Source organism: Longimicrobiales bacterium (assembly GCA_035764935.1).
Taxonomy (GTDB): Bacteria; Gemmatimonadota; Gemmatimonadetes; order Longimicrobiales; family RSA9; genus DASTYK01.
In genome coordinates this window covers 1-57547 of sequence record DASTYK010000093.1, presented here as the reverse complement: position 1 = coordinate 57547, position 57547 = coordinate 1, and the positions used below count along the sequence as shown (strand labels likewise).

The 57547-nt window shown below is 68.7% G+C and carries 50 protein-coding genes and 2 tRNA genes (1 of these 52 cut by a window edge); 34 read left to right on the top strand and 18 right to left on the bottom strand.

The window, feature by feature from the left end; translation table 11 throughout:
• The 3 genes from VFU06_07740 to VFU06_07730 all read left to right on the top strand — a co-directional run.
• Window positions 1-902 carry part of the coding region annotated (locus tag VFU06_07740; GenBank protein HEU5209286.1) for a copper-translocating P-type ATPase on the top strand (this coding region is incomplete at its 5' end). The annotated region extends 1102 nt beyond the left edge of the window, so 902 of the 2004 annotated nt are shown.
• A gap of 84 nt (window positions 903-986) precedes the next feature.
• Window positions 987-1202, top strand: coding sequence for a heavy-metal-associated domain-containing protein (locus VFU06_07735; protein HEU5209285.1), 216 nt, complete (start codon window positions 987-989; stop codon window positions 1200-1202).
• Window positions 1199-1564 carry a hypothetical protein gene (locus VFU06_07730; GenBank protein ID HEU5209284.1) on the top strand — a complete coding sequence of 122 codons (366 nt, stop codon included), beginning with the start codon at window positions 1199-1201 and terminating at the stop codon, window positions 1562-1564. Before VFU06_07735 ends, VFU06_07730 begins: the two co-directional genes overlap by 4 nt.
• On the opposite strand, the gene VFU06_07725 is transcribed toward VFU06_07730, so the two are convergent.
• Window positions 1561-2619: a hypothetical protein gene (locus VFU06_07725; GenBank protein HEU5209283.1), complete on the bottom strand. Its 1059-nt coding sequence runs from the start codon at window positions 2617-2619 to the stop codon at window positions 1561-1563. The two genes, VFU06_07730 and VFU06_07725, sit on opposite strands and share 4 nt — an antisense overlap.
• 123 nt (window positions 2620-2742) lie before the next feature.
• On the opposite strand from VFU06_07725, the gene VFU06_07720 reads away from it, so the two are divergent.
• Entirely contained in the window at window positions 2743-2934 is a 192-nt protein-coding gene (locus VFU06_07720; GenBank protein ID HEU5209282.1) for a hypothetical protein, read from the top strand.
• Between the two features lie 59 nt (window positions 2935-2993).
• On the opposite strand, the gene VFU06_07715 is transcribed toward VFU06_07720, so the two are convergent.
• The gene (locus VFU06_07715) at window positions 2994-4082 is read right to left on the bottom strand and encodes a hypothetical protein (GenBank protein HEU5209281.1); all 1089 of its coding nucleotides are present in this window, start codon (window positions 4080-4082) and stop codon (window positions 2994-2996) included.
• A gap of 181 nt (window positions 4083-4263) precedes the next feature.
• Here VFU06_07715 and VFU06_07710 point away from each other — a divergent pair, with 181 nt between their 5' ends.
• From VFU06_07710 to serA, 4 genes are all read left to right on the top strand, one after another.
• Complete coding sequence (locus tag VFU06_07710; protein HEU5209280.1) at window positions 4264-5100, top strand: DUF1207 domain-containing protein; 837 nt, start codon at window positions 4264-4266, stop codon at window positions 5098-5100.
• A gap of 174 nt (window positions 5101-5274) precedes the next feature.
• Entirely contained in the window at window positions 5275-6033 is a 759-nt protein-coding gene (locus VFU06_07705) for an HAD-IB family phosphatase (protein ID HEU5209279.1), read from the top strand.
• Window positions 6030-7133 (top strand): alanine--glyoxylate aminotransferase family protein, encoded by a 1104-nt coding sequence (locus tag VFU06_07700; protein ID HEU5209278.1) that lies wholly within the window; start codon window positions 6030-6032, stop codon window positions 7131-7133. The genes VFU06_07705 and VFU06_07700 overlap by 4 nt, the downstream gene beginning before the upstream one ends.
• 80 nt (window positions 7134-7213) lie before the next feature.
• On the top strand, window positions 7214-8809 hold the full coding sequence (gene serA / locus VFU06_07695; protein HEU5209277.1) for a phosphoglycerate dehydrogenase: 1596 nt from the start codon (window positions 7214-7216) through the stop codon (window positions 8807-8809).
• 6 nt (window positions 8810-8815) lie between these two features.
• Here the strand turns inward: serA and VFU06_07690 are convergent, their stop codons facing one another.
• Window positions 8816-9451 (bottom strand): DUF2179 domain-containing protein, encoded by a 636-nt coding sequence (locus VFU06_07690; protein HEU5209276.1) that lies wholly within the window; start codon window positions 9449-9451, stop codon window positions 8816-8818.
• Between the two features lie 97 nt (window positions 9452-9548).
• On the opposite strand from VFU06_07690, the gene VFU06_07685 reads away from it, so the two are divergent.
• Window positions 9549-10778: an ectonucleotide pyrophosphatase/phosphodiesterase gene (locus VFU06_07685; GenBank protein HEU5209275.1), complete on the top strand. Its 1230-nt coding sequence runs from the start codon at window positions 9549-9551 to the stop codon at window positions 10776-10778.
• On the opposite strand, the gene VFU06_07680 is transcribed toward VFU06_07685, so the two are convergent.
• Window positions 10779-13124: a hypothetical protein gene (locus VFU06_07680; GenBank protein HEU5209274.1), complete on the bottom strand. Its 2346-nt coding sequence runs from the start codon at window positions 13122-13124 to the stop codon at window positions 10779-10781.
• A gap of 185 nt (window positions 13125-13309) precedes the next feature.
• On the opposite strand from VFU06_07680, the gene VFU06_07675 reads away from it, so the two are divergent.
• Window positions 13310-14464, top strand: a complete 1155-nt coding sequence (locus VFU06_07675; protein ID HEU5209273.1) for a patatin-like phospholipase family protein — start codon at window positions 13310-13312, stop codon at window positions 14462-14464.
• A 15-nt stretch (window positions 14465-14479) separates the two neighbouring features.
• On the opposite strand, the gene VFU06_07670 is transcribed toward VFU06_07675, so the two are convergent.
• Genes VFU06_07670 through VFU06_07660 form a run of 3 tightly spaced genes read right to left on the bottom strand, consistent with a single transcriptional unit; the run spans window position 14480 to window position 17342 of the window.
• Window positions 14480-15742: a P1 family peptidase gene (locus tag VFU06_07670; protein ID HEU5209272.1), complete on the bottom strand. Its 1263-nt coding sequence runs from the start codon at window positions 15740-15742 to the stop codon at window positions 14480-14482.
• A gap of 24 nt (window positions 15743-15766) precedes the next feature.
• Window positions 15767-16201 carry a hypothetical protein gene (locus VFU06_07665; protein HEU5209271.1) on the bottom strand — a complete coding sequence of 145 codons (435 nt, stop codon included), beginning with the start codon at window positions 16199-16201 and terminating at the stop codon, window positions 15767-15769.
• 7 nt (window positions 16202-16208) lie between these two features.
• Window positions 16209-17342: an FAD-binding protein gene (locus tag VFU06_07660; GenBank protein ID HEU5209270.1), complete on the bottom strand. Its 1134-nt coding sequence runs from the start codon at window positions 17340-17342 to the stop codon at window positions 16209-16211.
• Between the two features lie 183 nt (window positions 17343-17525).
• Here VFU06_07660 and coxB point away from each other — a divergent pair, with 183 nt between their 5' ends.
• The 6 genes from coxB to VFU06_07630 all read left to right on the top strand — a co-directional run bounded on the left by coxB (window position 17526) and on the right by VFU06_07630 (window position 23136).
• Window positions 17526-18839 carry a cytochrome c oxidase subunit II gene (gene coxB, locus VFU06_07655; GenBank protein HEU5209269.1) on the top strand — a complete coding sequence of 438 codons (1314 nt, stop codon included), beginning with the start codon at window positions 17526-17528 and terminating at the stop codon, window positions 18837-18839.
• Window positions 18840-18859: 20 nt separating this feature from the next.
• Complete coding sequence (gene ctaD / locus VFU06_07650) at window positions 18860-20674, top strand: cytochrome c oxidase subunit I (GenBank protein HEU5209268.1); 1815 nt, start codon at window positions 18860-18862, stop codon at window positions 20672-20674.
• A 177-nt stretch (window positions 20675-20851) separates the two neighbouring features.
• A complete protein-coding gene (locus tag VFU06_07645; GenBank protein HEU5209267.1) occupies window positions 20852-21448 on the top strand; it encodes a heme-copper oxidase subunit III in 597 nt (198 codons plus the stop codon).
• Window positions 21449-21459: 11 nt separating this feature from the next.
• Window positions 21460-21789, top strand: coding sequence for a cytochrome C oxidase subunit IV family protein (locus tag VFU06_07640; GenBank protein HEU5209266.1), 330 nt, complete (start codon window positions 21460-21462; stop codon window positions 21787-21789).
• Between the two features lie 87 nt (window positions 21790-21876).
• Complete coding sequence (locus tag VFU06_07635; protein ID HEU5209265.1) at window positions 21877-22743, top strand: cytochrome c oxidase assembly protein; 867 nt, start codon at window positions 21877-21879, stop codon at window positions 22741-22743.
• A gap of 45 nt (window positions 22744-22788) precedes the next feature.
• Entirely contained in the window at window positions 22789-23136 is a 348-nt protein-coding gene (locus tag VFU06_07630) for a hypothetical protein (GenBank protein ID HEU5209264.1), read from the top strand.
• 13 nt (window positions 23137-23149) lie between these two features.
• Here VFU06_07630 and VFU06_07625 read toward each other — a convergent pair whose 3' ends face one another.
• The gene (locus VFU06_07625) at window positions 23150-24568 is read right to left on the bottom strand and encodes a M48 family metalloprotease (protein ID HEU5209263.1); all 1419 of its coding nucleotides are present in this window, start codon (window positions 24566-24568) and stop codon (window positions 23150-23152) included.
• Window positions 24569-24628: 60 nt separating this feature from the next.
• Window positions 24629-25873, bottom strand: coding sequence for a hypothetical protein (locus tag VFU06_07620; GenBank protein ID HEU5209262.1), 1245 nt, complete (start codon window positions 25871-25873; stop codon window positions 24629-24631).
• Between the two features lie 273 nt (window positions 25874-26146).
• On the opposite strand from VFU06_07620, the gene VFU06_07615 reads away from it, so the two are divergent.
• Window positions 26147-26815 (top strand): peptidylprolyl isomerase, encoded by a 669-nt coding sequence (locus tag VFU06_07615; GenBank protein ID HEU5209261.1) that lies wholly within the window; start codon window positions 26147-26149, stop codon window positions 26813-26815.
• Window positions 26816-26820: 5 nt separating this feature from the next.
• On the opposite strand, the gene VFU06_07610 is transcribed toward VFU06_07615, so the two are convergent.
• On the bottom strand, window positions 26821-28014 hold the full coding sequence (locus VFU06_07610) for an NAD-dependent epimerase/dehydratase family protein (protein HEU5209260.1): 1194 nt from the start codon (window positions 28012-28014) through the stop codon (window positions 26821-26823).
• A 19-nt stretch (window positions 28015-28033) separates the two neighbouring features.
• Window positions 28034-29386: an MFS transporter gene (locus VFU06_07605; protein ID HEU5209259.1), complete on the bottom strand. Its 1353-nt coding sequence runs from the start codon at window positions 29384-29386 to the stop codon at window positions 28034-28036.
• Window positions 29387-29629: 243 nt separating this feature from the next.
• Here VFU06_07605 and ggt point away from each other — a divergent pair, with 243 nt between their 5' ends.
• Complete coding sequence (ggt, locus tag VFU06_07600) at window positions 29630-31411, top strand: gamma-glutamyltransferase (protein HEU5209258.1); 1782 nt, start codon at window positions 29630-29632, stop codon at window positions 31409-31411.
• A gap of 351 nt (window positions 31412-31762) precedes the next feature.
• Here ggt and cyoE read toward each other — a convergent pair whose 3' ends face one another.
• From cyoE to VFU06_07580, 4 genes are all read right to left on the bottom strand, one after another.
• Complete coding sequence (gene cyoE, locus VFU06_07595) at window positions 31763-32710, bottom strand: heme o synthase (GenBank protein HEU5209257.1); 948 nt, start codon at window positions 32708-32710, stop codon at window positions 31763-31765.
• Between the two features lie 116 nt (window positions 32711-32826).
• On the bottom strand, window positions 32827-34998 hold the full coding sequence (gene fdhF / locus VFU06_07590; protein HEU5209256.1) for a formate dehydrogenase subunit alpha: 2172 nt from the start codon (window positions 34996-34998) through the stop codon (window positions 32827-32829).
• Window positions 34999-35028: 30 nt separating this feature from the next.
• The gene (locus VFU06_07585) at window positions 35029-35790 is read right to left on the bottom strand and encodes a 2Fe-2S iron-sulfur cluster-binding protein (protein ID HEU5209255.1); all 762 of its coding nucleotides are present in this window, start codon (window positions 35788-35790) and stop codon (window positions 35029-35031) included.
• Complete coding sequence (locus VFU06_07580) at window positions 35787-37478, bottom strand: NAD(P)H-dependent oxidoreductase subunit E (GenBank protein HEU5209254.1); 1692 nt, start codon at window positions 37476-37478, stop codon at window positions 35787-35789. Before VFU06_07580 ends, VFU06_07585 begins: the two co-directional genes overlap by 4 nt.
• Window positions 37479-37647: 169 nt before the next feature.
• Between VFU06_07580 and VFU06_07575 the strand changes: the two genes are divergently transcribed.
• Complete coding sequence (locus VFU06_07575; GenBank protein HEU5209253.1) at window positions 37648-37839, top strand: hypothetical protein; 192 nt, start codon at window positions 37648-37650, stop codon at window positions 37837-37839.
• Here VFU06_07575 and VFU06_07570 read toward each other — a convergent pair.
• Window positions 37836-38792, bottom strand: a complete 957-nt coding sequence (locus tag VFU06_07570) for a DUF72 domain-containing protein (protein HEU5209252.1) — start codon at window positions 38790-38792, stop codon at window positions 37836-37838. The genes VFU06_07575 and VFU06_07570 overlap by 4 nt on opposite strands.
• 89 nt (window positions 38793-38881) lie before the next feature.
• Here VFU06_07570 and VFU06_07565 point away from each other — a divergent pair, with 89 nt between their 5' ends.
• Both VFU06_07565 and VFU06_07560 read left to right on the top strand, forming a co-directional pair.
• Window positions 38882-40858 (top strand): M1 family metallopeptidase, encoded by a 1977-nt coding sequence (locus VFU06_07565; protein HEU5209251.1) that lies wholly within the window; start codon window positions 38882-38884, stop codon window positions 40856-40858.
• Window positions 40855-41301: a M23 family metallopeptidase gene (locus VFU06_07560; GenBank protein HEU5209250.1), complete on the top strand. Its 447-nt coding sequence runs from the start codon at window positions 40855-40857 to the stop codon at window positions 41299-41301. Before VFU06_07565 ends, VFU06_07560 begins: the two co-directional genes overlap by 4 nt.
• Window positions 41302-41307: 6 nt before the next feature.
• On the opposite strand, the gene VFU06_07555 is transcribed toward VFU06_07560, so the two are convergent.
• The gene (locus VFU06_07555; protein ID HEU5209249.1) at window positions 41308-42900 is read right to left on the bottom strand and encodes a glycerol-3-phosphate dehydrogenase/oxidase; all 1593 of its coding nucleotides are present in this window, start codon (window positions 42898-42900) and stop codon (window positions 41308-41310) included.
• 105 nt (window positions 42901-43005) lie between these two features.
• Between VFU06_07555 and VFU06_07550 the strand changes: the two genes are divergently transcribed.
• From VFU06_07550 to VFU06_07500, 11 genes are all read left to right on the top strand, one after another.
• The gene (locus VFU06_07550; protein ID HEU5209248.1) at window positions 43006-43716 is read left to right on the top strand and encodes a hypothetical protein; all 711 of its coding nucleotides are present in this window, start codon (window positions 43006-43008) and stop codon (window positions 43714-43716) included.
• Window positions 43717-43855: 139 nt separating this feature from the next.
• Window positions 43856-44266 (top strand): hypothetical protein, encoded by a 411-nt coding sequence (locus tag VFU06_07545; protein HEU5209247.1) that lies wholly within the window; start codon window positions 43856-43858, stop codon window positions 44264-44266.
• A complete protein-coding gene (locus VFU06_07540; GenBank protein HEU5209246.1) occupies window positions 44266-45018 on the top strand; it encodes a lipopolysaccharide kinase InaA family protein in 753 nt (250 codons plus the stop codon). Before VFU06_07545 ends, VFU06_07540 begins: the two co-directional genes overlap by 1 nt.
• Before the next feature lie 8 nt (window positions 45019-45026).
• The gene (locus VFU06_07535; protein ID HEU5209245.1) at window positions 45027-46103 is read left to right on the top strand and encodes a glycosyltransferase family 9 protein; all 1077 of its coding nucleotides are present in this window, start codon (window positions 45027-45029) and stop codon (window positions 46101-46103) included.
• A gap of 9 nt (window positions 46104-46112) precedes the next feature.
• Window positions 46113-47975, top strand: coding sequence for an ABC transporter ATP-binding protein (locus tag VFU06_07530; protein ID HEU5209244.1), 1863 nt, complete (start codon window positions 46113-46115; stop codon window positions 47973-47975).
• Window positions 47975-49033, top strand: coding sequence for a glycosyltransferase (locus VFU06_07525; protein ID HEU5209243.1), 1059 nt, complete (start codon window positions 47975-47977; stop codon window positions 49031-49033). Before VFU06_07530 ends, VFU06_07525 begins: the two co-directional genes overlap by 1 nt.
• Window positions 49030-49950, top strand: coding sequence for a hypothetical protein (locus VFU06_07520; GenBank protein HEU5209242.1), 921 nt, complete (start codon window positions 49030-49032; stop codon window positions 49948-49950). The genes VFU06_07525 and VFU06_07520 overlap by 4 nt, the downstream gene beginning before the upstream one ends.
• Before the next feature lie 123 nt (window positions 49951-50073).
• Window positions 50074-51585 carry a glycosyltransferase gene (locus tag VFU06_07515; protein ID HEU5209241.1) on the top strand — a complete coding sequence of 504 codons (1512 nt, stop codon included), beginning with the start codon at window positions 50074-50076 and terminating at the stop codon, window positions 51583-51585.
• A gap of 15 nt (window positions 51586-51600) precedes the next feature.
• Complete coding sequence (locus VFU06_07510; GenBank protein HEU5209240.1) at window positions 51601-52425, top strand: DUF3108 domain-containing protein; 825 nt, start codon at window positions 51601-51603, stop codon at window positions 52423-52425.
• 95 nt (window positions 52426-52520) lie between these two features.
• Window positions 52521-53447 (top strand): hypothetical protein, encoded by a 927-nt coding sequence (locus VFU06_07505; GenBank protein ID HEU5209239.1) that lies wholly within the window; start codon window positions 52521-52523, stop codon window positions 53445-53447.
• Window positions 53448-53775: 328 nt separating this feature from the next.
• Window positions 53776-54288 (top strand): ferritin-like domain-containing protein, encoded by a 513-nt coding sequence (locus VFU06_07500; protein ID HEU5209238.1) that lies wholly within the window; start codon window positions 53776-53778, stop codon window positions 54286-54288.
• A gap of 27 nt (window positions 54289-54315) precedes the next feature.
• On the opposite strand, the gene VFU06_07495 is transcribed toward VFU06_07500, so the two are convergent.
• The gene (locus tag VFU06_07495; protein HEU5209237.1) at window positions 54316-56883 is read right to left on the bottom strand and encodes a M6 family metalloprotease domain-containing protein; all 2568 of its coding nucleotides are present in this window, start codon (window positions 56881-56883) and stop codon (window positions 54316-54318) included.
• A gap of 231 nt (window positions 56884-57114) precedes the next feature.
• Here VFU06_07495 and VFU06_07490 point away from each other — a divergent pair.
• Window positions 57115-57187 (top strand) — tRNA-Glu (locus VFU06_07490).
• 235 nt (window positions 57188-57422) lie between these two features.
• Window positions 57423-57496: transfer RNA gene (locus tag VFU06_07485), tRNA-Val, on the top strand.
• The last annotated feature ends 51 nt before the right edge of the window (window positions 57497-57547 follow it).

Sequence of the window (57547 nt, the reverse complement as noted above, 5' to 3'; positions counted from 1 at the left end):
GTCGCAACCGGAGCGTCGCTCCGGTCGGCGAGCTGCTGCGCCTGGCCGGCTCGGCCGAGCGAGGCAGCGAGCACCCGCTGGGTGCGGCGATCACCGAGGCTGCGCGTGATGCGGGCCTGGAACTGGATGAGCCCGAGTCGTTCCTGTCACACGGCGGCCGCGGGATCCAGGCGGTCGTCGACGGGCACGGCATCGCGATCGGCAACCGTGCACTGATGGAGGAGTGGGCAGTGGACGCGAGCGCGCTCGAGCAGACCGCGCGCGACTGGGCAGGCCGCGGTGCGACGCCCGTGTTCGTGGCCGTGGACGGACGTGCGCGCGGCGTGCTCGCGATCGCGGATCCCGTCAAGCCGACGAGTCGCGCTGCGGTAGCGAAGCTGCGCGAGCTGGGCATCGACGTCTGGATGCTCACCGGCGACAACGAGACCACGGCGCGTGCCGTCGCGCGCGACGTCGGCATCGACAACGTCGTCGCAGAGGTGCTGCCGCAGGACAAGGCGCGTACGGTGAAGCGGCTGCAGAACGAGACCGGGCGTCGTGTCGCGATGGTCGGCGACGGTGTGAACGATGCACCTGCGCTCGCGCAGGCGGACGTCGGCTTCGCGATCGGGAGCGGCACCGACGTCGCGCTCGAGGCATCCGACGTCACGCTCGTCGGCGGCGATCCCGGTGCAGTGGCGACTGCGCTCGAGATCTCACGCCGCACGATGCGTGTGATCCGTCAGAACCTGTTCTGGGCGTTCATCTACAACGTGATTGGAATCCCGATCGCGGCGGGTGTGCTGTACCCGGTGAGCGGCGTCCTGCTCTCGCCCGTGATCGCGAGTGCGGCCATGGCGCTCAGCTCCGTGAGCGTCGTCTCCAACTCGCTCCGGCTGCGACGGCTTGCGCGTGCCGCCTGAGTGCGGCCCGAAACTGGCAAAGCAATGGCGCAGGTGCCATTGCATTCAACCGGCGCGGCGGTAGCCGCGCCCTCTGGAGGAACAATGGCAACGACGACCCTGAAGGTTTCCGGAATGACGTGCGGCCACTGCGTGAAGTCGGTCACCGAGGCGCTCGAAGAAGTCGATGGCGTGACGAGAGCCGATGTGAACCTGCAGCAGGGACGCGCGACGGTCGAGTACGACGAGTCGCGTACGACGCCGCGCTCGCTCGCGCAGGCCGTCTCGGAGGAAGGCTACCAGGCCGAGGAGATCCAATGACCCAACCGCCCCGTACCACCGAGAGCGAATCGCGCGACAACGCCGCGATCCGCGACCTGATGAACCAGATCCAGGACCGCCTGACCGTGCCGGACCGTGCGACGCTCGCGCTCGGCCTGATCGGGCACCTGGCAACGCTCATGAACGGCCGGCAGATGGACAAGCTGCTCGGGCAGCTGACCGAGCAGGCGGAGCGGGTGCAGGACGTGCCCCCGAGTCGCCGGCAGGAGCGCGGAGATGCCGGCCGCGACGAGCGCGGTGGACGGGGCGGCGAACAGCAGTCCGGAGGGCGCACGCATACCAGTGAGGTCGGAGTGCAGGGACGCGGCGCCCTCACGGACGAGTCAGGTCCGATCCTCTAGTTCAGCAGGATGTAGCCGTTCACCAGCTCGCGCAGCTGGCCTCCCGGCTGGAGCGAGAAGGTCGTGCCGGGCACGGCCGCGACACGGACAGGTGCACCGATCGGATCGAACGCATCGGTGACGCGCAGTCCGAACGATCGCGGCGCGCCCGGCACGCCGTTTCGCAGGACGTCCCAGGCACCGGTCCCGCGCCACGCCACCACGGCCGGCGGCACCACCCGGCCGGCTGAAGCATCCACCGCGATACTGTAGACATCGCCGGGATAGCGCTCCTCCAGCCGCTGCGCGAGCCAGGTGATGCTCACCAGCCCCGTGCCGCCCGACTGCAGGGCAGCACCCCCGCGCAGTGCGTGCAGGCCATCCATGAAGAACAGGGCCCGCGCCCGGCTGTTCCGGCCGAGCAGAAGCGAATCCACCCGCGCCACCATGAACGCGTCACGCTCCCCGTACAGGGTGCCCGCACGGTTCGGCGCCGTGCCCCGCTGCGGCGGCCAGGAGGGCAGATCGGCGGCAATCACGCGGATGGCGCGGTCGGGCCCCAGCGCCTCGTTGGCGCGCCACACCGTCCGGTACAGCTCCAGGTAATCGCGCGAAACACCTTCCGCCTCACGCACCGCTCGCGGTCGCGAAATCAGGATCGCAGGATCCTCCGGTCGGGTCAGGAAATACTGGTCCAGGTACGGCTGCTCGTCCGCAGGAACCTCCACCACCAGCGCATCCAGCCCCGACGTCTCCACCAGCACCTGCACCGCCCGGGCGGCGAGCTGCTTCGGGGCGGCGGCGCCCGGCACGTCCCCCAGCACGACCAGGCGGTGGCGCCGGCCCGCCGTCGCAATCAGGTCCGCCGGTGCGACGTGCGCCTCTTCCGCGTACGGCACCAGCGCCCGCTCCGCCGTGCCGCCCCCCCGCATCTCGAGCACCGCGGCCACGGCAAGGATCAGCACCAGCGCGACGACGGAAAGCTTGGCCGTGGTGCCGACACCGACCCGCGGCTTCCGGGGCACAAACCGGCGGCGCGCCCGGCGCTGCCGGTACTGCTCAACAGGATTCCACATCCACCGCTCCTCCATGCGTTTCCGGAGCGGTGGTGCAACCTGCGGACCGCCCCGTGTGGATTGCACCACAAACTGTTTTGCGGTAGATTTGCCCAATCAGCCCCCATACGATCTGGAGGAGCGATGGACGATAGTGTGGCGAAGGACGCCAAGCGGCTGCTCCTGCGCTACGGCGCTCCGATCTCCGTTGTCGATCAGCTAAGTGACGACGAACGCATCACTTACGCGCGTTCCATCCTGAAGACCGCCGTGCCGAAGCGCCCCGCGCACCTGCGCGAGCTGCTGGTCGGAGACGGCCGGATGGTGGCGCGCTGAGCGCTGTACCTCTTCGGTAGAGAACCGCCCCTGGCACGACCCGGGGCGGTTTTTTCTTGTCAGGCCTGCGAATCCAGGGTGATCCGCAGCTCCCGGGGCGAATCCAGCACGAGCTGCACGGGCACGACCACGCGATGGGGGCCCGGTCGCACGGCGAGGTCTGCCGGTTGTCCGTCCACGAAGCAGGGGCCGACCGGGGCTTCGACGGTCGGCTCGAGGATGAGCGTGAGCGGCAGCGCGCCGGCGGTCTGATCCACGCGGATCGCGATCGTGTCGCCCTCCCGCTCGACGCTCAGCTCCACCGCCGTATCACCCACGCGGATGTTGTCAGCTCCCCAGTGCGGCCAGTCCGCCGGGGCGTGCGGGCGGAGGCGCAGCCGTCCGCGCTCGGCGTCGGGATCGATGCCGAGCATCCCGGCAACGAGCAGGGGGACGATCCAGCTCCGCTCCTCGTCCGCGGTGTCGGTAGCGATTTCCTGCCACCCCTGCGCGGCGATTTCGGTCCTGCCGTCGAGCAGCGCGTTCAGCACGTCGAGAGGCCTTCGCCAGCCCTCTGCGCTGCGCACATCGGCGAGCCGGCTGAGCACGGCGTCCACGGATCTTCCCGGATCCGCTCCGGCCGCCAGTCTGCGCGCCGTCGTGGTAACGCTGGCATCTCCCGTGGCCTCGGCGAGGGGGATCAGCTCGCGCGCGACCAGTGGGAGCAGCGGGTCCTGGTGTGGGCGGCTGTCCGACAGCGCCGCGGTGGCCAGCGAGCTCCCCAACTGAAGGGCCTGCAGCGACGGGTGCAGCCAGGCGGCGGCTTCCGGGTCGCCTGTGAACGCGAAGTAGCGGCCGATGAGCCACGCGGTGACCGGTCCGGTGCGCTCGGCGGCGAGTGCGGTGATGCGTGTGCGGGCCTGTTCCCGGGCGCCGATCACGAGTGCGGAGAAGGCCGTGAGGGCGTCCTCCTCAAACTCGACGACGCGTGGTTTCGTGCCGGTCCCCTGGTCCCGCACGGGGGTGATCGCGCGCTCGCGTGCGGCGTCGAATGCGGCGACGAGCCGCGTATCCGGATGCGAGAATGCGAGTCCGTCGGCACGCAACCGACCGAGCCGCGCGCGTCGCCCGCGGTGGTCCGGCTCGCGCGCCCGCGCGTGGTCGTTCATGCGGTGCCTTGCGGCGCGAGTAGCTTCAGCATCTGATTTCGCCAGCGTTCACCGGGCAAAAGGGGCCGCGCGTGGACGCGTGCATTTCCGGTACCTTCGCGCGGAGCAAGCGTTGGCCCTGCCTGCTGGACGGTGTCTGTTGTTTGCCATTACCGCAATGCTTGCGTGTGCCCCAGCGTCGGTGCACGCGCAGGCGGGTGACTGGCTGCTGCCGCGCACGCGCAACTTCCGCCATCCGGTCGCGGATCCGCTGTCACCACGCTTCGGCCTCGGGCTGCTCGCGACTGACCTGTTGCGCTCGCGCGGACCGGAGCGACTGCCGTTCGTGCTCGGCGATTCCGCGGATGCCGCCCACGACGTGCAGGCGACTGCAGCGCTTGGCGGCACACTGCCGCTCGCCCGGCTCCGCGAGTGGCAGGGTGGCAGTGCGGTGCTTGCAGTCGAGGCGGCGGCCTTTGCGCGCTTCCGAATCGAGTACCCGAGCCGGGACGATCTCGGAACGGACTGGTTCATCAGTCTGCCGGTCGAAGTGCGGCACAACGACTGGTCAGGCCGCATCGCGCTCATGCACCGCAGCTCGCACCTCGGTGACGAGTTCATGATCGCGTCCGGCGCGGAGCGCATCGAGTTCGGCCACGAGGCGCTCGAGGTGAATGCGGTGCGCCAGCTCGGGCCCACCCGCCTGTACGCCGGCGGCGCGTGGGTATTCCGCTCGAACACGGAGTACGAGTTGCGCGCACGCGGCCTGGGGCGGTACGACCGCGCCGAGCTCGACCTGGGCGCGGAGCACGAGTGGTCGCTGGGGCCGCTGGGAGAGGCCTTTGCCGGCGTGGATCTGCATGCCGCGGAGCGGACCGACTGGAACGCCTCCATCGCCGTGGTCGCCGGTGCCGGGCTGACCTACGGCGGCCGGGCCGTTCGCCTCGTCGCCCGTTTTCATGACGGCGTTTCACGGCTGGGCGAATTCTTCCTGACCGACGAGCGCTATGTCGGGCTGGAGCTCGTGATCGTTCCCTGAGCGGCGAGCAACGTCCCGACGTCGGCCGTGGCGTCAGTCGTGCCCGCGTTCGATGTAACAGAGGTCGACACGCGGGTCCTGCACCTTGCCGCGGGGTCGGCCTGAGCCCAACATACCGCCCATGAATCTGACTGTGACGCAGGCGGTGCGGCCGTCGGCGGGAGGCGTTGAGCAGTGAGGCGCCTGCTGCGGGTCGGCACCGTTGTTTTCGATTGTGACTCGACGTTGTCCGCTGTTGAGGGTATCGAGGAGCTGGCGCGGCGACATGGCGCATCCGTCCGTGATCTCACCGAGGCAGTCATGCGCGGTGAGGTTCCGATGGAGGAAGTGTACAGCCGCCGGCTGGCGCTGGTGCAGCCGACGCGCGGTGATGTCGAGGCGCTGAAGCAGATCTACATCGACAACCTGGTCCCCGACGCCCGCGAGACCGTGCGTGCCCTGCTGGACGAGGGCGTGCAGGTGCGCATCATGAGCGCGGGTATCCGCGCGGCGGTGGAGGCAATGGCGGACGAGCTCGGCCTGCCGGCGCGCGCTGTTGCGGCCGTGGATGTCACGTTCGACGAAAAGGGTGAGTACGACGACTTCGACGTGGCCTCGCCGCTGACGTGGGCGTACGGCAAGCGCGAGCTGCTGCGCGTATGGCGCAGTGAGGTCGGCGGTTCGTTCATGATGGTCGGAGACGGCGCGACGGACCTGGAAGCCGCGGACGCAGCGGACGTGTTCGTCGCGTACGCGGGTGTGGTCGATCGCCCGGCCGTGACCGCCGAGGCGGACGTGGTGGTCCGTTCGCCCAGCCTGGCGCCGGTGCTGCCCCTCGCCCTGGGCGGGCATCCTCCGCGGCGCGCGTTCAACCGTGCGCTCTTCGAGAAGGGTCTCGAGCTGCTCGAGCCCGAGTACAGATCCTATCTGCCGTACGCGAGAAACCCGGAATGAAAACAGAGGTCAGGCAGGATTTCGGCCGCTTCTTCCTTCCCGGACCGACCGAGGTCCGGCCGGAGGTGCTGCAGGCGATGACGCGTCCGATGATCGGCCACCGCGTCGCAGAGATGGAGCAGATGATCGCCCGGATCCAGCCGGGGCTGAAGTACGTGTTCCAGACGGACCGGCCAGTCTACCTCTCGGCGTCGTCGGCGACCGGTCTCATGGAAGGTGCCGTCCGCAACGGCGCGCGCCGGAAGGTGCTCGCGCTGGTGAACGGTGCGTTCAGCGAGCGCTTCTACAAGATCACGGTTTCGACCGGACTCCAGGCGGACCCGCTCGAGGTGCCGTGGGGCGAGGCACACACGCCGGAGATGGTGGCGGGCGCACTGCAGCGCGGCATCTATGACGCGGTCACGGTGGTGCATTCGGAGACGTCGACGGGCGTGCTCAACCCGATCCGGGAGATCTCGGACGTCGTGCGCGACGCAGGCGACGTCGTGCTGCTGGTCGACAGTGTCAGCGGCCTCGGTGGCGCGCCCGTGTACACGGACGACTGGAAGCTCGACTTCGTGCTCACGGGCTCGCAGAAGTGCTTCGCTCTGCCTCCCGGCCTGGCGTTCGGCGTTGCGCAGAAGAACGTCCTGGAGCGTGCCAGCCGCAAGATGGACCGGGGTGTCTACTTCGACTTCCACGAGTTCGAGCGCAACATCCAGAAGAACCAGACGCCGAACACCCCCGCGGTGTCCCTGCTGTACGCGCTGGAAGTGCAGCTCGAGGCGATGCGTGCGGAAACCAACGAGGCACGGTGGGACCGCCACCAGGCGATGGCCGATCGTGTCTACGCGTGGGTGCAGGAGATGAACGATCGCGGGGTCAACCTGCGGATCCTGGCACCCGCCGGGTACCGCTCGCCGACAACGACGACGATCATGGTGCCCGAGCCCTGGACCGGCGCGAAGGCCTGCGCGGCGCTCAAGGAGCGCGGTTACATCATGGCCACGGGTTACGGCAAGATGAAGGAGAACTCGATCCGGATCGGCACGATGGGCGACCACACGGTCGAGGAGACGGAGAACCTGCTGGACGCGCTGACGGACGTGTTCGGCTCCTGAATCAACGCGGCGGGAGCCCGGCGCAGGCTGTGCCGGGCTCCCGCCGTTTTTCTGTTCACATAGATACCTGCCGGATCCACATGCCCCGCTACCGTGTCCTGATTGCCGACAACATGTCGGCCGAGGGTCTCGCCCCGCTGTCGCGCGACAACCGATTCGAGCTGATCCAGACGAGCGGTCTGAAGGGCGATGAGCTTGCGCGCGCAATCGAGCCGTGTGACGCAGTGATCGTGCGCAGCTCGACCCGTATCACCCGCGATTCGCTGCAGTACGCGAATCGCCTGCGCGTGATCGGCCGTGCGGGGGTCGGCGTCGATAACATCGATGTCGGCGCTGCGACGGAGCGCGGCATTGCGGTGCTGAACGCCCCGTCCGGCAACACGCTGTCGGCCGCGGAGCTGACCTTTGCGCTGCTGCTCTCACTGGCGCGTCGCATCCCGGCTGCGGACCGGTCGATGCGAGCGGGCGAGTGGGACCGGAAGAGCTTTGCAGGGTTCGAGCTGTACGGAAAAACGCTCGGCCTGATCGGCGCGGGGCGGATCGGCGGCGAAGTCGCGCGGCGTGCGCGTGCGTTCGGCATGCATGTCATCGTCAGTGATCCGTATCTCTCCGAGGAGCGTGCGCTGGAGCTCGACGTCGAGCGTGTCTCCTTCGACGACGTGATCGAGCAGGCCGACGTGATCTCGCTGCATGTGCCGCTCACCGAAGCGACGCACGGTCTGATCGGGGCACACGAGCTGGCACGCATGAAGCCCACGGCGGTCATCGTCAACGCGGCCCGGGGCGAAGTCATCCAGGAGGACGAGCTGGCCGGCGCGCTGCGCAACGGCGTCATCGCGGGCGCCGCGCTGGACGTCTTCGCGGAGGAACCGCTGCCTGCGGACCATCCGTTTCGCTCGCTGCCGAACGTCGTCCTGACGCCGCACCTGGGCGCGCAGACGGCCGAGGCGCAGCACAGCGTCGCGGTCGAGATCAGCGACGGCGTGCGGCGTGCCCTGGTCGACAACGACATGACCAGTGCCGTGAATGCGCCGGCGATCGGCGGTGAAGAGATGAGGCGGCTGCGTCCGCTGCTCGACCTGTCCGAGCGCCTCGGTCGACTCGCGGCGATGCTGGCGAACGAGCCGGTCACGCGCATTGCCGTGCGTTACGGCGGCCCGAACGAGGCGGCGATGAGGCCGCTCACGTGCGCCGCGATCGCGGGTGTGCTGCGCGACGTCGTGGGCTCGAGCGCCGTGAATCTCGTGAACGCGATCCACCTGGCCGAGTCGCGCGGCATACGGATTGAACGCACGCGGGTCGGCACGCATGGCAGCGACGAGGAGTTCATCGAGGTGCGTCTCGGCAAGGGCGACGCGGAGGTGCGCGCCGCGGGTGCGCTCGTTGCCGGCCGGCATCCGCGCATCGTGCGCATCGATCGGTTCCGCGTGGTGGTGCACCCGAGCGGCTCCCTGCTCGTCATCCGCAACCAGGACGTGCCCGGCGTGATCGGCCGGGTCGGCACCGTTCTCGGGAGCGCGTCGATCAACATCGCGGAGTATCACCAGGCGCGGCTGCAGGCCGGCGGCGAAGCGTTGGCCGCGGTGAGCGTGGACGGCCGCATCCCGGACGAGGTGATGGACACGCTGCGCGAGCTGCCCGACGTCATCGACGCACGGCAGGTCGAGCTGAGCTGAGGGCGGTTACTTCTCCTCGGTGCGGGGCCCTTCGCGATCGCGCCGCGTGGGGTGGATCGGTCGCGGGACCCACTTGCCGCCGAGCAGACCGGGGGCGAGTCGCTGCCTCGGCGTGGACTGCATCCAGCCGCGGCGGATCTCGCGCGGCTCCTCGACCGTGACGAATGCGTCCGGATCCCAGCGGGCGACCTCGTCGAGCACGCGCGGTATCTCACGGCGCGCGACCGCCGTGTAGACGATCTCGACACGGCCTTCCCGGCCCTGTCCGAAGAACTCCGTCACGCCGTACCCCCGGTCGCGCAGGGCCTCGGCGAGCTCGACACCGCCGGCGCGCGAGATGATGCGCAGCGTGGCCAGGCCGATCGCGAGCTTCCCCTCGATCCAGAGTCCCACGATGTTGCCCATCGCGAAGCCGCCGGCGTAGCCGAGCACGTGCCAGATGCTTTCCAGGTTCCGGATCGCACTGCCCACGGCAAAGATCCAGATGAGCACCTCGAAGAACCCGATGATCGGCACCATGACGCGCTGGTTGCGCACCGACAGCAGGATGCGCAGGGTCGACAGCGAGACGTCGAAGATGCGCAGCACGAAGATGAGCACCGGTCCCCACGGACCTGCGAAGAGTGCGTCGATCGCTTCCATGTGCTCCGTCTGAAGACAGGGTGCCCGTTCGTACTGTGCGACGGCGTGGAGTTTACTTACCTTCGACCCCGACGCAAACCTGATTCCGGAGTTCCTGATGCACGAGTCTGCCCGCCGCAGGGCAGTGTTCGCGGCGGCGCTGCTGTTGCTCGGTGCCTGCGCGAGTGGCCAACCTCCGACGCAGTCCCGGCCGGCCGACCGCTACCTGGTCCTGATCTCCTTCGACGGCTTTCGCAGCGACTACCTGGATCGCGGCCTCACGCCGACTCTGGACTCCCTCGCCGGTGCCGGCATCCGCGCCGACTCGCTGATCCCGCTGCAGCCCGCGAAGACGTTCCCCAACCATTACTCGATCGCGACCGGGCTGTACCCGGGAGAGCACGGCATCGTCGCGAATACCTTCTACGACCCTGCGCGTGACGCGTGGTACTCGCCCGCCAGCCGCGCCGCGGTCGAGGATGGGACGTGGTATCGCGGCGAGCCGATCTGGGTCACTGCACAGCGACAGGGCCTGCGCACCGGCACGATGTTCTGGATCGGAAGCGAAGCGGACGTCGCGGGCGTGCGCCCGACGTACTGGAAGCGCTTCGATGCCGGCATGCCGGACGAGGCGCGGGTGGATACCGTGCTCTCCTGGCTGCGGCTGCCCGATGCGGAGCGACCCCGGCTGCTGACGCTGTACTTCGAGATGACGGACGACGCGGGCAGCCGGTACGGGCCTTCGTCACCGCAGGCGAACGCAGCTGTCGCTCGCGCCGATTCCATGGTGCACCGGCTGATCCATGGAGCACGTGAACTTCCGTTTGCCAGCGACATCAATTACGTCGTCGTTTCGGATCACGGCATGGCGGATACCCGCGACGCGGTGTTCCTCGCGGAGCACGTCGATACGATCGGGCTGCGTTTTGCCACGCACGGCCCCTTCGCGTTTCTCTACCTGGATGGTGACACCACGAGGATGGATTCGATGCGGGCCGCACTCGAATCCGTGCCGCACGTGGCGGTCTACGAGCGAGACGAGCTGCCGGACGAGTGGAGGTGGAACGATCCCAGGATGGGCGACCTGGTGCTGGTCGCGGAGCCGTACTGGCAGATCGGACGCGCGCGCATGCCGGTGCCGCCGCACGGAGCACACGGCTGGCCGCCGGGCACGCCCGGCATGGGCGCAATCTTCCTGGCGAGCGGACCGGACGTGCGTGCGGCGGGACGGATCCCGGCGTTCGAGAACGTGCACATCCATCCGTTCCTCGCCCGGCTGCTCGGCATCGAACCGGCGCCCGACATCAGCGGCGATGCGGCTGTGCTCGCGCCCTGGCTGCGGGAATGATCAGCCGGTCGTGGACGGTCTCAGTGAGCCGAAGCGGGCGAGCGCATCGCGGGCGTGCTCTGCACGCACACGCATCGGGCCGCTGAGGTCGCCCGGCTCACCGGCGGCCGTAATGAAGCGCGTGTAGGCGATTCGCGCGTTGCCGAAGTCACTCTTCGCTTCCAGTGCGCGGCCCAGCACGTACTGCCGTTGCAGCTCCAGCGCGGGCTCGCCCGGCCACCTCGTCAGCAGCAGCTCGATGGCGCGGTCGCGCGTCTGCGGCTCCTCCGCCAGCAGCTCGACCCACCTGAACCAGAGCGCGTCGAACACGGATCCTGCCGCATACCGGTGCCGTGGCAGAGTGGCCTGCACCTGTGCGAGCCCCGCGATCGTCTCGCCACCCAGGGCTGCGGCAAAGCCGTAGCCTGCGTCGGCGATCGTGCGCCAGAGGCTGTCGGTCGCGGCGGCCGCGATGCTCTGCGCCGCGCGCTGGACGCCAGCGGCATCACGACGATCGATCGCAGCGATCATGCGCAGAACGTCCAGCTGCGCCGGCTCGAGCTCCACCAGACGCCCTGCAGCGGTCGTCGTGTCGGCGACCCCCACATAGACGCCGAGCCGCTCCAGCGGGTGAACATGCAGGGGCGCTGTCGTCGCGTCGCGGGCCAGTGGCGCCAGCAGCACGCGCGCGGCGTCGATTCTGCCGTGCGCGATCTCGATGTGCGCGAGCATCGCGGCAGCAGCGTCGCGATGTGTGCCGCCGAGCGTGGCGCGGAACGTGGCGAGTGCGTCGCTGCGCTCATCCGGCGACAGGCCGATCACCGCCGCGAGCACCGGGGCGCGCACGGCCTGCGCAGCCTGGGTACCGAGATCGGCCGCCGCGCTGTCGGATGTAGCAACGATGCGGGCGAGCAGCGCTCCGAGTGCGGCCGGCTCGTGCGTCTGCAGTGCATCCGCAGCATCGGAGTACAGCTGCGCGCCATTGCTCTCCGGCGCGACCGCACGCACGCGCGAGACATACTGCTCCACCAGTGCCGCATTGCCGGAGCGGAACGCGATCTCCAGCGGGTGGATCAGCGCGGGCGTGAAGCTCGGATCCAGGCCGAACACGCGGTCGAACAGCACCAGCGTCTCCTCCGGCCGTTTGCGCAGCGGCGCAATCGACTCATGCGAGGCGTGGTACTCGTCGTCGGCGAGAAGGAACCAGGCCTCGGCATCATCAGGGTAGGTCTGCAGGTATGCACGCAGCGTGTCGCGCGCCATTGCCGCGTCGCCGTCCGCTCGCATGCCCATGATGCGCACGAGCACCTGCTCGCGCGGAGGCAGGCGATCGGAAAAATGCAGGGCGAGGCGGGTGGACGCAGCCGAGGCCGACGTCGCAGGACCGCCACCGCGCCAGCCCGCGGTCATTGCCAGGCGGTAGTGTGCCAGCGGGAACATCGAGTCCTCGGCGACCGCCTGCGCGAACCACACCATCGCGCTGTCCCACGCCGACGCGCGGTAGTGCTGCTCGCCGCGCAGGAACGCACGAATCGCATCGAGATTGCCGCTCGTGATCGCACGCACGTCCGTGCGCGGCAGCGCGCGCGCCGACGACGTGCCCCACAGACCGCGCAGCAGTGCGACGCTCAGCGAATCGACGAGGTCGAGAACGTGATCGGCGCTGCCGGTCACCTGGACGCTCGCCAGCAGGGTGCTGTCACCGTCGACGGGTCGGACCTCGGCGCTGATCGAGACCTCCTTGTCCAGGAGGACGGTCACACTTCCCGTCAGTACGGAACCGGCTCGAACACTGCGACCGATCTCGATCGCCGTCCCGTCCGGGTCGAGCGCCGAGTCCTCGGGGCGCTGCTCCCAGCGGTACAGCACCGTACGCGGATCGACCGTGCGAATGCCGCCGACGCCATCCAGGTTGCGCGAAAGCAGGTCGACAAAGCCCTCGCTCGTCAGGCCCGCCGAGCCGATCACCGTGAAGGGCATCACCGCCAGCACTTCGGCACCGGGCTTCACTGCGCTCGCCGTCCCCGGTGTACGCACGACGACCGCGAACGCAACTGCGCTCAGCAGCAAGGCGCCGACCGGCGCGAACACCGCCCAGCGCGGCACGCGCGCGAGCAGGCGCCCCGGCTCGCCGCGCCGGGCGGTCAGGCGGATGCCATCCGGCGTTACGTCGACGAGCCACCCGAGGATGAGCGCGACCGGGAACCCGCCAAGACAGCCGATGACGAGCACGCGAAACACACCCGGCCCGACATCGAGTGCCTCGAAGACCAGGTCGGCCGCCTGGAGCACGACGAACACCGCCGCCGCGTAGGCAATGCCTACTCGGACGACTCGCCTGCGCTTCAGCTCGCTGAGGAAGTCCATCGGGTCTTCCGGGGGATGCATGAATCAACGATAAAACGTCTGCCCACAATGAGCTATGACGGCATCAGGCCGGCTGCGGTTGTCTCTTGTGTGTGACGCACGGAAAAGCGGGATGGTACGCCCAGGCTACGGGATGGCACCCCGCGGGCTGGCCGCGCGACGTATTCCGGTACTAACCTGATGCAATGGCTGAGATCGGACTCGTCCTGACCGGCGGCGGCGCCCGGGGTGCCTACCAGGTGGGTGTGCTGTCATGGATCGCCCGCCGCTATCCCGAGCTGGACCTGCCGATCCTGACCGGCGTGTCCGCGGGCGCCGTCAATGCCGCCAAGCTGGCCTCCCGGTTCGGGACCTTCGCCCAGTCGGTCGAGGAGCTGCGGGGCCTCTGGAGCGAGCTCCAGGTGGAGGACGTCTTCCGCGTGGCGCCGTGGTCCATCGCGTGGAGTGCGTTTCGCTGGGGTTCCCGCCTGACGTCCGGCGGTGGCCAGGGCGTGGCGCGCGTGCAGGGACTGCTGGATACGACGCCGCTGCGCGAGCTGCTCGAGGAGGTGATGGTCACGCAGGAGGGCGTGCTCAGCGGCGTCGACTACAACCTGGAGCGGGGCGCCCTGAAGTCGGTCGCGATCGTCACGGCGTCGTACACGACAAGCCAGTCGGTCGTGTGGGTGCAGGGGCGCGACATCGCGCCCTGGACGCGGCCGAACCGCCGGGCGGTGCAGACCAAGCTGCGGATCGATCACATCATGGCGTCTGCGGCGCTGCCGCTGTTCTTCCCTGCCGTCGAGATCCAGGATCCTGCGGTCGGCGCACACTGGTACGGCGACGGCGGCATGCGTCTGTCCGCCCCGCTGTCCCCTGCGCTGCACCTCGGCGCGGACCGCGTGCTCGCGATCTCGACGCGTTACGATCGTGCGCAGCAGGAGGTGGATGCGCCGGTGGTCACCGGTTACCCGCCGCCCGCGCAGGTGCTCGGTCTGCTGCTGAACTCCGTGTTTCTCGATCTGATCGACCAGGACGTCATGCGGCTCGAGCGGCTCAATTCGCTGCTCGTGAAGCTGCCGCCCGAAGAACGCAACGGCCTGCGCCCGATCCGCATCCTCACGATCCGGCCGAGCCAGGACCTCGCTCGCATGGCCGCGGGGCACGAGCTCGACCTGCCGTGGGCGTTCCGCTTCATGACGCGAGGGCTCGGCACGCGCGAGACGCGCTCCCCCGACATCCTCGCGATGCTGATGTTCAACCCGCTGTACCTGCAGGAAGTGATGGAGCTGGGCGAACGCGATGCCGAGGCGAACGCCCACGAACTCGAGCGGTTCATCGAGGACGAGGTCCATCCCTGACGAGCTGCCAGTCGCTCACTCCTGCGGGCGCACCGCGTTGAATTTTCTCAGGACGTCCATCGCCTGGTCGAGCGGCAGTGCCTCGACGCTGCCCACCGTCGTCGCGCGGAACAGCGAGTTGTAGATCGCTTCCTCCGTCGCCTCCGCCACCGCCTGGAACAGAGGCGACACGACGTCGTTGGAGAGGAATGCACCGGGACGCGGCGTGGGCGCGTCCGCTTCACGGCGCACCGAAGCCGCGGTCGAGAACGCGATCACGTAGTCGCCCGACCCGTTGCTCATGGTCGCTCCGGTGCGTGCGAGCCCGACGAGGGCACGCTGCGCGAGCCGCTCGAGGTTGCGGGCGTCGAGCGGCGCATCCGTCGCAACGACCATCATGATGCTGCCATCCGGGGTGAAGCCGTCGCGATCGACGTAGCTCGCAGCGTCGGCCTGTTCTGCCGTTGCCGCACCGGCAGTCGGATGATCGCCGCGGGACGGGTCGCGTGAACGCGACCGGTTCGCTTCGCGGTTCGACTCGCGCGGCCGCTCCGCCTCGACTGCCCGCTGGAAGCTGTACTTGCCGAGCTCCACGCCGACCGGTGCACCGTTGATCGTGAGTACACCGCCGAAATTGCTCTGCACGAGCACGCCGACCGTGTAGCCGCCGTAGGCCTGCGGCACGACACGCGACGATGTGCCGATGCCGCCCTTCCAGCCGAACGCGACCGTGCCCGCGCCGGCGCCGACCGCACCTTCCGCGACGGGACCGGCAGCGGCCGACTCCAGCGCCTGCACGACGTGCTGCGCCGTGATCGGGCGCGCGCGGATGTCGTTCAGCCCGCCGTCGTTGGTCTCCCCGACGACGGGATTGATCGAGCGCACCTCCTCCATGCCCGGCTGCGCGAGCAGCCACTCGACCATCGCGTCCGCAGCCTTCCAGACGCACAGCGTGCACGTCAGCAGGATGGGCGTTTCGAGCTCACCCAGCTCGCGAACCTGTGTCACGCCCAGCAGCTTGCCGAACCCGTTGCCGACCACGATCGCCGCCGGGACACGACTGCGGAACAGGTTGCCGTCGTGCGGCAGGATCGCCGTCACGCCCGTGTGCACGCGCTCCTGGTGGATCGTGGCCTGACCGACCCGCACCCCTGCCACGTCCGTGATCGCGTTCTGCGCGCCGGGCTCGAAGATCCCGACGACGACCCCCGCTTCGCGTGCGCGCGGCCGCGCTTCCTGTGCAGCCACGTCAGCCGCGCCCGTCAGCATCACCAGCACGAACGCCATGCGCCTGATCATCGCGCGCTCTCTCCATGTCTGTGTTCAGCCGTGCTGCTCACCGGCGGCAGCCAGTCGGTCGATCGTGGCGGTCATGCGCGGGATCGGCACGCCCATCGGGCACACCGCAGCCCCGGCGGGATCGCGCGGTGCCGCGCCCGTCGACGCCGCAACGGCTGGCGCGCGGTCCAGCGCGCGGGACGGGCCGGCAACAAAGGTCCACGCCTCGTCCCATGCCGACTGTACGTCCGGCGTGGCCAGCGCGCACAGCCCGCAGTGCACGCACCGCATGGTCGCAGGAAACGCGGCGCGCTCCTCCGGCAGCAGCGGCAGGTAGCCCTCCGGGCGTACCGCCGCCAGGTAGCGCTCACGGTCACGCAGTGCGCCCACCGCCCGCGCCGGCATCCGCACCAGCACGTGCGCGGCCATCCGGTAGCCCAGGTTCGCCCACGCCGCAAGCTGGTTCGTCAGTCGAGCCATGTGCTCCTCACGCCGTCGCCGACAGCATCCGGGTCACGGCGACGACGCCGTCCTCCGCGGCCGCGCCCAGACCATCCGCCACGCCGGCACGCACGGAGCCGGCCGCCCATACGTTCGCGAGCGCGTCTCCCCCAGGCCGCCGGAGCCGATGACTGCCGTCGACGCGCACGCCCGCGCGCATCAGCGGCTGCTCCTCCGTCCGGACCGGGTCCGTGAGCGCGACGGAATCGACTTCCTCGAAGCGCTCGCCCAGGTGGTCGATCCATACAGCGGCGCCGAACACCGGCTCGGCAAAAACGGGGTCGGCGACAATCCCTCCGCCAACGTAACGGCCGCTCGCCAGCAGAAACCGCTCGGCCGCGAAGCGCTCCGCCTGGTCAGAGCCATGCCGCACGACGTCCACGCCAGTGCAGCGGCCAGCCCGCTGCTCGACGTCAGCAACGCTCCCGTCCACGACCTGCACACCGGCCTCGATCAACGCGCCTTCGAGTGCCCGGTGCAGGCGCCAGCCCGGCACCGACGGCGCGACGCCCAGCGCTTCACCGACCGGTACTCCCGTTTCGGCCTCCAGCCGCTCGCGGATTTCGCCCGTCCGCTCGATCCCGAGCACAGCCGGCACGACGAGGCGCGTGCAGCGTGTCCGGGCGACGATGTCGCGAAGTGCGACCGCAAGCGGCGCGGCGTCGGCCTGGATCGCGCGGGCCAGTGCGAGCGGCGCCCAGCCAGCGGGCGGGGTCCCGGCGAGGCGCGTCGTTTCGTGGGTGAGCTCGGCACCGGCGGCATCGCCCCAGAGGCGTGCGAGTGCGCGCGGGCGGAAGACGGGCAGCCCCTCGATGCCGACGACGCAGGCGCCTGTCTCCACGCGTGCGGCTGCATGCGACGCCGGCGCGAAGTCGTAGTGTCGCAGCTCGCCGTCGGGATGCGGGAGCGGCCCGTCGAGATCGACGTGCACGAGGTGCTGCCGGACCAGGGCATGCGCGATGGGTCCGGGAAGCGGGCCGGTCCAGCCGCCGCGGGAGAGTGCGGATGCGCCGGGCGCCCGCCGTACGACGATGACGCTCATGTCGTGCGCGCGTGCCTCGAGCGCGGCCGCGGCTGCCGCAGCGCCGCCGCCAATGACGAGGAGATCGGTCGGCTGCATTTGCGGCAGGATAACCGTGCATTGCAGTGCGCGCCAACCGCGTGCCGTAGGGTGATGGGGCGGAACGCGTGGTGTGCGTGTGCAGCGGAGTCGGCTTGACCCCGGGGGGTGCAGCCGATAACGTGCCTGACTCCCGCACGACCCCTTGCGGGAAGATTTGGCTAGCAACAGGAGCCTGAGCCCTTGTCGAAGTTCCGGTTTCGCCGCGTTGGCGGTCTGCTCACGCTCGCCGCGCTGTTTTTCGTCGCGGCGTGCGAGGCCGGCGGCGATTTCCCCCAGACGACATTCCGCCCTGTCAGCGAGCTCGGCGAAAAGCAGAACGCCGTGTTCTACAACACCACGGCATGGACCGTCGGCATCATGGTCCTGGTCGAGGTGCTGCTGCTGTATGTGATCTGGCGCTATCGCGAGAAGCCGAACCAGCCGCGCCCCGAGCAGATCCACGGCAACACCAAGCTCGAGATCGCGTGGACGGTGATTCCTTCGATCATCGTGGTTCTGATCGCGGTTCCGACGATCCTGACGATCTTCGACACGCAGAAGGAGGCGCCCGAGGGTGCACTGCGGATCGAGGTGATCGGTCACCAGTGGTGGTGGGAGTTCCGCTACCCGGAGGAGGGGGTCGTTGCGGGCAACGAGTTCTACGTGCCCGTGGACCGGCCGGTCGAGCTGCGACTGCACTCGGCGGACGTGGTGCATTCCTTCTGGATCCCGAAGCTGGGCGGCAAGCGGGACGTGAACCCGCAGCCTGCGGTCACGGGTGATCGCGAGCCGCACACGAACCAGATTCTGTTCACCGCGCACGAGGAAGGCGCGTACACGGGCCAGTGCGCGGAGTTCTGCGGCGAGGCGCACGCGATCATGCGCATGATCGCGCACGTCGTGTCGGAGGCCGAGTACGACGCCTGGATCGAGCAGATGCGCAGCGGCGCGACGAGCTCGGACATGCTGACGCAGCTCGCGCGGACGCCGGGCGCGACGGCGCCGGTCGGCGACACGACGGGCCTGGCGCCCGAGGTGGGCGACAGCGCACCGCCGCGCACGCAGCCGCAGGTGGAGCCGCAGGCGACGCAGCAGCCGCTGCCCGCGCCGACTCCGGCCGCGCGGCAGGTCGGGGCGATTCCCGCGCCGACGGGGCTGCCCGCGGCACGACCGGAGGTGCCGGCGCTGATGGTGCCGGGCGCGCAGAGCGAAGCCGAGCTGGGCCGCGAGGTCTTCCTGTCGAAGACGTGCGTGGCGTGCCACGCGATCAGCGGCACGCGGGCGCAGGGCGCACTGGGTCCGGTGCTGACGCGCTTCGGCACGCGGCCGTGGGTCGGTGCGGGCGCGGCGCGCAACACGCAGGCGAACGTGGAGCAGTGGATCCGCGATCCGCAGAGCCTGAAGCCCGGCACACTGATGCCGGGTGCGCACACGCCGGGTGGCGGCATGCCGCCGACGAATCTGACGGATGAGGAGATCCGCCTCATTGCGACGTATCTGAGGAGCCTCAAGTAGGCGCGGGAGCGATAATCGAAATGGCGACGATCGAAGCACACGCGCCAGCACATGCGCATGCGGGGCCGGCGCGGCCGACGGGAATCAGGGACTGGCTCTCGACGGTCGATCACAAGAAGATCGGGCTCCTCTACGGTGTCACGGCGCTCTTCTTCTTCCTGGTCGGCGGTATCGAGGCGCTGCTGATCCGGATCCAGCTGGCAAAGCCGGAAAACGCGTTCATCAATCCGGATCTGTACAACCAGATCTTCACGATGCACGGCACGACGATGGTGTTCCTCGTCGGCATGCCGATCGCCGTGGCGATGTTCAACTACTTCGTGCCGCTCCAGATCGGCGCACGCGACGTCGCGTTCCCGCGACTGAACGCGCTGTCGTACTGGATCTTCCTGTTCGGCGCGATCTTCATGAACATGAGCTTCCTGTTCGGCGCCGCGCCGAACGGGGGCTGGTTCGGTTACGCGAACCTGTCGTCGACGCAGTACTCGCCCGGGCTGAACATGGACTTCTGGGGGCTCGGCCTGCAGATCCTGGGCGTCGCGTCGATCATGGGTGGTGTCAACTTCATCACGACGATCATCAACATGCGGGCGCCCGGCATGCGCATGATGCGTGTGCCGCTGTTCAGCTGGATGGCGCTGGTCACGAGCTTCCTGATGATCACGGCGCTGCCCGTGCTCGCGGTCGCGCTGTTCCTGATGACGTTCGACCGCTTCTGGGGCACGCGCTTCTTCGACGTCGCGGCAGGTGGTGACCCGGTCATCTGGCAGCACCTGTTCTGGATGTTCGGGCATCCCGAGGTGTACATCCTGATCCTGCCCGCGTTCGGCATCGTCAGCGAGATCATCCCGACCAACTCGCGCAAGCCGCTGTTCGGCTACGCCGTGATGGTGTACTCCGGTGTGCTGATCGGCATCATCGGCTGGGGCGTGTGGGCGCACCACATGTTCGCGACCGGCATGGGCCCGATCGCCGACGCGTTCTTCACGATCTCGACGATGATCATCGCGATCCCGACGGGCGTGAAGATCTTCAACTGGGTAGCGACCATGTGGGGCGGCAAGATCCGCTTCAACACGGCGATGCTGTACGCGGTCGGGATGGTGGCGACGTTCACGATCGGCGGCATCTCGGGCGTCATGCACGCGACGTCGCCGCACAACCTGCAGCAGACGGACACGTACTTCGTCGTCGCGCACTTCCACTACGTGCTGGTCGGCGGGCTGATCCTCGCGATCTTCGGCTCGTTCTATCACTGGTTCCCGAAGATCACGGGCCGGATGATGGACGAGCGGCTCGGCAAGGCGAACTTCTGGATCTACTTCATCGGCTTCAACCTGACGTTCATGCCGATGCACTGGATCGGGCTGCTCGGCATGCCGCGCCGCATCTTCACGTACGGCAGCGACCTGAACCTCGCGGGGCTGAACCAGCTCGCGACCGCGGGCGCGTTCATCCAGGCGATCGGCGTCATTCTCCTGGTCGTCAACATCGTGAAGAGTGCGAAGCGCGGCGTGAAGGCCGGCCCGAACCCGTGGGGCGCCGCAACGCTCGAGTGGGCGACCGAGTCGCCGCCGCGCGAGTACAACTTCGCGAAGATCCCGACGGTGCACAGCCGCGAGCCGCTCTGGGTCGAGGCGGAGCAGATCGAGCGCGACGCGCGTGGCGAGCCCGAGCCGATGCACATGCCGCCCAACTCCTACTGGCCGCTGTTCACGGCGGTCGGCGTCACGCTGACGTGCGTGCTGTTCATGGCGCCGTCCTGGTGGGAGCCGCTGATCGGGCTGGCATGGACGTTCATCGGTGTGGTCAACTGGGCGTACGAGCCGACGTAGAACGGACCGGGCCCGGGCCCTGGCCCTGGGCCGGGGCGCGGGTTGAACGGCGGACGGCGGATCTGATGGACCGATCGGCCGACGTTGATACAGGACGAGAAGAATCAAGCGGCGGGCAGTACCCAGGCCCGGGCTCCGGGCCCGGGCTCCGGGCCCGCTTCACGACCAGACGAAGCCATGGCACAGACTGACGCACACGCGCTCCACCCTCCGACATCGACGGGGCTGAACACCTGGAAGCTGGGGTTCTGGGTGTTCCTGTCGTCGGAGACGCTGTTCTTCGGGTCGTTCATCGCGACCTACATGGTATACAAGTCCGCGAGCGTGGTCGGGCCGTTCCCGACCGAGATCCTCGACATCCCGCTGACGTCGATCAGCACGTTCGTGCTGCTGATGTCGTCACTCGCGGTGGTGGTCGGGCTGGACGGGATCCAGAAGGGGAAGCGGAAGCAGGCGCTTGCCGGGCTGTTCACGACGGTGCTGCTGGGCGCGCTCTTCCTGGGCTTCCAGGCGTACGAGTTCACGCACTTCTACCATGCCGGGCTGACGCTGCAGACGAACCTGTTCGGCTCATCGTTCTTCATCCTGACCGGCTTCCACGGCGCGCACGTCTCGATCGGGATCATCTGGCTGTTCATCCTGTTCATGGACATCCTGCGCGGCCCGATGGTGCCGGAGAAGCACGCGTTGCAGGTGGAGGTGGCGGGCCTGTACTGGCACTTCGTCGACATCGTCTGGATCGTGATCTTCACGCTCATCTACCTGCTGGCGTAGGAGAGGGACGCATGGCGCAGGAAACACATCAGGTCGAGCACGCGCACGCCGAGGGCGGGCACGCGAGCCTGCGGACGTACGTCATCATCGGTGTGATCCTCACCGTCGTGACGGCGATCGAGGTCGCGATCTCCTACATCCCGGCGATGGAGCCGGTCGAGGTGCCGCTGCTGCTGGCACTGTCGTTCGCGAAGTTCATGCTGGTGGTGCTCTTCTACATGCACCTGAAGTTCGACAGCAAGATCTTCTCGCGGGTGTTCTACGGTCTGTCACTGCTGGCGGCGCTCCTGATTTCGGGGCTGCTGCTCTTCCATGTCGTGCTGGGCGAGTACCGGACCTAGCGGGACGGGCAGTGATGTGAGGTCATGGCGCCGGCCACCTGCGGCCGGCGCTGAATGGAAGTCGAGATGATGGCCGCAGTACCTTCGATGGTTTCCACACTTGCGCTGCTCCACGGCGTTGCGGGCGAGTTCTCCTGGACGCGCTGGGAGCTGCACCCCAGCATCCTGATCGGCTGCGGCCTGCTGCTCGCCGGTTACGCAGCACTGGTCGGCCCGCTCCGCGAGAAGCACCGCCTGGGGCCGCCCGTCAGCCAGGCGCAGGTGCTCTACTGGACGAGCGGCGTCGTCGTGATGTTCGTGTCCCTCAACGGTCCGATTCACGACCTCAGCGACTATTTCCTGTTCAGCGCGCACATGGTGCAGCACATGCTGCTCATGCTGATCATGCCGCCGCTGCTGCTGCTCGGGCTGCCCAGCTGGTCGCTGGATCCGATCCTGCGCAACCCGCGCGTGCGGGCGACCGCCGCCCTGCTGGTGCATCCGCTGGTCGCGTTCGCAATCTACAACGCGGTGTTCACCGGCTGGCACTTCCCGCGCTTCTACAACTGGGCACTCGAGGACCACGCCGTCCACATCGTGCAGCACCTCATGTTCATGGTGGCAGCGGTGATCATGTGGTGGCCCGTGGTGAGCCCGGCGCCGCAGCTCCGGCCGACCACGACGCCGATCCGGCTGCTCTACCTGTTCGCTCTCGGCATTCCGATGTCGATCGTCTCGGCGATCATCACGCTGTCGACCGTCGTGCTGTACCCGTTCTACGGCGAGGCGCCGCGCGTGTTCGAGTCGCTGAACGCGCTCGAGGATCAGCAGCTCGGAGGGCTCATCATGTGGGTGCCGGGCGCCCTGGTCTTCTGGGGTGCGATCTCGATCGTCTTCCTGCGCTGGGCGAAGCGGGAGGAGCGCGAGGACTGGGCGGAGCAGGAGATGCTCGCCGCGGGCCGCTCGGGCGCCTGAACACGCGGCGATCCCGCCCGCCGCACTGACCGTGACGACCCTGCCGTGAAGCTGCCCGTTGCCGAGATCGTGGTCGCGGTGCTGATCGCCGCCGCCGGCGTCGGCGTCTACGTGTATGCACACCGCGACGAGCCGGCGATCGAACGGACGAAAGAGCGCGGCGACGTCATCGTCGCCGCGCTCGAGACGCACCGCTCGGCCGCCGGTCGCTACCCTGACTCACTGCCGCAGCTGGTTCCTGCCGTGCTGGACAGTCTGCCCGCGCCCGCATGGGGCGAGCGCTGGTCCTACCAGACCTTCGCCGGCGGCACGCATGCCGAGCTCTACGTGAGCAGTGGCCGGCTGACGCTGCGCTACGACTTCTCCGGCCGGCGCTGGGCGCTGGACAACTGACGCGGCCGCGTCGCTACTGCACCCGCTTCACCCACGACCCGGCCGGGAGCTGCGCTGACAGGTTCGTCACCTGGTTGATCAGCGCGAGCTCGTCCGCGTCGATGCCGGACGGATAGCGTCGCATGAACTCGTTGAACGTCATCGAGGACGAGAGGCGGACGGCGTCGATCCGCTCCGGCTGGGCGTTCAGCACGGACGGATCGCTCACGCGCTGGTAGCTGCCGATCGTCTGCAGGAAGGCGTTCTCGTAGGCACGGATGTTCTGCGCTGCGGAGTAGGTCAGCAGCTGGTAGGTGCGCTGGCCGTCCTCGATGTAGGCCGCGTAGCCGGCGATCGCGCCCCCCTCCGTCTGCGCCTCGAAGGGCACGATCACGGCCGGGAAGTTGTTGATGCGCTCGCTGCGCGGCTGCCCGGTGCGGATCCCCTGCTGCTGCCGGAACGCGCTGGCCGCCTGCGCGGCGCTGCCCTGTGCAAACGTGAACTGGATCGCGGCGTCCTGCTGCTCGCTGATCGCCTGCACCGCTGACGTCAGGTTCGCGAGCCGGAAGCCCCGCGGGAACTCGAGCCGGAAGCGCAGCTCGGGGTGCAGGAACGTGGCGCCCTGGAAGTAGCCGTGGCGCGGGTTGTTGCCGTACACCAGCCCGTCGATCTGATCGAAGTAGTCGGCTGCTTCGACGTTGCGCTGGCCGGGCGGCAGCTCTTCCAGCATTGCGCTCAGTCTCTCGATGCGCTCCTGCGGCAGCGGGTGGGAGGACAGCCAGCTCGGCAGCGGACTCTGGCCTGCGAGCTCGGACGAACGCGCGAGCGACACGAAGATGTCCGGCATCTCGCGTACGTCGTAGTTCTGCTGGAGCGAGTAGCGGTAGCCGAGCTCGTCGGCCTGGCGTTCGGCGTCGCGACCGTAGCTGAGGAACAGGAGCTGGAGCCCGGTGCCGGCGAGGTCGCCGAACTGGGCGATCTCGGGGACCAGGATCATCCCGGCGATCAGTCCGATCTGCGCCAGCTGCTGCCGGCTGATCATCTGCACGGAGTGGCGCGCCGTGACGTGCCCGATCTCATGGCCGAGCACACCGGCGAGCTCTGCCTCGTTCTCCATCAACGAGAGCATGCCGCGCGTGATATAGATGAACCCGCCCGGCAGCGCGAACGCGTTCGGCGTGGGGTCGTCCACCACCCGGAACCGCCACGGCAGGTCCGGGCGTTCCGACTCACGGGCGAGCGATTCGCCCACGCGCTGCACATAGGCGTTCAGCTCCGCATCGTCGACGACGCCGATCGACGCTTCCACGTCCGCCGCCGCCTGCTGGCCCATCGCGATCTCCTGGCTCTCGCTGATGAGCGCCAGCTCCGTCCGCCCGGTCACGGGGTTCGTCGCGCAGCCCGCCGCGAAGAGCGCTGTCCCGAGCACTGCGCCTGCCCACATCCGTCGCATGCCGCCTCCTGATCGATTGAAAGACGTCAGGACCCGGTGCAACAGGCGTGCTCGGCCACTTCACTCCTCGATCAGCCGCACGACCGTGACCTGCTGCACGTCCGTATCCGCGTCCTTGCCAAGGTACGCGGCGCGGCCGTCCGCCAGGAAGGCGGTCGGCAGCCCCAGGCCCGGCAGCGTGCCCAGCATCACGCCATTGCGGTCGTACAGGTCGACCCGGCCGTCGGCGCCGGGGTCGTCCGAGGATGCCACTACCCACAGGCGACCCTGCCGATCGACGGCGATCGATTCGATGCGCGGGATCGTGGCCGCGAACGTCGTCGCCTCCAGCTGCCGGCGCACGGCCTCCTCCAGCATCGCCCGGTCGCCACCGAACCCGCGCACCTGCTGGGTGCGCATCTCCTCCAGCACGGCCTGCCGGTCCGCCTCGGTCGTTGCGCGCGGGGGCGCGTCGCGCTCGATCCGCAGCCGCTCGGTGCCGTCGGGCTCCAGGACATGGATCGAGTAGCGATCGTCGTCGACCACGGCCAGGCTGCCATCCGGGAATGCGGCCCAGCGGAGCACGGGGGCGAAGCGAGGCGTCGAGAGCATCATCATGCGGCGATTGCCGCTCTCGACCTGCACGACGTCGGGCTCCGGCAGCAGCATGGAGTAAAGCGTGTCCTGCAGCGCTCCGTCGAGTGCGAAGCGTGCAACGACGGACCGACGCTGCTCCTTCGCCTGGTCGCGATCCAGCCCGAAGGTGAAGCGGATCCCGGCCAGGATCCGGTCATCCTGCATCACAACGGGTGGGGCCGCCGAGGCACTGGCGTCGAAGGAGATGATGCGCGGCTCGCCGCCGCCGGCGGGAAATCCGGTGAGCCGTCCGCTCGTCATCTCCATGACCCAGAGCGTATCGCCGCGCCCTGCGGTGAGGCCGAAGGCCATGTTGATCTCACCGGGACCGGAGCCCTCCCGGCCATGACTGCCGACGAACGTGCCGTCGGGGGAGTAGCCGATCACACGATGCCCCGCGCCGTCCAGCAGCCAGACGTTTCCGGCAGCGTCCCCGGTCACTCCGGCGTCCGCGACCTGGTCGAACTGGTAGTCCGGGTCATCACCCAGGATGTCGCCGATCACGGCAACCGTGTCGGCGCGCCACGCGAGCTCGGCGCCGCCGCTCCCCGGATAGAGCAGGCGGGGCACGCCGTCCACCGTGTCACGCTGCGCCTGGAGTCCGCGCGAGGCGGCCTCCGTTCCGCTGCAGGCTGTTGCCAGTACGGCGCTCATGGCCGCGAAGCACGCAGCCTGGCTGGAGAGTCTCATCTGTCCTCGGGGGGCTCGGGTATCCGGTCAGCGTGAAGACGGGTCAGGTGCACCATGTGCTGAGATGCCTGGAACTGATGCGCACGTTGCCTGAGGCTGTCGGGGCGTGTGCAGCCGTCGCGCGGCGAGTGGGAATCGTACTCCCCGCCGAGGTGGGCGTCGATCACGACCGCGGTGGATGCAATCACGGATCGGGATCCTGCGCAGGCAATGCCTTGCCGCATCCTGCATGTGATTCATCTTACGGGCGACTCGACGATACGGAGAACAGCGATGCATCTGCCTCTGCGCCTGGTTCCTGCCCTGCTGCTGGTTGCTGCTGCATGCGGCGGATCCGGCTCGCGCGGCGAAGCGAATCCCGTCCTGCTGCAGCCGGGCGACACGATGTTCGATGTGCAGGCGCCGGATAAGTTCCGGGCGCGCTTCACGACCACGGAAGGCGAGTTCACGATCGAGGTCTACCGGGACTGGGCGCCGCGCGGCGCGGACCGGTTCTTCAACCTCGTGCGATCCGGCTACTACGACGGCACCCGCTTCTTCCGCGTGGTGCCGGGCTTCATGGCGCAGTTCGGCCTGCATGGTGACCCCGAGATCGAGCAGGCGTGGCGCGCGGAGTCGCTGCAGGATGATCCCGTCGTGCAGAGCAACCGCCGTGGCACGATCGCGTTCGCGATGGCCGGGCCGGACACACGCTCGACGCAGGTGTTCATCAACTACCGCGACAATGAAGCGCTCGATGGGGCGGGCTTCGCGCCGTTCGGCCGTGTCGTCGACGGGATGATGATCGTCGACCGGCTGAACGGCGCCTACGGTGAGCTCGCTCCGGAGGGCCGCGGTCCCGACGAGCGTCGCCTCGCCATGGAGGGCGAGGAGTACCTGCGCCGGGAGTTCGCGGATCTGGACCGGATCGAGCGGGCCGAAATCGTGGAGCCCGGGAACTGACCGGCTCAGCCCGTCTTCCGCGCCTCCCAGGCGCGCAGCACCTCGACTTCGCGCTCCGCGGGCAGCCCGGCACGCAGCTCTGCCTGCCGCTCGGCGGGTAGCGTCCGGAACCACTCCAGCGTGTCGCGGGCCGTGAGTGCGAGGGGACGGAACGTCAGTCCCTTCTCCACCGCGCGCTCGATGCTCACGCGCGCAAATCCCGCATTGTCGTCGCGCACCGGCACCCATACAGGCATGTGCGACCAGCCGTGGACCTCGTGCTCGTCCAGGAAGTCCTGCGGCACCCACTCGAAGCGCACGACGTTGTCGCCGCTCTGCGAGGCGCGGATGCCATGGAGCATCTCGGCGATCGAGAGCGGTGCACGCGGGCCGGTCGCGTTGTAGATGCCGGTCGCCCGCTGCTCGGCCATGCGGATCGTCCACTCGGCCAGATCGCGGGCATCGATGATCTGGACGGGATCGGCAGGTGTGCCCGGCGCCATGACGGTTCCGCCGCGCGCGACGCGCACCGGCCAGTACGTGAAGCGATCCGACTCGTCGCCCGGTCCCACGATCAGGCCGGGGCGGATGACGGTCGTCTTCCCCGGGAACCAGCGTTCCGCCTCGCGTTCCGATGCCGCCTTGAGCGGGCCATACAGCGCGCCGACATTCTGGCGGAACGACTCCATGGTCTCACTGAGCGGGTCCGCGCCCTGGTACTGGGCCAGCGGCGTGTTCTCATCCATGCCGGCGCGGCTCGTGTCCGCGTACACGGAGATGGTGGAGATGAAGACGTACTGGCTGGTGCGGTCGCGCAGAACCTCGCCGGCGTCGCGTACCCAGTGTGGCAGCGTGGTCGGGTTGTCGATGACGACGTCCCACCTGCGCTCCCCGCGCAGCGCGGCCAGTCCGTCGCGCGCGTTGCGATCGCCCTGCAGGTGCTCGACGCCGTCGGGCAGATCCGCCTGGCGCTGGCCGCGGTTGAAGACGGTCACGCGGTGCCCACGCCCCACCGCATAGCGCACCTGGTGGGGCCCCGTGAAGCCGGTGCCACCGAGGATCAGGATGTCGAGCGGTGCGCTGGCCCGTTGCGGCGCGACGTCGCTGCTGTGGGAACGGACGGTCGCGGCCGACGTCGCCTGCGGCAGGATGGCACCGCCGAGTGCGGCGCCCGCGCCGGCCGCTGCCGTGGTCCGGAGGAAGTTTCTGCGTGTGCTCACGTTGTACCGATACCGGTGATCAGGTGTTTGCCGGCGCCGGCGTGTGTGCCGGTGCCGGTGTTTCGCGCGCATCGCGCATGACCGCGTTGCGGCGGCCGAGCCAGAGGGAGATGCCGAGCCACGCGGCGGAGATCGGCACGGCGGTGAACGAGATCGCGCTCAGGCTCAGTCCGAAAGCGAGCAGCCCCGCGTACGACCATGCGCCGACCTGGTCGCCGACGCGGTAGACGAAGGTGTCGATGAACGACTTCGCCTTGTACTTCTCCTCGCGTGGCACGACCGTGAACAGCACCTCGCGCGTCGGTCGTGCGACTGCGTAGTTGCCCGCACGCCGCAGCACCTGGAACGCGACGAAGATCCCGAGAGTCGGTGCTGCGCCCAGCGCGAAAAAGCCGAGCACGGAGAGTGTCGGCAGCAGGGCCAGCGTGACTGCGACGCCCAGCCACTTCAGGATGCGCCCCGTCAGAAACGCCTGTGTCAGCAGCGTCAGCACGTTGACCGCGAGGTCGAGCGACGCGAAGAAGGCGGTACGCTGGTCTCGGTCGGTGAAGTGCTGGTTGATGATGTCCGCCTGCGCGATGTACAGGAAGGTGCTGCCGACAGTGAACAGCAGCATGTAGAGACAGATCCCGAGCAGGTATGGCGATCGCATCACGTGCGTGACGCCCGCCCAGATCGAGCCGCCGATCACGCGATCACTGTCCTGCGACTCCGCACCCGGCTCCGGCTCCGCGCGTGGCTCGCGCGCCTCGCGGCCGAGCGCCAGCACGCACCAGACGGCCAGCTCCAGGAACACCAGCGACACGATCAGCATGTTGATCGAGCCGACCCGCTCGACGAAGAACGCCGTCAGCCCCGCGCCCGTGATTGCGCCGGTCGTCCCGCCCAGCCCGATGAAGCCGAACAGCCGCTTGCCCTGCTCGCGGCGGAACAGGTCCGCCATGAAGCCCCAGAAGACCGAGACGACGAACAGGTTGAAGACGCTCGCCCAGATGAAGAAAACGCGGCCGACCCAGACGTGCTGCGATTCCGGCATGGCCCGCAGTGCCAGGAAGAACAGCAGCAGGTTCAGCATGAAGAAGCGGTACGTCAGCGGGATGAAGCGCCTGCGCGGCAGCCGTGCGACGAGCCCGGCGAACAGCGGCTGGGCGAGCAGCATGCCGGCGAGCGTGCCCGTGAACAGCCAGGGCAGGTTCTCGACACCGCCGGCGGCGCCCATCTCGTCACGGATCGGCCTGAGGATGTAGTAGCTGGTGAGGACAAAGAAGAAGTAGGCGCCCGAGAGCAGTGCAGCGCGAACTTCACCGGGGCGGATGTCGACGAGTCGGTGCAGCAGCGCTCCCGCGCCGCCGTGCTGCGTCCTCTCCGTCATCAGCTTCCTCGCTTGGGGGTGAGGCGGATCCGCCGTGCCGGCATCATATGCGGCACGTCACGTGTTGCCAACTCGCACGGTGTCGAACCGCATGCAACGAGGTGCCACCGGTCCGTGGCGCGTCACGAGTGGCGGATCGGAAGCGGCTCATCCTTACTGACGCGCGACACACCCGTTCCGCTGGACGCACCGGCCAGCGCGCCGTATGATGCGCGACCAGCCCATTCACGGACGAGAGATGTCATGAAGGAAACGACTGCCACCGGCAGGCGCAGCCGTACGCGTTCCCGCGCCGGCCTGCTGCTCCTGCCTGCACTGCTCCTGTCCCCGCTCGCCGGCTGCGCGCCCACGGCCGCACCGGAACGCCCCACCGCTGCCGCCGGTTTCACAGCCGGCGATCCTGCGGGCGGCGTGCCTGCGGTCGCGCAGCACGGCATGGTCGTGTCCGCCAGCGCACTCGCGTCAGAGGTCGGCGCACAGGTGCTGCGCGAAGGTGGCAATGCGATCGACGCCGCCATCGCGACCGGCTTCGCCCTGGCAGTCACCTACCCGACGGCCGGCAACATCGGCGGCGGCGGATTCATGGTGATCCGCTTCGCGGACGGACGCACGACCACCTTCGACTTCCGCGAAAAGGCACCGCTCGCAGCGGACTCGATGATGTTCGTCGACTCGACCGGGGAATACAGCTACGACATCCACCACCGCAGCCACCTCGCCGTGGGTGTGCCCGGCACCGTCGCAGGCTTCGCGCTCGCGCACGAGCGCTACGGCAGCAGCGAGTGGAGCTCACTGGTCGAGCCAGCGGTTGCGCTGGCCCGCGACGGCTTCCAGTTGCCGCAGGGACTCGCACGCTCACTCGCGGGCGTGCTCGACAACATGGCGCCCTATGCCGCCAGCGTGCAGCAGTTCTCCAGGGACGGGACGCCGTACCGGGAGGGCGAGCTGTTCCGCCAGCCGGACCTCGGCCGCACGCTGCAGCGGATCGCGGACCACGGACGCGACGGCTTCTACCGCGGCGAGACCGCCCGTCTCATCGCGGAGGACATGCGCCGCAACGGCGGGATCATCACCGAGCGCGACCTCGAGCTGTACCAGGCGCAGGAGCGCGCCCCGATCCGGGGGAGCTACCGTGGTTACGACGTGATCGGCATGCCGCCGCCGTCCAGCGGCGGCATCGCGGTGGTCGAGATGCTGAACATCCTCGAGGGCTATGAGCTCGCGGAGATGGGCCACAACTCGCCCGCCTACCTGCACCACCTCGCCGAAGCGATGCGCCGCGCGTTCCGCGACCGCGCGCAGTACGTCGCCGACACCGACTTCTTCGACGTGCCGATCGACCGGCTCACGAGCAAGGAGTACGCTGCCGGGCTGCGTCGCACCATCGATCCGCAGCGCGCGACGCCGTCGAGCGTGGAGGACCTCGTCGCCGACGCGGAAAGCGAGCACACCACGCACTACTCGGTCGTCGACGCGGAGGGCAACGCCGTCTCGGTGACATACACGCTGGAGCAGGGCTACGGCTCCAAGATCACCGTGCCGGGCGCGGGCTTCCTGCTCAACAACGAGATGGGCGACTTCAACGCGAAGCCGGGGCTGACCACCGAGACCGGGCTGATCGGCACCCGCCCCAACCTGGCGCGCCCGCAGCAGCGCATGCTGTCCAGCATGACCCCGACGATCCTGGAACGGGATGGCCGGCTGTTCGCCGTGATCGGCAGCCCGGGCGGTCGCACCATCATCAACACGGTGCTGCAGGTCGTGCTGAACGTGATCGAGTTCGACATGAACGTGCAGGAGGCCGTGAACGCCCCGCGCATCCATCACCAGTGGCTCCCTGACGTGCTGCGGATCGAGGAAGCGGGCGGTGATCCGGCGCTGGTCCGCGCACTGGAGGCGATGGGCCACGAAGTGAGCGCACGCGGGCGACAGGGCACGGCGCACTCGATCGTGGTGCTGCCTGACGGTGCGATCAGTGGCGCGCCGGATCCGCGGGACGCGGACGCGGGGGCGGCGGGGTACTAGCGCTCGTGCTGGACGGTCTTCGATAAGGGCAGAGCGGCCTCGTTTTCACGCAGAGCCGCAGAGGTGCGGAGGCGCAGGGTTCTTTCCCTGACGCCTCTGCTCTTTTTTTTCACACAGAGGTCACAGCGGACACGGTGGTCACGGCGCGTCGTCGCGTGCCGCCGTTTCCCGGCATGGAAGCATCACTTGTTGTAGTTGTTTTTCACAACGCGCAGGTGACGAAGCAGGATCAACGTTCGTCGTCCGCGAAGCGAAATTATTAATACGGGTGCTTACAGGGCGGACGGCGGCGTGTCACGCAGAACCTCAGCGCCCTCAGCGCCTCGGCGGTGAAAAAATCCGTTCCCGAGCCTAAAAGAACAGCCGATCGACCACCAGCAGCACGAGCATGGCAGGCAGATACGTGACGGACGCCAGGAACAGCCGGAGCGCGTTGCGATCGGTGCGGTCACGCGCGAAGCGGTGCGCGACGACGTAGAACGCGATGCCGAGCGCCAGGGCACCGACCAGGTAGAGCAGGCTGCTCAGTCCGACCACGGTCGGCAGGGCGCTGGCGAGCACCATCGCGATGGTGAAGCCGAGGATCTGGCGGACCGTGCGGTCGCCGTTGACGTCATCGACGGTCAGCAGGCGGAAGCCGGCGCGGCGGTAATCGTCGCGGTACATCCACGCGAGTGCGTAGAAGTGCGGCATCTGCCAGAGGAACAGGATCGCGAAGAGGGCGAGTCCGCCGGTGCCGATGGAGCCGCGGGCCGCGGTCCAGCCGGCCAGGATCGGGAGCGCCCCGGGGATCGCGCCGACGGGCGTCGCGGTCCAGGAGAAACGCTTGAGCGGCGTATACACGACGACATACGTGATGATGCTGGTCGCGACGAGCAGCATCGTGAGCGCATTGACGAGCAGGGTCAGGTAGAGCAGTCCGACGGCGGAGAGCAGCAAGCCGAAGGACGCGGCGGTCGCGGGGGCCATGCGGCCCGAGGGCAGCGGTCGGCCGCACGTACGGCCCATGCTGCGGTCGATCTCGCGCTCGGCGTACTGGTTCAGTGCCAGTGAGCCGGCCGCGGACAGTGCGGTGCCGAAGAGCGTGTGCAGGAACGCGATGAGCGGGAACGCGCCCGTCGTCGCAAGGAAGAACCCGGCGGCCGTCGTCATGACGACCATGCGGGTGATGCCCGGCTTTGTCAGCTCATAGAACGCGCTGAATGCGGCACGCAGCGGCGCGACGTTCCGGTGCGCGGGTGCGGACGTGTCGACTACACGGCTGGCCTGCGCCCGGGGCGGCGCATCGGCTCGGATCAACCTTCACCTCCTGAGCACGCCGGCACGCGTGTCGAGCCACAGCGTGCCGGCAGCCGAAACCCGTTCTGTCACAACGACTCTGATGAGCAGGCAGGGATCGGCAGAATCCCTCGAAGCTAACCGGGATGCGCGGGGGTGTAAAGCTCGGCGTGTGGTGGGTCGCGGCGTTCGGCGGCCGCCGCTTTCTGCACGCGCACGCCACAGAACTTGAACTCCGGAATCTTGCCGAACGGGTCGAGGGCGGGGTTGGTGAGCAGGTTCGCCGCGGCCTCGACATAGCAGAACGGGATGAAGACGGCGCCGGCCGGCACTCCGTCGTCACGCCGCGCCTGCGCGGTCAGCTCGCCGCGCCGCGATGCCACGGAGACCTGGTCACCCGGCCGGACGCCGAGGCGCTCCATGTCGGCCGGGTTCATGCTGACGTGCGCGACCGGCTCGATCGCGTCGAGCACGCCGGCGCGGCGTGTCATCGCACCAGTATGCCAGTGCTCGAGCAGTCGCCCGGTGATCAGGACGGTCGGGTACTCCTCGTCCGGCGGCTCGTCGCCCTGCGTGAACTCGGCGGGCGCGAAGGTGGCGCGGCCGTCCTGCGTCGGGAATGCATCGGTGAAAATGACCTCGTCGCCAGGATCCCCTTCGTTGCGGCAGGGATAGACGACGCCGTGCTCGCGCTCGAGCCGCTCCCAGGTGATGCCGGCACAGCTCGGCACGGCCTGCCGGATCTCGCTCCAGACGTCGGCCGGGCCGGTGTAGCTCCAGTCGAGGCCCAGTCGGCGCGCGAGCTCCTGGATCAGCTCGAGGTCCTGGCGTACTCCCGCGGGCATGTCCAGCGCGGTGCGGCCGAGCTGCACGCGCCGATCGGTGTTCGTGTACGTGCCAGTCTTCTCGGGGAACGCGCTGGCCGGCAGTACCACGTCCGCGAAGCTCGCGGTCTCGGTGAGGAAGATGTCCTGCACGACGAGCCAGTCGAGTGCCGCGATCGCCTCGCGGGCGTGCTGCACGTCGGGATCCGACATTGCCGGGTTCTCGCCCATGATGTACATGCCGCGGATCTGCTTCCGCTTCGCGGCGTTCATGATCTCGACGACCGTGAGTCCCTTGTCCGGGTCGAGCGCGGCTCCCCAGAGCTTCTCGAAGTACGCGCGCGTCTGCGGGTCCTCGACGGAGCGGTAGTCGGGATAGACCATGGGAATCAGCCCCATGTCGCTCGCGCCCTGGACGTTGTTCTGCCCGCGCAGCGGATGCAGCCCCGTACCGCGCCGTCCGATGTTGCCCGTCATCAGCGCGAGCGAGATCAGGCAGCGCGCGTTGTCCGTGCCGTGCACGTGCTGCGAGATGCCCATCCCCCAGAAGATCATGGACTGCCGCGACGAGGCGTAGAGCCGCGCGGCCGCCCGGACCTCGGCGGCCGGCACTCCCGTGAGCGGCTCGACCGTTTCGGGTGCATACGCCCTGACCGTCCTGCGCAGCTCATCGAAGCCGCGCGTGCGCCGCTCGATGAACTCGCGATCGATCAGGTCGTCCTCGATGATCACGTGCATCATCGCGTTCAACAGCGCGACGTCCGCACTCGGCCGGAACTGCAGCACGTGTGTGGCGAGCCGTGCCATCTCGGTGCGCCGCGGGTCGGCGATGATCAGCCGCGTGCCCCGCTCGATCGCGTTCTTCATGAACGTCGCTGCGACCGGATGGTTCACGGTCGGGTTCGAGCCGATCACGAACATCACGTCCGCGTACTGCACGTCGCTCACCGGGTTCGACACCGCGCCGCTGTTCAGGTTCTCCATGAGCGCGGCAACGGAGGAGGCGTGACACAGTCGGGTGCAGTGATCGACGTTGTTGGTGCCGAATCCCGTGCGCACCAGCTTCTGGAACAGGTACGCTTCCTCGTTGCTGCCCTTGGCAGAGCCGAACCCGGCCAGGGCACGGCCACCGTGCTCGTCACGGATGCGACGCAGCCCATCGGCGGCCCGCTCCAGCGCCTCCTCCCACGTCGCCTCGCGAAACGCGCTGAGCGGATCGGCCGGATCGACGAGGCGGTCCGGATCCTTGGGAACGTCCTCGCGGCGGATCAGCGGCGTGCGCAGCCGCTGCGGGCTGTGGACGTAATCGAAGCCGAAGCGCCCCTTCACGCACAGGCGCCCCCGGTTCGCGGGACCGTCGCGGCCCTCGACGCTGATGATGCGGTTGTCGCTGATGTTGTACGTCGTCTGACAGCCGACGCCGCAGTACGGGCAGAGCGATTCGACCTGGCGCGCAGGCGTGTCGTTCAGTGTGCGCAGGATCATGGCACGACCTCCGGCAGCAGGTGAGTCTGGCTAGCCTGCCAGCAGTGACAGCGACGGCAGCAGCGCACCCGTCGGGCACGCCTGCACGCATTCGCCACAGCCGACGCACGTCGACTCACCCATCGGATCATCGAAGTCGAAGACGATCTTTGCGGCATTGCCGCGATTCGCGTACCCGATCACGTCGTTCACCTGCACCTCGCGGCACGCACGCACGCAGCGCGTGCACTGGATGCACGACTCCAGGTGCACCTGGATACCAGGATGCGAGAGATCCGGCGCGGGCTGGGCCCGCATCGGAAAGCGGCCGGCGCTCACACCGAGCCGCGTGGCCCAGTAGCCGAGCTCCGTTTCCAGTCCGGGCGGCTGCGGCGCATCATTTACGAGCAGCTCCAGCACCAGCCGCTGCGAGTGCAGTGCACGCTCGCTGTCCGTACGTACCGTCATCCCGGCCACGGGCCTGCGGCTGCACGACGCGGCCAGGACGCGTTCGCCGTCGATCTCGACCATGCACGCACGGCAGTTGCCGTCCGGACGCATGCCTTCCATGTAGCAGAGGTGCGGGATCGAGACGCCATGCCGCTCGGCGGCCTGCAGGATCGTTTCGTCCGGGCGTGCCTCGATCTCCCGGCCGTTCAGCGAGAAGCGCACCGGTTCACCGGTCGGCGCATGGCGGCCGAAGCCGAGCCGTGCCTCCAGCAGGGCGACGGATGTCTCGGCGCCCTGCGGGCCGAGCGGGTTCACACCCGGAGCGATCGGTGCATTCGGCGTTGCGCCATCCAGGCCGCTCATGAGTCAAGCTCCTGCGGAAAGAAGCGCAGCACACTGCGGAACGGATTCGGCGCGGCCTGGCCGAGGCCGCAGATCGATGCGTCGCTCATCACCTGCGCGAGGTCCTGCAGCACGGGGAGGTTCCAGCTTTGTTCGCGCATCAGCAGCTCCGACTTCGCTGTGCCGACGCGGCACGGCGTGCACTTGCCGCACGACTCGTGTGCGAAGAACTCCATCAGGTTGTGCGCCGCGTCCCTGACGCTGTCGTGCTGCGACAGGATGACGACCGCCGCCGAGCCGATGAAGCAGCCGTACCGCGCGAGCACGTCGAAGTCGAGCGGTTCGTCGCCCAGCGATGCGGGCAGGATGCCGCCCGAGGCACCACCGGGCAGGAACGCATACAGCTCGTGGCCGTCGGGCATGCCGCCGGCGAGCTCGATCAGCTCACGCACACTGACGCCGTTGCCGGCAAGGTAGACGCCGGGACGTCGCACGCGACCGCTCACACTGAAGTAGCGCTGGCCGCTGCGGCCGCGCTGTCCCCTGTCGCGAAAGGCTTCCGCTCCACCTTCCAGGACGGTGCGCAGCCAGTACGCCGTCTCGACGTTCTGCACCAGCGTCGCCCAGCCGAAGATGCCGGCCTGGGCCGGAAACGGCGGCCGCAGCCGCGGCTCGCCACGCTTCCCCTCCGTCGACTCGATCAGCGACGTCTCCTCGCCGCAGATGTATGCGCCCGCGCCGCGTCGCAGATAGATCGGCGGCAGGGTGCACGGCGGATCCGCGGTGAGCGCCGCGATCTCACGTTCGAGGATGCTGCGCGCCGCCGCATACTCGTCCCGCAGGTAGATCACCAGTGCACCCGCATCCACCACCCACGAGGCGAGGAGCGCACCTTCGAGCACCCGGTGCGGATCGGACTCGAGGCAGAACCGGTCCTTGAACGTGCCGGGCTCGCCCTCGTCCGCGTTGATGGCGACGCAGCGCGGCGCCGGCGCGGCGCGCACGAACTGCCACTTGCGTGAAACCGGGAAGCCTGCGCCGCCGAGTCCGCGCAGGCCGCTCGCTTCCACCTCCGCGATCACGTCGTCGATCGTGCGATCGCCGTTCACACACGCGGCGAGGAACTGGTATCCGCCGCCCGCGCGATACGCTGCATAGTCCGGGTATGCCGGCAGAGTCGGCTCGGTCTCGCCACGGCGCACGACCTCCGCGACCGACGCCGCACTCGCATGGTCGACCGGGTTGCGGCCGACGACGGCTACGGGTGCGCCATCACAGCGGCCGACGCACGGTGCGGCCAGCACGCGGACGCCCGCCCCGAGCGAGGCACGAAGCGCATCGAGCAGAGCGTCGCTCCCGGCGAGGTGACACGCGATGGAGTCGCAGACGCGGACCGTGATGGGCGGGGGTGCGACGTCGCCCTCCTTCACCACGTCGAAGTGGTGGTAGAAGGTCGCGACCTCGTGGACCTCTGCCGGCGTCAGGCGCAGCTCGAACGCGAGTGCATTGAGCTGCGCGACCGGCAGGTGACCGTTGTGATCCTGCAACAGGTGGAGGTATTCGATCAGGAGATCGGGCCGCCGCGGACGATCGCCCAGAAGTGCCTGCACCCGGGCCAGTGCGGCCGCATCGATCGCACGGCCCTTGGGAGCCGGACGCAGGTCCGCCCGGGCAAAGGCGCCGCCGCGCTTTCTCTTGCCAGTCGACATCGAGCGCGTCCTGCGGAGGGCGTTGAGGGATCCTCCCGCAAGTTGGTCGCAGGGGCGGGGCGCCGCAAGCGTTTACAGAAACAATGGCAAGGCGATTGCGTTGACGGAGGGCAGCGTCGGCTGACGGGAACCGGGCGGTACCGGGCCGGCAACGAGGAGGGATAGGCCTGTGAGTTACGCCAGAATCTCCGTGTGTGGTGTCGTCGAGTACCCGTGTGCCGGCTCGTGCGGCGACTGGATCCGCGAGCACGAAGCGATCTGGGTGCTGGACTCGGGGAAAGTCGCAGTGACCGGCGGGCAGCCGTACTGTCCGGCGTGCGCGGGTGCGGCCCGCGGAGTGGCGGCTCCGACCGCGGCCTAGCTCCGGCCAGTTTGTGCGATTGCCTCCGCGAGGCGTATCGCGGAGAGCGGAGCGGATCCCTCTGCCTTGTTGTTGATACAGATGATGACGTCACGTTCATCGCGCGCGCAGTCCAGGCTGACGCGCGCGATCTCGTTCCGGGTGGCGGGGTCTTCCGCGACGAGCCGATTGAACGGGGCGTAGCTCGCACGCGCACCTTCGTAGTCCAGCCCTTCGCGCAGCATCCATCGGACGACCAGCATCGGATTCGCAGGAGCGGGAATACGGTCGAGCTGCGCATGCAGTGGCAGCATGCTGGAGTGCACCGTGTAGCAGTGTGCTGCACCGGTCGCTTCGAGCGTCCGGGCATACGCAGCCGTCATGAGTGCGGGGGTGCGCAGTTCCACGGCGTAGACGGGTCCCCGCGGGAGTGCCTCCAGGAACTCGTGCAGCATGGACGCGAAGCGAGCGGGTCCGCCGTGGCGTGCAGCGGTGCGTGGCGAGAACTGGAAGACGATTGCACCGAGCCTGCTGCCGAGCCCGGTCGCTGCGGGCTGCACCACCGCGAGCGCCGCATGCTCGGGATCCAGGAAGCGCACGCCGGTGGTCGACTCTGCGTCGGGGTCGGTGAGCAGCCGGTCGGCCTTGACGAGGAAGCGGAAATCTTCGGGGACAGCGTCGGCGTACGCCGCGAACGTGTGCGCATCGATCGGCGCGTAGTACGTGCGGTCGATGGATACTGCACGCAGGAGGGGATGGCGGGCGTAGGCGGCGAGTCCGTCCCGTGCGAGCGTCTGCTCGGAGTGCGGACGGTCGTAGACGATGCCGGCCCAGCCCGGAAACGACCACGACGATGTGCCGAGCCGGATACGCGGTGGCACGCGCGCCCGCAGTGCCGCATGCGTGGCAGCTGCCGCTGTGCTCTGCACTCCGGTGGGCCCGCCGAACAGGTCGAACTGCCCCCCTGTGCTCACGGGCTGCCGTTGCGCGCGACGGGCGTTGCGGTGCAGGTTCGCTGCGTCATGCGTCTCCTGTTCATGCGCGCCGTGGGCGCGGAGGTTCGATGATGAAGCGGGCTCTGATTGCCGGACTGCTGGCGTTTGCCGGCGGATGCGCAACCTCGGCGCCGGCACCGCCCGTCGCAACCGCGCCGGTTCCGGCGGACACGCAGCCGCTGCGGCCACGGCACGCCGTGCGGCCGGTCCCGTACACGAACGCGTTCCGTGCTGCCATCGAGCGCGGCACGCGCACGGAAGAAGGGCTGCCGGGTCCGCGCTACTGGCAGCAGCGGATCGAGTACCGGATCGAGGCGGAGCTGGATCCCGCGAGCGCGCGGCTGAGCGGTGCGGAAACGATCGTCTACCACAACAACTCACCCGACACGCTGCGCGAGCTGCGCTTCATGCTGTACCAGAACGCATTTGCTCCTGGTGTGCAGCGGGTGCGGCGCGTCCCGATGACGGGTGGCACCAGGCTGGAGCGCGTCGTGGTGGAAGGCAGGCCGGCGCGCGAGGGGCCGGTGCTGACCGGCCCGCTCACGTATGCAGTGGACGGCACGCAGATGCGGCTCGCGCTGCCGGGAGCGCTGCCACCCGGCGGCAGCACCACCGTGCAGATCGCGTGGAGCCAGCTCGTGCCGCCACGCGGCGCGCCACGCACCGGCCACGCGGACAACGAAGCATTCGTCGTCGCGCAGTGGTACCCGCAGGTCGCGGTCTACGACGACGTGAACGGATGGCACTCCATCCCGTACTGGACCAACGGCGAGTTCTACCTCGAGTACGCGGACTTCGACGTCACTCTGACGCTGCCCGAGGGCTGGCTCGTGGATGCGACGGGCGTGCTGCAGAACGCGGACGAGGTGCTGCCCGGCACTGTGCGCGCCCGGGTGGCGCGTGCGCTCGCACAGGATTCCGTGGTGCAGGTGGTCACGGAGAACGATGTCGAGGAGGGCGCGGCGACGGAGCGCGCGCCCGGCGGGCAGCTCGAGTGGCGGTTCGTCGCAGGCAATGTGCGCGACTTCGCGTTCGCGACGTCGAATCGGTACGTGTGGGATGCCACTCGCGCGATCCTGCCGGACGCACACGGCGACGGGCGCCCTGACACGGTGCTCGTCAATGCGCTGTATCGCCCTGACTTCCCCGCCTGGCGGGAGGGCGCGCGCTACACGCGCCACGCCGTGAGCTTCCATGCCGAGCACTGGCATCCGTACATCTACCCGAAGATCACGTCCGCGGAAGGACCGATTGGCGGGATGGAGTACCCGATGCTCGTCTTCATCGGCTCGCCCTCGGATTCCGTGGCGCTGTACTCCGTGATTTCGCACGAAGTCGCGCACCAGTGGTACCCGATGATGGTCGGGTCCAACGAGAGCCGCTACGCCTGGCAGGACGAGGGGCTGGTCACCTACATCGAGGACCTCTCGGTGCCCGACATCTTCCCGGGGCTCGAGCCCGCACTCGCCTCGCAGCGCTCATACCTGCGCATTGCCGGCAGCGACAGCGAGGGCGAGATCATGCGCGCGCCGGACCTGTTCGGCATCGGACCCCAGTACGGCGTCGCGGCGTACACCAAGCCCGGCACGATGCTGCGCGCGCTCGCCGGAGTGGTCGGCGAGCAGCAGGTGCAGCAGGGATTGCAGATGTACGCGCAGCGCTGGCTGCTGAAGCATCCGACACCGTGGGACTTCTTCGCGACGATGGAAGCGGCCGCAGGTCGCGACCTCGACTGGTTCTGGCACCCGTGGTTCTTCGAGACTGCAACACTCGACCAGGCGATTCTGCAGGTACGACAGGATTCGACCGGCGCGGAGATCGTCGTCGAGGACCGCGGCGAAGCGCCGATGCCGGTGATCCTGCACGTCACGCTGGCAGACGGCGCCGTCGTCGAGCACACGCTTCCGGTGGAACCGTGGCTGGAGGGGAAGACGCGCCAGGTGCTGCGCGTGGATGGGCAGGTCGTGCGGGTCGAGATCGATCCGGAACAGTGGTTCGCGGACGTGCAGCGCGGGAACAACGTGTGGGCTGCGGGAGCACAGTGAAGCTGTTGCGTGCTGCCGTTGCCGTGCTGGTGCTCACGATCGGTGGCTGTGCGCTGCCGCAGTGGCCCGTGGGCGGGACAATGACCTCGCCCTATGGCCTGCGCTTCCTCGGCTGGCGCCCCGACATCCACGAGGGCGTCGACATTGCGGCACCCGAAGGCAGCGATGTACGAGCGATGAGCCAGGGGCGGGTATCGTATGCGGGTGCGATGGCCGGCTACGGCAACGTCGTGTTCCTGCGACACAACACGGGCATCGTCACGGTGTACGCGCACCTGTCGTCGATTGCCGTGCGTGCGGACCAGCTCGTGAATCGCGGCGATGTCGTGGGGCGTGTCGGCCGCAGCGGCAACGCCAGCGGCGCGCACCTGCACTTCGAGGTGTGGATCGATGGTCGCAGCGTGGATCCGGTCCTGATGCTCGGCGCGTTTCCGCGGCGCTAGACCGGCTCAGCCGCGCATAACCTCTTCCGCGGCGATCGTCGCACCGCGCAGCACGGGTCGTCGCTCGCCCCATCGCTCATCCCGGAACGTGTCCAGCTCGGCGCGCGTGCGCTCCGGCGTCCACTCGAGCAGCTCGCTCATGAGCAGTGCAGCCGGCGCGGCGCAGTCGGCGCCGTCGCACGAGCCCGCACCCACGTGGGCATGGCGGAACAGGTCGGCGAGCGTCCTGCAGCCCTCGACCTCGATGACATAGCGTATTTCCGCGGGCGTAACGGCTTCACTCCGGCAGATCGGCGCGAGCTCGTCGGGTCCCGCGCCGCGGAAGATGTCACGGACGCGGGAGCCGTGACGCCGCCAGATGCGCTCGAGAGCGGCGGGCGGCAGCGGGATGTCGCGGGCCAGCACCGTGAAGTCCGGCTGCGTTTCTGCGCCCGGCAGCGGGCGTGTGCCGGTCTGACATGCCGCAGCGGGGCGCGGGATCTTCTTCAGTGCGAGATCGACCGTCTCCTCGGCCTGGATCCGGTAGGATGCGAGCTTGCCGCCGACGATGGAGATCAGCCCGGGCACGTTGTCCCGTTCCTCGTGGTCGAGGATCTCATGGCGGCGGGACAGTGCGTCCTCGCCGACACCCCATTCGAACAGCGTGTTGCGCACGCCTGCCCACGCGCGGATCGGTCGCCACTGGCGGGCCTGTGGCAGTGCGTACGCGGCGGCCTCGATCACGTACTCGACCTCGTCGCGGCTGATGTCGAGCGAGACGCGGGCAGGGTCGCCGTAGTAGTCGTCGTCGGTGGTGCCCACGATCGTCTCGGCGCCGTGCGGCACGAGGAACATCGTGCGGCCGTCGCGCCCTTCCAGGATCAGCCCGTAGTTGCCGATCCGCCGCTCGAACGTCACATGGATGCCCTTGCCCGGCCGGAGCGAGCAGGTCGCGCCGGCCAGTGAGGCAACGCGTCCGGCCCAGGGGCCGCCGGCGTTCACGACCAGGCGGCCTTCCACGTCCCATTCGCGACCGGAGATGCGGTCGCGGGCGCGCACGCCGCGGAGCTCGCGGCCGGAGAATAGGACGTCGACGACCTCGGTGTGCGGGAACAGGTCCGCCCCGGCCTCCTTCGCGTCCAGCGCGTTGAGCGCGGCCAGGCGGTAGACGTCGCAGCCCCATTCATCGAGCGTGAGTGCACCCTCGACCTCACCGGCCAGGCCCGGCTCCAGGGCCAGGGCATCGTCGCGGGACAGGCGGGCGTGCTGCAGGCCACCCTTCCGCCTGGCCATGGGATCATACGCGGAGAGGAACGCCTCGGTCGCCTCGCGCATGAAGCGGCTGCCGGGGAAGAGCGGCCAGAGGAACGGGATCCGCCAGGTCACGTGAGGCGCGATCCCGCGGATCCGTCCCGCATCCTCGGACGAGAGCCGTGTCGTCGGTATGTCGTACAGCAGGTAACGCATCCCGCCGTGCACCATCCGCGTAGAGCTGCCCGTGGTGCCGGCGCCCCAGTCCTCGCGCTCGAACAGGGCGACCGACATGCCGCGCAGCGCGGCATCACGCGCAGTGCCGGCGCCGTTGATGCCGCCGCCGACGATGACCAGGTCGTAAACCATGGTGCGCAAGGTGCGGCGCCCGCCCGGGCGGGGAAAGGGCTGGCGGCGCGTGCTGCGGATTCGACACTCCCGAACCTTGGAAGCCGCGAGCGGTACTTGTTAGGAATGGACGCGCAACGCAGGAACCCGGAGCTGGATCGCCGCTGGCGGCGGGCATGGTGGATGGCCATGCTCGCGTCGGCCGGCGTGCACCTGGGCCTTTTCCTGCTTTTCCGCGCCGGCCTCATCGAGCCGCCCTCTCCGTTTTCCGCGGCCGGGCCCCGTGCGGGCGATCCGAACGCGGCGGCGGGTGGCGGGATGCAGGCCGTCGCCGTGCGCATCAGTCTGCCGGAGGCGCCGCAGCCGATCCCCCGTCCGCCAGTGCCGCTGCCGATGCCTGCCGAGGAGCGCGTCGAACCGGAGGAGGTCGAGCCCGCCGTGGTCGAGCAGCCGGACGGCCGGATCGGTCCGGTCACGCTGGACGTTTCGGGCGGCAGTGGCACGGCCCCGACGCCTGGCGTGACGGGCGGCACCGGGGCCGGCGACGGTGGCACCGCAGCCGAGGGGCTGTTCCGCGTCGTTCCCCCGTCGCCTCGCGGCCTGATCATGCCGCCCAGCAACCCGCCGAAGAAGGTGCGGGGCCGGGAGGTAGACGTGTGGGTGTTCGTGACGGACCGGGGGCGGGTGGTCGACGATTCCACGCGCGTGCTGCCGAGCACGGGCGATCGCGGCTTCGACAGCAAGCTGCGCGAGCGGGCGGCGCAGTGGGTGTTCGAGCCGGCGAAGAAGGGTGGCCGGGCGGTGGCCGAGTGGTTCCGCTACACGATCATTCTCTGAGCCGCGGTGGCGGCTGTCAGCCGCACCCCATCCGGCCTATCTTCCGACAGCGCAAGCATTCCGGTCCGCCTCCCAGGGGAGTCGCGCCGGCGATCACTGGAACGGCCGCGCCGGGCGCGGCCGCACGATACGGAGACGCATGATACTCAGGCGATTCGGCAGCCGGCTCCATGAAGTGAAGCCCAACTTCGATGCGCGGGCCATGACGGAGATCAGCTTCCTGCGCGGCTCGGCACTGGAGGACAGCGCGGACGAGTGGCTGGAGGCGCACGAGCGGGTCGGTGAGCACCGGCTGGCGGCGACGGCGGCCGGCGACGTCCAGAACGAAGCGGAGGAGTCGCTGCTGGCGCAGCTCGAGTCGCAGCTCCAGGAGCTCGCCGGCAGCCTGCAGCCGAACGAGGCGCTGCTGGTCGAGAACGAGCCGGGCAACAATTACCCGAAGACTCGCCTGCGGCAGAAGACCGTGGTCGTGGACGGCGCGAACCGGCTGCACTTCGATGCCGAGGTCGATCCGCCGCTCATCATCGGGCACTACCGCCGCCGGAGCTGATGCAACTTCCGGCCGGATACCGTGAGCTGGATGTCGGTGGTGCTGCACTGGTAGCGCGGGCGGACGCCTTCGAGCGCGCGCGCCACGCAATGATCGAGCACGGTACGCTGTACGAGTGGGCGGCAAACCAGCCCGGCGTGCGGGCACTGCACGGACGAGGTGAAACGCGGGTCGTCCCGCTGGAGACCGGTGCCTGGGTGGTGCGCCACGCATTTCGGGGCGGTGCCGTCGCCCGCCTGCTCGGCGACAGGTACCTGCGCAGCGGCGAGCCGCGCCCGTACGCGGAGCTGCGCGTGAGCCACGGCCTGCGTCAGCACAACATCGAGACGCCGGCGGTCGTCGCCTTCGCGGTCTACCCGGACGGCATGTTCTACCGCGCGGACATCGTCACGGAATACATCCCGGATTCGGTCGACCTCGCGACATTGACGTTCGGCGAGCATCGGGCGCCGCCCGGGCATCGTGTGGCCGCGTGGCGTGCCGCCGGTGCCCTGCTGCGGCGCACGTTCAACGCGGGGTTGCTGCACCCCGACCTGAATCTTGGCAACATCCTGATTGCCGGTGATCCGGAATCGCCACGCGCGTGGATGATCGACCTGGACCGGGCCCGCCTGGGTGGTGACATGACGGCGGGGCGTCGCGTCGCGATGCAGCGACGGATGAACCGATCGCGCGAGAAGCTGGAGGCGAAATTCGGCCAGGCCGTGGGCCGCATGGAGCTGATCGCGTTCGGGGAAGCGCTCCATGGGTGAGGGCGGAAATGGCTGAGCGCCTGCGCCTGGACGCGCCGCCCCGCGAGATCGCGATCGTCATGCTCTCCGCGCTCGGTGATGCGGTGCACGTGCTGCCGGTGGTGACCGCATTGAAGCGCGCCTGGCCGGACACCCGCATCACCTGGGTCATCCAGCCCGTGCCGCACCGCCTGGCCATGCATCATCCGGGTGTCGACGAATTCATCCTGTTCCGCCGTCGCCGGGGCGCGGATGCGTGGCGCTCGTACGCGGAGCTGCGCAGTGCGCTCGCGGGACGTCGGTTCGATCTCGTGCTCAACCTGCAGGTCTACATGAAGGCCGGCCTGATCACGGGCATGATGCCGTCCGATGTGAAGGTCGGCTTCGACCGCAGGCGCGCGCGCGACCTGAACTGGCTGTTCACGACGCACCGCGTTCCGCCGCGCCCGCTCGGCCACGTGCAGGATGCGTATTTCGAGTTTCTCGAGTACATCGGTGTCGAGCCGCATCCCGCCGACTGGAACATCGCGTTCAGCGCACAGGAGCGCTCGGCACAGCAGGATTTCTTCGCCGGCATCGACCAGCCCGTGTGCGCACTCGTCGTCGGTACCAGCAAGCCGCAGAAGAACTGGCTGCCGGAGCGGTACGCGCAGGTGATCGACGCACTGACGCACGATCACGGCATGCGCTGCGTGCTCGTGGGTGGACCGAGCCCGATCGAGCGGGAAGCCGCCGCCGGGATCGGCGAGCTGGTGCGCTCCCCGGTCGTGGATGCACTGGGCGACGACGTGGGCCGGATGATGTGGCTGCTCGATGGTTCGGACCTGGTCATCAGTCCGGACACGGGACCGCTGCACATCGCGCGGGCGCTCGAGCGCCCGGTGGTCGGGCTCTACGGCTACACGAACCCGAAGCGCTACGGCCCCTACCGCATGTTCGAGGACCTGGTCGTGGACGGCTATGCGCGCCATCCCGGCGAGGCGTACGAGCCGACGATGGAGTACCGGCCGGACGGGATGCAGCGGGTGAGCGTCGAGGACGTGCTCGAGAAGGCGGCGCTCGCCCTCGCGCGGTACGTACCGCACCAGCGCGGCTCAGCGGGGTAGTCAGCGGCCATGTCGACCACCTCCGCCGCCGCGGACCTGCGGCTGTACCGGCGCCTGCTCGGGTACCTGCGGCCGCACATGCCGCTGGTCGTTGCCGGGTTCTTCGCCACGCTCGCCTTCGCGGCGCTGGACGCGTTCAGCTTCGTGATGCTGATCCCGTTCCTGCGCACGCTGTTCGAGCCGGACCAGGCGGTCGACTACAGCGAGATCGGGGCGGAGATCGGCTGGCTGCTGGAGAACACGATCGGCCAGGTCGTGCACACCGGCCTTTCGCGCAGCGACATGCTCCTGCGCGTGAACCTGTTCATCCTGGCGATCTTCGGGCTCAAGAACGTATTCGACTTCCTGCAGACGTACATCGTGGTGCGGCTGGAGCAGTCGATCGTGCGCGACATGCGCAATGCCGTGTACCGCCACCTGATCGGCCTCGACCTGCGCTTTTTCGGCCGCACACGCGGCGGCCAGATCGTGTCGCGGCTGATCAGCGACGTCGATCAGCTCAGGCTGCTGCTGACGCGGAACCTGTTCAAGCTGCTGACGTCCACCTTCCAGGTGATCATCCTGGTGGGCTCGCTGCTGCTGATCTCGGTTCGCCTCACACTGATCGCGCTGGTCGTGCTGCCGCTGCTGTTCGGTGTCTGGGGGCGCCTGCTGCGGCGGCTCAAGCGCGGCGACCGGACGGTGCTGAACCTGGCGGGGGAGGTAACCGCACACCTGCAGGAAACGACAGGCGGTGTGCGCCAGGTCAAGGCGGCAGCGGCGGAGCATTACGAGGCCGAGCGGTTCCGCGACCTGACACAGCGCTACTTCAAGGCGCACGTACGCAACGAGCGGGTGCGCGCCCTCGCGAGCCCGCTCTCCGAGATGATCGGCGCTATCGGCACGGTGCTGCTGCTCTGGTACGGTGCGCGTATGGTGCTGATCGAGGGCGCCATCGATGCCGCCACGTTCATCGGCTTTCTCGCGCTCTCGATGAAGATGTACCAGCCGGCCAAGTGGCTGTCGAAGTTCCCGTCGCTGGTCGGGCCGGGTGTCGTCGGGACGGAACGCGTCTTCGAGTTCCTGGACACGCCGGTCGAGATGACGGACGCTGCCGATGCGCGGCCGTTCACCGGTGTGCGCGATTCGGTGCGTTTCGACGATGTCGGCTTCTCGTACGCCGGCAGCGACATGGTGCTGCGCGACATCAGCTTCGAAGCGAAGGCGGGCCAGGTCGTTGCACTCGTCGGGCCGAGCGGTGCGGGCAAGACCACGCTCGTCGATCTCGTTGCGCGCTTCTACGATCCGACGGAGGGCGTGATCACGATCGACGGCGTCGATCTGCGCGACTACGGCATCCGCTCCTTCCGCGAGCGGCTCGGCATCGTGACGCAGGAGAGCTTCCTGTTCCACGACACGGTGCGCGCCAACATCGCCTATGCCCTGACAGACTCGACACAGGAGCAGGTCGAGGCGGCCGCGCGCGCCGCCAACGCGCACGACTTCATCATGCAGCTGCCCGAGGGCTACGAAACGATTCTCGGGGAGCGTGGCACACGCCTTTCCGGGGGCCAGCGGCAGCGGATCGCGATCGCGCGTGCGATCCTGCGTGATCCGCCGATCCTGATCCTGGACGAGGCGACGTCCGCACTCGATTCCGAATCGGAGCGGCTCGTGCAGCAGGCCATCGAGCAGCTTCTCGAAGGGCGCACCGTGTTCGTGATTGCGCACCGTCTGTCCACCGTGCGGCATGCCGACCAGATCCTGGTGATGCGGGAGGGGCAGATTGTGCAGCGCGGCACGCACGACGAGCTGCTGGCAGAGGGCGGGCTGTATGCGCACCTGCACCGGCTTCAGTTCCGTGACGACGAGGCACCGGCGGGAGTGCCCTGATGCGCGTTCTGCACGTGGACACGGCGCACGACTGGGGTGGCGGGCAGAACCAGGTCCGTCTCCTGGTGGAGCGGCTGGCTGCACAGGGCGTCGAGCAGCTCTGCATCTGCAGGGCGGGCAGCGAGCTGGACCGCAGGCTCCGCAGTGAGTCACTGCCCGCGGAAGCGGTGTCGATGACGAGTCCGGTGGAGTTCGGTCGCCACATCTATGCGCGTGCCAGGGACTTCGACATCGTGCACGCCCACGATGCGCTGGCGCTGCGCGCATCGATCATCCCTGCACGCCTGCGCAGGCGGCCTCTCGTCGCGACGCGCCGGACCATGTCGCGTACCGGGCCGCGCCCCTGGCGACGCCCGCAGCGCGTGATCGCCGTCTCCGATGCGGTCGCGCACCGGCTGCGAACCGTGGGCGTGCGGCCCGAGCGGATCCGCGTCATTCCATCGGCGATCGACGTCGACGAGGTGATCGGCCTGCCACCGGCATCGCCCACGCTGCGCGAACGGCTGCTGATCGCGCCGGACGCGTTCGTCGTGGGCAATGTCGGCCCGCTGCTGCCGGTGAAGCACCAGGTGCTCATCCCGCGCATTGCCGCACGGCTGCGCAACCTGCACTGGGTCATCATCGGTGAGGGGTCGGAGCGGCCGGCGATCCTGGCGGCGATCAAGGCGCATGGTGTGGGGCCGACCGTGCGACTGCCGGGTCGTCTGCCCGACGCACGCCGCTACCTGCAGGAGCTGGATGCATTCATCTTCCCGTCCGTCGACGAGGCGCTCGGCACGAGCGTGCTGGACGCGATGGCACGCGGCGTCCCGGTCATTGCCGCGGACAGTGCCGGCCCCGCGGAGATCCTGCGCCCGATCCACGATCTCACCGGCGTCTCGCTCTTCCCGCCCGACGATGCGGACGCCGCCGCAGAGCACATCGTGCGCATTCGCGACGATCCCGCACTCCGCAAGCGTGTGATCGGGCTGCAGAACCAGCGCGTGCGCGACTTCCGCATCGAGCGGCTCGTGGAATCGACACTGCGTGTCTATCACGAGGTGCTGGCCGGACGATGAAGCCGCGCCTCAAGCACCGGCTCGAGTACGGGGCGTTCCGCACGGCGCTCGGTGCGTTGAATGCTCTGCCGCCTGCTGTCGCGCGCTCCGTCGGCGCCGGGGTCGCGTCGCTGGGGCACCGGCCGTTCCGGATCCGTGCCGACCACGTCCGCCAGAACCTCGCACGCGCGTTTCCCGAGCAGACCGAAGCGTGGCGGCGCGAGATCGCAGCGCAGTCGTATGCGCACCTCGGTCGCGAGATGATCGCGATGATGCAGCTGTCGCGCATGTCGCCCGACGAGCTGATCGCAAGTACCGAGGTCGTGGACTACGAGCGGATCGGCCGCATGGTGCGCGCGAGCGAGGGTGGCACGGTCGTGGTCGGCGGCCACTTCGGCAACTGGGAGATCGGCACCGCGACCATGGCCGCGCGCGGCTATCCGGTGAACCTCGTCGCGCAGCGACAGACGAATCCGCTGTTCGACGAGTACCTGGTCGACGCCCGGCGACGTCTGGGGATACGGGTGATCGAGCGGCGGCAGGCGCCCCGACTGGGGCTGCGCGCCCTGCGGCGCGGCGAGATCCTGGTGTTCGGCGCCGACCAGAACGCGGGGCGGAACGGCATCTTCGTGCCCTTCTTCGGCCATCCAGCCTCCACCCACCGCGGGCCGGCCCTGCTCGCGCTCCGGGCGCGGGCGTTGTTCTTCCTGGCCGTGCCGCTGCGCGTCGAGGACGGCCGCTGGCGGGTGGAACTGGAGCAGATCGAGTATGACCCCGAGGGCGACGTCGACGAGGTCGTTTACCGCATCACGGCTGACTTCACTGCCCGGCTCGAGGCCGCGGTGCGTCGCACTCCCGGGCAGTACCTCTGGCACCACCGGCGGTGGAAGACCCGCCCGCGGCCAGGGCAGGAACCGCCGCCAGCCTCACAGGTATAGGTTGGGGGCGTTGCCCCGCTTATCTTTGCGACGCTGGCTGCGCCGGTGCTGCGGCCGCTCCCGCCATGACGGCGGTCGAGCGCGCGCGCCGCGCACAATTGCGAATCAGATCCCGGAAAACATTTGATTTACCTCTGCATCCCGGCGCACAACGAGGAGCAGACCGTAGGCGTGGTACTCTGGAAGATCCGCCAGGTCCTGACCGAGTTTCCCCGCGATTACCAGATCCTCGTCGCCGACGACGCCTCGACCGACCGTACCGCCGAAGTCCTTGCCCCCTACGCCCGCGTGCTGCCGCTGACGTTGCTGCGCACGCGCGAGCGCCGCGGATACGCAGCATCGCTGGAGCTGCTGCTGCGCGAGGCCGCCGCACGGTCACCCTACCCGAAGCGCGACACGATCGTCACGCTGCAGGCCGACTTCACCGACGAGCCGGAAGACATCGTTCCGCTGGTCAAGCGCATCGAGCAGGGTGCGGACATCGTCGGCGGCACGCGCGCCAGCGACCGTCGCCCGGAGCTGCTCGAGCGCTGGCTGCTGCGCTGGCAGCAGGCCATGCTGCGACGCATCCAGTGGCCCGAGAACGCCGGCGATCCGCTCTCCGGCTTCCGCGCCTATCGCGTCTCGGTCATCACGCGGGCCCTGGAGGAAGCGGGCGAGAACCGGCTCCTGACGTGGGACGGTCAGGCAGCGGATGCCGAGCTGCTGCGCGTGACCGCGCCGCACGCCCGGCGCGTCGAGTGCATCGACCTGGTGCACCGTCCCGACCGGCGTCAGCGGCCGACCCGCACGACGACCTGGGAGCGCACCAGGGCACTGCGCAGCTTCACGCGCGGCAGACAGCCGGAACAGACGATCCCGCTCGCTGCACTGGCGCCCGAGACCGTGCCGCCACCGCGACCGCTCGAGGTCGAGCGGGCGCGCCGCTCCGAGGCGGCGAGCAGCGCACCTGAGCCCCGGCGCCGGAACGGCCGCGGCCGCAGCAGCACGCGCCCCGGTACCGCCCGCACCGAGCGAGGTGGCGAGCGCAAGCGTGAGCGCCCGGACACAGAGCAGCGTACGACGTCGCCACGCAGCACCGGAGCCTCCGCCACGTCGCGCCGGCGCAAGCGCGGCGGCGTGACGGATTCCGGCCCGGGTTCGGCGCCTCGACAGGCGAAGCGGGGCGCCTCGCCAGAAGACGTCGCGCAGGATGCCGAAGTCGCGGCACCTGCCGCAGCAGCACAGGGTAGTGAAGGCACCTCGTCGGCGGAGGCGGGCGCAGAGGCGCCGAAGAAGAAGCGCCGTCGCCGCCGTCGCAAGCCGGCCAGTCAGCGCCAGGGGGCGCAATCGCCGGAGCAGAATGCGGGTGGAGATGCTGTCGAGGCGGGTGCCGGGAGCGCTGCTCAGCCGGAGGCCGAGGGGGGCACTGACGCTGTAAGTCAGGGTATAACAAACGGTTCCGCCGATGATGGCGGGACGGGCGCGCCGAAGAAGCGACGCCGGCGCGGAGGCCGCAGGGGCGGTCGCGGCCGGCGTCGGAAGAGCGGCGCAGAGGCCCAGGGCGAGGCGACGGCCGAGGGATCGGAACCGGCCGGAGCCGGCGGCGCGGCAGAACCTGCGGCCGTGGGCGGCGAGCCCAACGGAACTCATTGAGGCGGGACGGGAGCCATGAAGCGGATCGCAACCTTTGGAGTTGTGGCACTGGTCGCACTGGCGGGTGGCGCCGACGCACAGTCGGCGCGCGACGTCGCTGCGCTGGAGCCGCTGCCGGCTGCGTCCGCGGTGCCGTTCGGTCCGGGCGAGCAGGCGACGTACCAGGTCAAGCTCGGGCTGTTCGGCGACGTGGGTGAGGGGCGGCTCGCAGTCGGCAAGCTGGACACGGTGCGGGGCGAGGAGACGTACCACCTGCAGATGCACCTGAAGGGTGGTGTGCTGTTCGCGAAGGTCGACACGAAGTACGAGTCGTGGTTCGACACGGACGAGCTGATCTCGCGCCGGTTCCACCAGGACCAGCACGAGGTGAACTACAAGCGGAAGCGCACGTTCGACTTTTTCCCGGAGGAGATGCGCTGGGAGATGTCCAACGGCGAGACGGGCGAGCTGCCGACCGACATGCCGCTCGACGACCTGTCTTTCCTCTTCTTCGTGCGGACGCTGCCGCTCGAGGTGGGCAAGGAGTACCGGTTCAACCGCTACTTCCAGGACGACGGCAACCCGGTCCGGCTGAAGGTGCTGCGCACGGAGACCGTGAAGGTGCCGGCCGGCACGTTCGAGACGATCGTGGTGCAGCCGATCATCCGCTCCAAGGGTCTGTTCAGTGAGGGTGGCCAGGCGGAGGTGTACTTCACGAACGACAGCAATCGCGTGCTCGTGATGCTGAAGTCCAAGGTGAAGATCCTGAAGTCGCTGGACCTGCTGCTCGAGGAGTACACGCCGGGCGCACCGCTGCAGGCGTCGACGGCAACGGCATCTGCCGCACTGGCCGGCCATTGACGGAGCGCCGGGCAGCAACTGACGCCGCCGACAGCGTCCGGCCGGAGTCGGAACACGCTGACGATCCGGTCGCGGCCGCTCTCGCTGAAATCGACGTGACACGGATCCGGACGGTCCCACTCGCGGCGCGCGCCAACAAGGTGCGCGCCGCCGAGTTTGCGCAGCCGCCGGGCGAGACGCGCAGCTTCGGCGCGTTCATCGACTCACTCCCCGACATCCTGCAGTCCCGCAGCCTGCTCGCCGTGGCGGATGCCGTGGCAGACGCCGCACGCAACGGTCGCGGCGTGCTGTGCATGTTCGGCGGTCACGTGATCAAGACCGGCCTCGCGCCGGTGCTGATCGACCTCATGCAGCGGGGCGCGGTCACGCACCTCGCCTGCAACGGCTCGGCAGTGATCCACGACTACGAGGTCGCGCGTTTCGGCGCGACCAGCGAGGACGTCGAGGCAGGACTCGCCGACGGCACGTTCGGCATGGTCGAGGAGACCGGCCGCGAGATGAACGACGCGATCGTGCGCGGCCATGCGGAGAACCGAGGGCTGGGCGAGTCGCTCGCGATTGCGCTGGAGCAGGCACCTCTGGAAGCTCCTGACTATTCCCTCCTCCTCGCCGCGCGCCGACTGGGGGTGGGGGTGACGGTCCATGCGGCGCTCGGTGCCGAGATCATCCACCAGCACCCAGCCGCGGACGGCGCCGCGATCGGTGCGACCAGCATGCGTGACTTCCGTCGACTCGCGGAGTACCTGCCCGCGATCGAAGGCGGCGCGGTGCTCAACCTCGGCTCGGCCGTCATCATGCCCGAGGTGTTCCTCAAGGCGCTCACCATGAGCCGCAACGTGCACGATGGCGCACCGCGCAAGTTTGCAGCGGCCGACTTCGACATGATGCGTCACTACCGGCCGCGCGTGAACGTGGTGGAACGTCCCACCAGGAGTGGTGGCGGCGTCGGCTACCAGATCACGGGGCACCACGAGATCATGGTGCCGCTCCTGGCGTGGGCGGTGGTCGAGCGGCTCGGCTGAGCGTTTTTTTCTACCACAGAGCACACTGAGGGCGCAGAGAACTGCCACTGAGGATTCGACGTGGTTCGTCGGGTTCGCGGCAGCGTCGGATTCCGTTCCTGATTTGTGGCCGCTATGGGACACCCGCTGGATGCACTTCTGAATCGACCGGCAATTCGACTCGTGCGGTGATCGGATCGACCCATTCTGCCTTCTTCGTCGCTTCTAGTGTCCTCGGTGCTCTCCGTGGTAGAAAAAGCCCGGCCCCAGCGGCCCGGAAATCGCATCCTCCACACCCCGCAGAACCCGCGAAAAGTCATTCTGACACATCGGTGTGGAGGTGGATACAATGGCCAGGATTCCCAGGCTCGATCGGGGCGTGCTGTCGGAGGAGAACAGCAGCCGGCGTGAGGAGCTCATCGAGCTGTTGAAGCAGGCGTACTGGATGGAGATGGAGACCGTGATGAGCTACATCGCGAACTCCGTCAATCCGGATGGTCTGCGTGCGCAGGAAGTGATCGAAGCGCTCGAGGAGGACATCCAGGAGGAGCTGGGGCACGCGCAGCAGTTTGCGAAGCGCATCAAGGAGCTGTGGGGTGTGGTGCCGGGCTCGCTGGAGTTCAAGGCGTCACAGGAGTTCCTTCAGCCGCCCACCGTGCAGACTGATATCGTGCATGTGATCAGGGGTGTGATCGAGGCGGAGAAGGGCGCGATCAATCATTACAGCCGCATTATCGAGTTCTGCGAGGAGCTCGACTACGTCACGCAGGACATGGTCATCGCGATCCTCGGCGACGAGGAGGCGCACCTGCGTCTGTTCGAGGGGTTCCTGCGCGAGCTGGAAGGCGAGAAGAAGAAGTAGGCACACGCGCGCTGCGGCAGGAGACGATCAGTTTCCTGCCGCAAGCGCCGGCGTGTTGATCCCCGCATCGAGCGGAAAGCGCAGCAGCTCGCGAGCGGCCAGGTCGAGCGCATAGACGAAGTGGTCGCGGGCGAGCGCGAGTCCATAGAACTCCGCGCCCGGCCGGCGGAACACCAGGTGCTGCTGCCCGCGCTGGTCGATGCGCAGGATGCGCCCGCTGCCGCCGCGCTCCGCGACGAACACCGTTCCGTCCGGCGTCGCCGTGAGAGCGACGAACCTGCCGATACCGAATCCCGTCGGAATCACGGAGTACTCGCCGTCCGGCTCGATGCGCAGCAGGTTGCCGTCGTAGCTCGCGGCGTACACGATGCCGGTGCCGTCGCTCGCGATCTGATAGATGCGTGCGGGCAGCTCGGTATACGTCGTGACCTGTCGTGTCGCGAGATTCACGCGCAGCAGCCGGCCGCTCCATTCGGCTACGAGCAGATCACCGTCCGGCAGCTCCGTCAGGCCGTACGCGGGGTCCCCACCGACATCCTCGACGACCAGCTCTGCATCGCCGTTCGACGAGATGCGATAGAGCATGTTGCGGCCGCGCGCGCGTGCGAGCACGTGCGCGCTGCCATCGGCGTGCATGACGGGTGCGTAGAGCGCGTCGGCGGGCAGGCGCACGAGCGTGGATGGGTGTGTGTCGCCCTCACGCAGCGTGAGCATGCGGGGGCGCGGGCGCATACCGAGCGGATCCCAGCCGTAACTCGCCTGCAGGATTCTGCCCGTGCCGACAGCCAGCCCCCAGCTCCAGGGCAGCTCGGTCGCGACCGTCTGCCCGATCCCGGTGCTCGCCACGTACATGCTCACCGGAAGTGCAGCGAGCTGTCGACGCTCGCCGTCGCGGATGTAGACGGTGTCGCCATACAGGCCGGGCTTCAGGCCGGACGGGTCGGCGCGCAACTCGATCTCGCTGTCCTGCTCACTCACGCGCAGCCAGCGGGCGCGTGTGCGTGCATGCCACTCGACGTCGCCGCCTTCCGTGCTCACACCGACCCGCTGCGTGATCGGAACGCTTCCGGCCCGCGCCGTGATGCGCACGCCTTGCTGCGAGAGAAGAACCGTGGGCGCCGCGTAGCCGACCGCCACCTTGGCCGTGATCACACCAGCGTCGTCTTCGACGATGGCGGAGATCGCGAAACCGCCACGGACCGGAGCAATGAAGGCGCTGCGCTCGGAGGCACCGGGGTACGTGTCGCTCTGTGAGCCACCCAGGCCGCCGACCAGCGTGATCGATGCATCCGCAGGCACGATGCGCACGGCTGCGCGTCGCTCATCGACGTTCCAGGCGCCGATCTCGGCACGCTCGGGATCGATACGCCAGGCGAGCAGCCCGTGGCCGGGGATGAAGCGATCGGAACCCTTCCGCTGGCGGTTCTCGAACAGCAGGTAGCTGCCGTCACCGTGGTCGTACCGCTTCACGACACGGGCGTCGACGACCGGATCCAGCGCCAGCGACTCGCCCGGCTTCAACCAGTCGACACGAACCCAGCCGAGCTGCTCCTTGGCCCACGCACCCGGGTGCGCCGGTGAGAAGGGCGCAGCGTGCGCACCGGTGCCCATGAGCCCCCAGGCGCCAATGCCCTGCGAGGAGCCGTCGTAGTCATACAGGTCAGGCAGGCCGAGCGCGTGTGCCGTCTCGTGCGCGAGCACGCCAATGTGCAGCGGCTGGCAGCTGCCCGGCTGGTGCGCCGGCAGGATCACGTAGTCGGCGATCCGGATCCGCTCGCCGGACGGAGTGCGGTCACGCGTGGTGAACGGCTCCATCGCCGCACGGTGCGGCCAGATGCCGCCGGCGCGGCCGTCACCCTTGCACTCGGTGGCGTACAGGAACGCGACGAAGTCGACGTAGCCGTCATCGTCGCCGGAGTTCGGAATCCCGTCGGGGCCGTCGTTGTCGAACTCGCCGAAATCGAGCATCGAATCGGCAATCGTCAACGCCTCGGTACGCAGGTCGCCGATGCGTCCGAAGCTGCCCCACCCGTACATGCTGCGGGAGAGATAGCTCGACGCCGTGCCGCTCAGCTTGACCCAGGGAGCGACGATGCCGGTGACCTCCAGCAGCCCGCCGGAGACTTCGCGCCAGTAGTCGCTGTAGCTCACCGTGTCGCCGCTGCTCGGGCCGAACAGGCGCTCCGCAAGCACCGTGTGCGGGAAGGGCTGCGGGACATCGAGGTAGCGAACGGGGATGACGGGCACCCGCAGCGTGCCGGTCACCGCAGCCGAAAGGGCAGCAGCCGAATCGGGTGCGAGACCGTCCAGCTCGCCGGCGGCCAGGAGCTTGGCGCGCCGGATGCGCACGCTCTCCGTCCGTCGCAGCCAGGCACGGCTGAACTCGAGCGGGGCGGCCGGGCGTGCGTCCGCAAGGCCCGCGATCTCCGCGGGCGGCTTGATGTCGCTCCACGGAGCCGGCTGGCTGCGCTGCGCATGCGCGCTCGCAGTGAGGGCGAAAGGCAGAACTGCCGCAAACGCCAGGAGATGACGCAGCCTGCAGCCCGCCCGAACGGGACGCGGTCGAATGGCTCGCTCCTTCGCGAACCGGCGCACGCGGGCATCCGCGTACACCGCTGGTCAGAATGTCTGGATATCGAAGAGAAAACCCGGCTGGGCCGGACTCATCGCCTGCTCGTGGGCGCGGCCATGGCCGCTATGTACAAGTATTGGCCAATTCACTGCCCAGAGCAAGGGCCGGATCGTGTAACTGCCGCTGTGAGCCGGGCTTGACCGCAGTATCGCGTTTCCTATATTTGAAGGCTCGGCGGCAGCACGCGCCGACACGCCCCCATCGTCTAGTGGCCTAGGACATCTGGTTCTCAGCCAGAAAACCGGGGTTCGATTCCCCGTGGGGGTATGGGTACGCAGGGACGGCGCGTTGGTCGCTGGCACCGCAGGGCACAGTCAGTCGAGGTCGCATAGCTCAGTTGCCTTCGGCGACTTCGCAGGTTGGGACAGTACTGGTGCGTTGGTCGCCGGAACCGCAGGGCACAGGTTGGTGAGGTCGCATAGCTCAGTTGCCTTCGGCGACTTCGCAGGTTGGGACAGTACTGGTGCGTTGGTCGCTGGAACCGCAGGGCACAGTCAGTCGAGGTCGCATAGCTCAGTTGGTTAGAGCGCACGGTTCACATCCGTGAGGTCGTAGGTTCGAGTCCTACTGCGACCATGAGGTAAACGGAATCCCCACAACGGTCAGCCGCTGTGGGGATTCGTGCAT

Excerpts from the sequence above, each read along its gene's own strand:
- VFU06_07635 (HEU5209265.1), top strand. The coding sequence starts at position 21,877 with ATGGTTTCCACACTTGCGCTGCTCCACGGCGTTGCGGGCGAGTTCTCC.
- VFU06_07670 (HEU5209272.1), bottom strand. The coding sequence starts at position 15,742 with ATGATCAGGCGCATGGCGTTCGTGCTGGTGATGCTGACGGGCGCGGCT.
- VFU06_07520 (HEU5209242.1), top strand. The coding sequence starts at position 49,030 with ATGAAGCCGCGCCTCAAGCACCGGCTCGAGTACGGGGCGTTCCGCACG.
- VFU06_07615 (HEU5209261.1), top strand. The coding sequence starts at position 26,147 with ATGCATCTGCCTCTGCGCCTGGTTCCTGCCCTGCTGCTGGTTGCTGCT.
- VFU06_07580 (HEU5209254.1), bottom strand. The coding sequence starts at position 37,478 with ATGTCGACTGGCAAGAGAAAGCGCGGCGGCGCCTTTGCCCGGGCGGAC.
- VFU06_07585 (HEU5209255.1), bottom strand. The coding sequence starts at position 35,790 with ATGAGCGGCCTGGATGGCGCAACGCCGAATGCACCGATCGCTCCGGGT.
- VFU06_07500 (HEU5209238.1), top strand. The coding sequence starts at position 53,776 with ATGGCCAGGATTCCCAGGCTCGATCGGGGCGTGCTGTCGGAGGAGAAC.
- ctaD (HEU5209268.1), top strand. The coding sequence starts at position 18,860 with ATGGCGACGATCGAAGCACACGCGCCAGCACATGCGCATGCGGGGCCG.
- VFU06_07510 (HEU5209240.1), top strand. The coding sequence starts at position 51,601 with ATGAAGCGGATCGCAACCTTTGGAGTTGTGGCACTGGTCGCACTGGCG.
- VFU06_07645 (HEU5209267.1), top strand. The coding sequence starts at position 20,852 with ATGGCACAGACTGACGCACACGCGCTCCACCCTCCGACATCGACGGGG.
- VFU06_07550 (HEU5209248.1), top strand. The coding sequence starts at position 43,006 with ATGGACGCGCAACGCAGGAACCCGGAGCTGGATCGCCGCTGGCGGCGG.
- VFU06_07665 (HEU5209271.1), bottom strand. The coding sequence starts at position 16,201 with ATGGCTCGACTGACGAACCAGCTTGCGGCGTGGGCGAACCTGGGCTAC.
- VFU06_07700 (HEU5209278.1), top strand. The coding sequence starts at position 6,030 with ATGAAAACAGAGGTCAGGCAGGATTTCGGCCGCTTCTTCCTTCCCGGA.
- VFU06_07690 (HEU5209276.1), bottom strand. The coding sequence starts at position 9,451 with ATGGAAGCGATCGACGCACTCTTCGCAGGTCCGTGGGGACCGGTGCTC.
- VFU06_07735 (HEU5209285.1), top strand. The coding sequence starts at position 987 with ATGGCAACGACGACCCTGAAGGTTTCCGGAATGACGTGCGGCCACTGC.
- VFU06_07640 (HEU5209266.1), top strand. The coding sequence starts at position 21,460 with ATGGCGCAGGAAACACATCAGGTCGAGCACGCGCACGCCGAGGGCGGG.
- VFU06_07525 (HEU5209243.1), top strand. The coding sequence starts at position 47,975 with ATGCGCGTTCTGCACGTGGACACGGCGCACGACTGGGGTGGCGGGCAG.
- VFU06_07720 (HEU5209282.1), top strand. The coding sequence starts at position 2,743 with ATGGACGATAGTGTGGCGAAGGACGCCAAGCGGCTGCTCCTGCGCTAC.
- VFU06_07565 (HEU5209251.1), top strand. The coding sequence starts at position 38,882 with ATGATGAAGCGGGCTCTGATTGCCGGACTGCTGGCGTTTGCCGGCGGA.
- VFU06_07730 (HEU5209284.1), top strand. The coding sequence starts at position 1,199 with ATGACCCAACCGCCCCGTACCACCGAGAGCGAATCGCGCGACAACGCC.
- VFU06_07715 (HEU5209281.1), bottom strand. The coding sequence starts at position 4,082 with ATGAACGACCACGCGCGGGCGCGCGAGCCGGACCACCGCGGGCGACGC.
- VFU06_07680 (HEU5209274.1), bottom strand. The coding sequence starts at position 13,124 with ATGGACTTCCTCAGCGAGCTGAAGCGCAGGCGAGTCGTCCGAGTAGGC.
- VFU06_07535 (HEU5209245.1), top strand. The coding sequence starts at position 45,027 with ATGGCTGAGCGCCTGCGCCTGGACGCGCCGCCCCGCGAGATCGCGATC.
- VFU06_07675 (HEU5209273.1), top strand. The coding sequence starts at position 13,310 with ATGGCTGAGATCGGACTCGTCCTGACCGGCGGCGGCGCCCGGGGTGCC.
- VFU06_07540 (HEU5209246.1), top strand. The coding sequence starts at position 44,266 with ATGCAACTTCCGGCCGGATACCGTGAGCTGGATGTCGGTGGTGCTGCA.
- fdhF (HEU5209256.1), bottom strand. The coding sequence starts at position 34,998 with ATGATCCTGCGCACACTGAACGACACGCCTGCGCGCCAGGTCGAATCG.
- VFU06_07725 (HEU5209283.1), bottom strand. The coding sequence starts at position 2,619 with ATGTGGAATCCTGTTGAGCAGTACCGGCAGCGCCGGGCGCGCCGCCGG.
- VFU06_07530 (HEU5209244.1), top strand. The coding sequence starts at position 46,113 with ATGTCGACCACCTCCGCCGCCGCGGACCTGCGGCTGTACCGGCGCCTG.
- VFU06_07605 (HEU5209259.1), bottom strand. The coding sequence starts at position 29,386 with ATGACGGAGAGGACGCAGCACGGCGGCGCGGGAGCGCTGCTGCACCGA.
- VFU06_07555 (HEU5209249.1), bottom strand. The coding sequence starts at position 42,900 with ATGGTTTACGACCTGGTCATCGTCGGCGGCGGCATCAACGGCGCCGGC.
- VFU06_07625 (HEU5209263.1), bottom strand. The coding sequence starts at position 24,568 with ATGCGACGGATGTGGGCAGGCGCAGTGCTCGGGACAGCGCTCTTCGCG.
- VFU06_07685 (HEU5209275.1), top strand. The coding sequence starts at position 9,549 with ATGCACGAGTCTGCCCGCCGCAGGGCAGTGTTCGCGGCGGCGCTGCTG.
- serA (HEU5209277.1), top strand. The coding sequence starts at position 7,214 with ATGCCCCGCTACCGTGTCCTGATTGCCGACAACATGTCGGCCGAGGGT.
- ggt (HEU5209258.1), top strand. The coding sequence starts at position 29,630 with ATGAAGGAAACGACTGCCACCGGCAGGCGCAGCCGTACGCGTTCCCGC.
- VFU06_07545 (HEU5209247.1), top strand. The coding sequence starts at position 43,856 with ATGATACTCAGGCGATTCGGCAGCCGGCTCCATGAAGTGAAGCCCAAC.
- VFU06_07660 (HEU5209270.1), bottom strand. The coding sequence starts at position 17,342 with ATGCAGCCGACCGATCTCCTCGTCATTGGCGGCGGCGCTGCGGCAGCC.
- VFU06_07620 (HEU5209262.1), bottom strand. The coding sequence starts at position 25,873 with ATGAGACTCTCCAGCCAGGCTGCGTGCTTCGCGGCCATGAGCGCCGTA.